The sequence below is a fragment of the Pseudomonas sp. PH1b genome (assembly GCF_000633395.1).
GTDB lineage: Bacteria > Pseudomonadota > Gammaproteobacteria > Pseudomonadales > Pseudomonadaceae > Aquipseudomonas.
The window spans coordinates 57,672-114,357 of the sequence record NZ_AYMU01000030.1 but is presented as its reverse complement, the minus strand read 5'-3'; the positions used below and the strand labels follow the sequence as shown (position 1 = coordinate 114,357).

The window sequence follows — 56,686 nt, the reverse complement described above, 5'->3', positions numbered from 1 at the left end:
GCGAGAAATACGCCGCTCTTGTCGATGAAGATATAAGCCGCCAGCAGCGAGATGGCCGGAGTGATGGACAGGATGTAGCGGGCCTTCTTCGAGTTGGGGATGGTGAAGAACACAATCAGGGCCAGGAACCAGGCACTGAGGTACAGCAGCAGGCTGGTCTCGGGCGTTCGCTTCGCCTGGAAAAAGTGCCTGTACTTGCGGGCGATCACGATCACGGCGAAGAACACCGTGACACCGTAGGTCAACAGCCCGGCGCTGAAGTAGAAGTAATAGCGGGGCGCGTGGTCGCTGGCGATGCGCTCCAGCCCCTGCATCATCAGCACTTCCTGCATGAAGGCCGCGCCGCCCTGCACATGGGCGGCCCACGCCAGCAAGGCCACGGCGACGATGAAGATCAGCCCCGAGACCAGCGAGAACACCAGCAGCCTGCGCCATTGCCGGCTCAGCAGGAAATAGGCCGCGACCACGATCGCCGGGCCGATCAGGCCGATAGGCCCGCGAAACGCGAACCCCAGGGCCAGGGCCAGGTACACCAGGCCCTGGCGCGAGGGTTTCTGCTTCAGGTCGGTGGCGTAGCACAGGTAGAAGCTCAGCAGGGCGAACAGCGCCGGATAGACATCCAGGGCCAGGGAATTGACGCTGTCCAGGAAGGCCCAGGTGAACAGTGAGAACAGCACCGCGCACAGCCCCCAGCGCTTCTCATGCAGGGCCCCGAGCTTGTAGATGAACACCAGGATCAGCGCCGCGGCAATGCAATAGGGCAGGCCCATCGACAGGATCGACACTCGCCCCGTGGGCAGGGAGGCCAGGTACATCAGCCAGGTATTGGCAATGGTGTAGTCGGGGTAGGGCTGCAAGTCGTCGGAGATCGGGAACAGGGTCATGCCGTGGTACAGCATGTACTGGGCAAAATCGACAAAGCGAGTGGTGTAGTTGAGGATCGCAGCCTTGTACTGCAAGCCCATGAAAACCGCCAGCGCGACCAGGAAGATACTGAGGCAGGGTTTGTGCAATACCTGTCGTTTCAAAACGTCCATGCTTTCAACTGTTCAAAAAAAAAACGGATCATATAACGGCCGTTTCAGATCGCACCATACAGCCTCAATGACTGTTCAGGCGTGCGACAGGTACGGCCTCCGGCGGCGTTTCGCGGCGATGCCGGGCGGGTCAGGTGGATGTTGCAGGGGGCGCCGCGAGGGCAGTGGTCTCCCGGGAAAACCCGGGATTGGCTATAGGGCATTTTCGGCCGCACCTTTAGCCTGTGCGCTCCCGTTGACCGCCAGAGGTTTGACCCATGCCACCGCGCCTGGATTACTACAGCGCCTCGCCGGAGGCCCTCAAGGGCTTGCTGATGCTGGAGGCCGTGAGCCTTGGGCTGTCCATCGACAAACCCCTGCTGGAACTGGTGAAGATTCGCGTCTCCCAGCTCAATCAGTGCGCCTTCTGCAGTGACATGCACGCAGTCGAGGCACGGCGCCAGGGGGAAAGCGAGCGGCGCCTGTATGCCTTGAGCGTGTGGCGCGACTCGGGGTTCTTCACGCCTCGGGAGCGCGCCGCCCTGGCCTGGTGCGAGTCGGTGACCCTGCTGCCGGCCGCGGGCGTCCCGGATGAGCTCTATGCCCGGGCCCGGGAACAGTTCAGCGAGCGCGAACTGGTGGACCTGACCCTGGCCATCGCCACCATCAACTGCTGGAACCGCCTGGCCGTGAGCTTCGGCCAGCAACCCAGCGAATGACTCCGTTTTATCAACTCCGCAATACAGGTATCCCGCATGAAGCTGTTGCACGTCGACGCCAGCGCCAAGGGCGAGCGTTCCAATTCCCGCGCCCTGGGGCGCTTTTTCATTGAGCAGTTGCAGGACCAGGGCCTGAACCTGGAGATCGATTACCTGGACCTGGCCCAGGAGGCGCCGGAGGCGGTGACCGAGGCGTTCGCCATCGCCACCTACACCGCCCCCGAGGCGCGCACCGCGGCCATGCGCCAGACCCTGGCGGCGTCCGATGCCTTGTGCCGGCGAGTGATGGAGGCCGACGCCTGCCTGTTCGCCATGCCCATGTACAACTGGTCGATGCCGTCGACCTTCAAGGCGTTCATCGACAGCATTACCCGCACCGAGCTGACTTATCTCAACACCCCTGAAGGCATCGTTGGCCAGTTGACTCGGCAGAAGGTGCTGTTTCTCACCAGCCGCGGCGCCGACCTGCGTCCGGGCAACCCCATGGCCTGGATGGATGCCTTGACCCCGGCGCTGCGGGCGGCCTTCGCCTTTATCGGCGTGCAACATCCGCAGTTCGTCGATGCCCAGCCCCTGCAGTTCGCCAACCCCGAGGCCCGTACCGAGGCCCTGGAGCGGGCGCGTATCGAGTTGCAGCAGGTCGCCCGGCAGTGGGCTGCCTGATTCACCAGGCGCTGCGCAAGTGGCGCTCCCTCAGGGCCGTTGCGGCTTGACCGAGGTGCCGAAGGTATTGCCCATGCGCACACTGGTGGCCGCCGGCGTGGCCAGACCGACCTGATTGGGCGGACGCTTGTTCACCGGGTCCTGCAGGGCCTGCTGATTGGCCTGGGCCGCCTTGGCCGCCTCCGGGTTGTTGCCCATCTGTTTGCTCAGGCAGTTGTAGTCGGGGGCCTTGTAGCCTCCGACGCTGACCTCCACGCACCCCTCACTGGCTTCTTCGGCCTGCAGCGTCCAGGGCAGGGCACTGAGCAGCAGGCACGCTGCGGTGTATCGGCTTAATCGTTTCATCCTGGCCTCCTGGCAGGCCCGGGAAAGCGGGCCTCGATGCCGGCCGAGTGTAGTGCAAACCGGGCGCTGAAAAAGTGATGGTTTTTTTGCCGTGGCCGTAACACCAGATTCATAAACTGGCCTCAGGATGACGCTTTTCAGGGATTGGACCACCGTGCAGCGAAGCAGAGCGCAGGTCGGGCGATGGACTTCATTGCGCGGGGGCTTGGCGACCTGTGTGGTGGGCTTCGCGTTGCTCGCGCTGGTGCGGCAGGAGTGGGCGCAGGCCGCTGTCGAGGGGCCGCCGCGGGTGGATTCCCAGGCCTTGCAGGCACTGGATATCCCGGCGCAGGACCTGGCGCAGGCTCTGGAGCGGTTCAGCCGTGCCACCGGGATGGCGGTGCTGGTGGACCGGGAGCTGACCCGGGGCCGGCGTTCGGTGGGGATCAAGGGCCGCTACAGCGCTCGCGAGGGCTTGAGTGGTTTGCTCGCGGGCAGTGGCCTGATGGCCCGTTATGCGCGCAGCGATGCCTTCACCTTGCAGGTGCCGCCGGCCACGCCGGTGCCGCCGCTGCAGGGGGCTGGAGCGCGCCGGGCGGCCAGGCTCAACAGCAGTTATGCCAGTGCCTTGCAGCAGGCGGTGGAGCGTAGCCTGTGTCGTTCGTCCTTGACCCGGCCCGGGCGTTTTCGCGCCTTGCTGCAGCTGTGGATCGGCGCCGATGGTGCGGTGCAGCACAGTCGCCTGGTGAGCTCCACCGGTGACCTGCAGCGTGACGAGGCCCTGGTGCTGGGTCTGGCGGCCACCCGGGTCGAGCGCCCGGCGCCGAGCTCGCTGCGCCAGCCTCTGACCTTACTCTTGATACCGGACACAACAGGGAAACGCATGGACTGCAAGGAATGGGAAGGAGCTTCCGGGGTATGAAAAATACCGGACAGAGTACGATGGTCAGGCTGTTCCTGACGTCCTACGAGGACTTTCGGGTGCGCTTGCGCAGGCGCCTGGGCTCCGAGGACCTGGCCAACGACGTCCTGCACGAAACCTACCTGCGGGTCGACCGCATGGAAGAGCCGCCGAACCTGTTGCAACCCAATGCCTACCTGTACCGCATGGCGCTGAACATCGCCGCCGACCGCCGCCAGTCCGACGCGCGCCTGCTCACCGGCGAGGAAGTCGAAGCATTGCTGCAGATCGCCGATGACGCCCAGGACCCGGCGCGGGTGGTGGGTGGCCAGAAGGAAATCCAGACCCTGCTCAAGGCCCTCTACGAGCTGCCGGCGCGGCGTCGCAAGATCTTTATTGCCGCGCGCCTGGAAGAGGCGCCGCACCTGGAAATCTCCCAGCGTTTCGGCATTTCCACACGGATGGTGGAGAAGGAACTCAAGGCGGCCCTGGGCCATTGCGCCCTGCGTCTTGAAAGAAAAGTCATTCAGCGGTTCGGTCCCGGGGCCGGAAAACCGTCCTAGACAAAGAGTCCCTGATCAATCCGTGAGTACCTGCGCGCTTGAACATCTTTAGCATTTCCACTCCCCAGGCCTCGGCGGACCAGCAACTGCTGAGCGAAGCCCGGGACTGGCTGGTCCTCCTGACCTCGGGCCAGGCCACCGCCGCCGATGCCCGGGCGCTGCGCCAGTGGTGCGCACAAAGCCCCCGGCATGCGGCGGCGTTCGAGCAGACCAAGGCCCTGTGGCATTGCCTGCAGCCGGCCGCCGAGCAGTTGCAGCGCCAGTCGCGGCCACGGCATCTGGGCCGCCGGGCCTTTATCGGTGGCGCGCTGGCGGCCTCGGCCGCGCTGTTCATGGTCCGGCTCACGGTGCCGGGCGGCTTTGCCGGGCTGACCGCGGATTTCGCCACCGAAGTCGGCGAGCAACGCCGGGTCGACCTGGCCGAGGGCGTGAGCCTGGAGCTCAATACCCAGACCCGCATCAGCCGGCGCGAAGTCGGCGCGGGCCAGCAGGGCATCGAACTGTTGGAGGGCGAGGTCGAGGTTTTCAGCCAGAGCCCGCAACCGTTCAAGGTCCAGGCCGGTGATGGCTGGCTGAGTGCCCGTCAGGCGCGTTTCAACCTGCGCAATACCGAGCGCCAGGTGTGTGTGACCTGCATCGAGGGCAGCCTGCAGGTGGAGGTGGCGGGACGCAGCATCCGCCTGGACAGCGGCCGCCAGCTGACCTACGACGCCAGGTCCGTGGGCGAGCCGGTGGTGGTGGACACTCACAGCGTGATCGCCTGGCGCGAACAAGTGCTGGTGTTCGACAACGCCAGCCTCGACACCGTGATCAGCGAGATCAATCGCTATCGCCCGGGGATGTTGCTGCTGCTCAATGCCGAGTTGGGCAAGCGCAAGGTCCAGGCCCGTTTCAACCTCAACCAGCTGGCCGGCGTGGCCCTGCTGATTCGCGATGCCTACGGCGCCAGGTGCACCGAATTGCCGGGTGGCGTGGTGCTGCTCAGCTGAGTCTCACCATGGCTTCGTGTCGCCGTGGCTTCCCCCGACCGCGGTTCCCCTGCACGGCGCCGCTCCAGCGCGATCAGGTCTGCCCCTGTTGTGCTTTCGCCAACGCCAAGGGGGCCGGGCCCCTCGGCATGCTGCCGGCTGCGGACGTGGTTCGAGCGGGCGCAGATCGATGCCATCGGCATCAAGTTCCGGGTTGATTGTCTAGGGCTGCCGGTCCTTGCCCATGGCCTCAATCCAGGGGGCCCAGCACCTGGCGGTAACGTTCTTCACCCTGGGGCGTCTGGCGCACCAGGCGGATCTCCAGTCCAGAAGGGTTGTCCTGGCGATTGCCACTGAGCTGGCGCCAGCCCTTGTCCGGGTTCCAGGTGCGCACCTGCAGGTCGCTGACCCGGTTCAAGACGGCCACGCCGCCCTTGGGCGCCGGCAACGGATAGCGGTCCCGGGCCTCGGCGACGGCGCGGTACAGGGTGTCGCCCTTGAGCCACCAGCGCACCCGCTGCAGGCCTTCTCCCGGGTTCGCGGCGCTGCGGATCACTTCCAGGCGAAAGCCCTTGCTGTCGGAGCTGCGTACGCTCAGCGGCGCCGGGCTGTCGGGCTCGCTGCCCTCGCTCTCGCTGTCGACCAGGTTCGGCTCGCGCAGCTGGGTGCTGGCACGCAGGGCCACGTCGCGCTCCAGCTGGTTGAGGGTGCGCAGCAGTTCTTCGGTCTGCTCGGTGCTTGCCTGCAAGTGGCCGTCAGCCCGGGTGACGCTGTCCAGGCCGCGCCAGGCAATCAGGCTGACCACCGCCATGAGCATGATCGCCACCATCACTTCGATCAGGGTGAAGCCGCTTTGCCGAGGCTTCATGGCTGTTTCACCACTCGCACCTGGCCTGCGGCCGTGCGCTCGACGCTGAGGCGGTGCTGGCCGTCGGACAACTGCACCCGCAGGGGCGGGCTGATCCATTCGGCATTCAAGACCAGGCGCTGCTTGGGTTCGATGCTCACCTGCACCGATGGGGTTTCCCAGGTGCGCGGGCGCAGTTGGCTGTCGTTGCGAAACTCATCGACGCCGGGACCGCCATCCTCTGGACGACTGAAGACAAAGCCCTTGGTATTGGCGCGCCAGGTGATCGGCCGGCCGTCGGCCCGGGCTTCGGCCTGGGCCACCTGCAGCAGCTGCGCCAGGCGCTCGGCGTCCTTGCGCAGGGACTGCAGCGGGTCGGGCCTGATGCTCAGGCTCACCGCCGCGCTGGCGATGCCGATGATCACCAGTACCACCATCAATTCGATCAGGGTGAAGCCTGCTTGCCGCTCGGTGCCCATCACATTGCTCTCCTTGGTGACCGTTGCATCCTGACTGGCGCAGATGATCGTCCAGTGAAATAAAACCGTGAGAATTGCCCTGTAGGCTGCGGGGACGGACAAACAGGAGGTCCCGCCGATGCTACGTGTCATGCAACTTGCCCCGCGTCTAACCGCTCCCCAGCTGCTGCAGTACGCGGCGCTGCTGGCGGCCCTGGCCGGTGTCGCTACCTGGTCGTCCCTGCTGCTGACCCCGGCCGAGTCGCAAACCCCGGCAGTGGCGCCCCAGGTCCTGGCCGCGCGCTCCGACAACCCGGCCTTGCAGTGGTTTGCCAACCAGCCGACGGCGCTTGCTGTCGAGGTTTCCGGGGTCATGGCCGGCGTTCGTGGCGCGGTGGCGATCCTGCGCTTGAACGATGGACCGCCGCGCAGTTTTCTTGCTGGCGAGCAACTGTCCCAGGGCGTGCGCCTGGCGGCCATCGAGGTCGACGGCGTGCTGATCGAGCGCGGCGGTGAACAGTCCCGGGTCAAGGTCAGCAAGCTGCCGGACTCGCCGGCCATGCCGCGCCTGAGCCGCTAAGGCTCATTGCCGCGCCACCGGCGCGCGGCTGACCAGGGTCTCAAGCCGGGCCAGGGGCGGCGCTTCGCGGCTGCGGTCGCGCACCTGCACACTGACCCGCAACAAGCCCGGGGCGCTGTCTGCGGCAATCGCCTGCTCACAACGCAGCTTGAGCCGCCCCTGGTCGCAGTCGAAACTCTTCAATCCGCTGTTCCAGCGGCCCTCCAGGCGCAGTTCGGCCAAGCGGCTCTGGGCCGCCAGCAGGGCCAGGGACTTGTCCCGCAGCAGGCCGTTGCTCTGGGTCATCAGGCCGGCCACGCGCACCGCCGCCGACATCGCCACGGCAATGATGGCCAAGGCCACCAGCACCTCGATCAGGGTAAATCCAGCTTGTTTGCGCAAGGCGTGCATGGGCCGCTCGAGACCGGGAAACAGCCTCGCAGACTAGCCTGCGGGCTTGACCGAATGGCGACTGAAACTCCCGAGGTTTTTCAATATCACTGACATATGTTCTTGCAACACTGCGCGACGAATCGAACTCAAGCCAAGGAATGTCGAGATGGATATCGCGCCTGTAACATCCCTGTCCCGGGGGCCTCGGAGGCAGCGGGGCTTCACCCTGATCGAGATCATGGTGGTGGTGGTCATCCTCGGGATCCTCGCCGCCATGGTGGTGCCCAAGGTCCTCGACCGCCCGGACCAGGCCCGCGCCACTGCGGCCAAGCAGGACATTGCCGGGCTGATGCAGGCCTTGAAGCTGTACCGCCTCGACCACGGCAGCTACCCGAACCAGAACCAGGGCCTGAAGGTGCTGGTGGAGCGCCCGGCCAATGCCAAGGACAGCAACTGGCGCTCCTATCTGGAGCGCTTGCCCAATGACCCTTGGGGCCGCCCGTATCACTACCTGAACCCGGGTGCCAACGGCGAAGTGGACGTGTTTTCCCTCGGCGCCGACGGCCAGCCCGATGGCGAAGGCGTGAACGCCGACATCGGCTCCTGGCAGCTTTAAGGCCAGCCATGAAAGCCCATTCGCCCAGTGCGGCGAAGCAGCGTGGCATGGCCATCATCAGCGCCTTGCTGATCGCCGCGGTGGTGGCGGTGATCGCCGGCGGCATGCTCACCCGGCAAACCTCCTTTACCCGGGCCGTGGAGGCCGAGCAAGGCCGGATCGTCGGCAGCGGGGTGCTCCAGGGCGGCCTGGAATACAGCCGGCAACTGCTCTGGACGGCGCGCCAGCGGGATGTCCTGACGCGCCTCGACCAGGCTTGGGCACGGCCCATTGGTGACCCGGCCCTGGGTGGTTTCAACAGTGCATTCCAGGGCCGCCTGCAAGACCAGCAAGGCAAGTTCAACCTGCGCAACCTGGTGTTCAATCACCAGGTGGACGCCGCGCAACTGCAGAGCTTCGAACAGCTGTGCCAATTGATCGGCATCGACGCGGCCTTGAGCCGGCGCATCAGCCAGCGGGTGATTGCGTCCTATCCCCAGCAGTTGGGCAACCCGTCGGCCGACAGCAGCCCCCGCGGCGGATTCAACAGCGGTCGTTTGACTTCGCCGGGCGCGGCGGCCCAGACCTTGCCGCCCAAGCAGCCGATGCTGCGCAGCCTCGACGATCTGCGCGGGCTCCAGGGCCTGGGCGACGCCCAGCTGGCGCGGCTCGAGCAGTACGTCGGTATCCTGCCGGGCAATACCTGGGTCAACGGCAATACCGCCAGCGCCGAAGTGCTGGCGGCCGTGGTTCCCGGGCTGGAGCTGGCACGGGCCAGGGCCCTGGTGGCCGAGCGGGATGCCGGGCGCTGGTTCATCAACCGTGGTGATTTCATCAACCGCCTGCACAACCCGCAGATCCGGGTGGACCAGCTCAAGGTCGGCATCACCAGCGAATGGTTCCTGTTGCAGGGCCAGGCCCGTCGCGACCAGCGCCGGGTCAGCCTGGAAGCCTTGCTCTACCGCCCCGAGGACCGCATGCCCCAGGTGATCTGGTCGCGGGTGGGGGCATGAGCCGGCTGCGCATTGCCTTGCCGCCGCTGGAATCATTGCTCGAGGCCCCACGGCCTCTGGAATGCCTCCTGGATTTTGCCCGGCTGGATCGTGCCGGGCGGGTCGACGAGGTCGGCCGTTGCCCGTTGGGGCAATGGCGCAGCGGCGGCAAACCGATCGCGGTGGAGTGCTTCCTGCACCCCCTGGACAGCCTGCTGACCCACATCGACATGCCGCAACTGCCGGCCGCGCGGATCAAGGCGGCCGTGGCCTGTGCTGCGCAGACCCTGATCCTCGGTCCCAGCGAGCAGATGCATGTGGCCCACGGCCCCCGGGATGCCAAGGGGCAGGTGGCGCTGAGCTGGTTGCCACGCCAGCGCCTGCAGGCCCTGGGCGGCTTGCTGGAGCAGGCCGGGTTGAAACTCCAGGGGCTGTACCCGGCGCCTTACGCCTTGCCGGTGCCGCCCCCGGGGCAACTGAGCCTGTGCCTGCTGGACCAGCAGTTGCTCATTCGCCAGAGCGTCGAGCAGGGCAGCGTGCAGCCCCTGGTGGAGGAAACCCTGGAGCAGTTGCGGGCCTCTGGCAGCGCGCTGTGCTGGATCGGTGACGAGCCGCCGCTGACGGTGCTTGAGCAACGGCCGGACAAGCAGCGCTGGAGTGGCGTGCCACCGCCCTGGGGCCTGCACAGCGGGGCGGCGCTGGAGCGCGCGGGCCCCCGAGGCTGGGGGCGGGCCCTGGGCTGTTGTGCCCTGGCCGTGGCGGTCTGGGTGCTGGGGCTGAACCTGTATGCGGCCCGTGAAGCCGAGCAGGGCCAGCGGCTCAAGGCGCAGATGAGCGAGCGGGTCAAACAGGTGTTTCCCGAGTTGCCGGTGGTGCTCAACCCCCTGCAACAGGCGCGTCAGCAACTGGCCGCGCGTCAGAGCGGCGCGGCCACGGACCCGACCCAGGGCTTCGTCAACCTGCTGCTGCAGGCCGGCAACGCCATGCCCTTCATGGTAGGCAGCCTGCAGAGCCTGAGCTTCGCCCAGGATCGGCTGCAGCTGGAACCGCTGGCGGACGCCCCCAAGGTGGCCGACAGCGGCTGGCAGGGCGTCTTGAACCAGGCCGGCTACAGCGTCCAGCGCGAGTCCTCGGGCTGGGTTCTGAGCCCGGCGGCACCCGGGGCGGACAATGCCACCGAGAACCCCCAGGGAGCTGACGATGAATAAGGCCATGCTGGCGCAGTACCAGGCCCGTTGGGCCGGCCTTCGAAGCCGGGCCCAGGGGCACTGGCAGGGCCTGGCCCTGCGGGAGAAGCGCCTGCTGACGGCCATGGCCGTGGGCGTGCTGGGGCTGTTGCTGTGGTTGCTGCTGATCCAGCCGCCGCTGAAGAAGATCGATTACTGGCAAGCCGAAACCCCGAAGCTGCGCTCCCAGGCCGAAGCCCTGGAGGTGCTGCTGCACGAAGTGGCGGGCCCTCGCGCCGGCCAGGGCCAAAGCCTGGAACAATCCTTGCGCCAGACCCTGGATGGAGCCGGGCTCAAGGACCACTACCAGTTGCAACCCGCTGATGAAGCCGGCCCCCAGAGCTGGCAGCTGACCTTTGAGCAGGCCCCGGCGGATGCCGCGGTCGGCTGGCTGCTGGGGGCTCCCCGGCAATTTTCACTGCAGGTGGTGGAGGCCCGACTGCAACGCGCAGGCACGGCCGCCGCCGATGACTCGGCAGGCACACTGTCCGGGACCGTTCGCATGGATCAGGCGCAGGGCGCTAAGGAAGCTTCATGAAGTGGTCAGGTTCCATCTACGTGCGCCAGTGTCGCAAGGCCGCACCTTTCCTGCTGCTGGCGTTGGGGGCCTGCAGCAACACCCAGTCCACCACGCCACCGCCGTTACTGGTGGACAGCGAGCTGGGCCAGCCCCTGGGCAGTACCCACAGCAGCGGTGATGCCCTGGTGGATCGCCAGCGCTTGCAGGCACAGCAGGCCCAACGGCCGAAAGTGCTGCACCCGGTCACCCGCAACCGAGCCCTCGGCACACCGCGCAGCACCAGCGTGCCGCGCAATCCGTTGGGGGATCAGCCGGTGCAGCTGAACTTTGTCGACGCCGACATCCAGGCGGTGGTCCGCGCCTTGTCCCGCTCCACCGGGCAGCAGTTCCTGGTGGACCCACGGGTCAAAGGCAACCTGACCCTGGTCAGCGAAGGCCAGGTGCCGGCCCACCAGGCCTACGACATGCTTCTGGCGGCCCTGCGCATGCAGGGCTTCAGCGTGGTGGATGTCGGCGGCGTGGCCCAGGTGGTGCCCGAGGCCGACGCCAAGCTGCTCGGCGGGCCGATCTACAGCGCCGACAAACCGGCCGGCAACGGCATGCTGACTCGCACCTTCCGCCTGCAATACGAGAACGCGGTGAACCTGATCCCGGTGTTGCGGCCGATTGTCTCGCCGAACAACCCGATCAACGCCTACCCGGGCAACAACACCATCGTGGTCACCGACTACGCCGAGAACCTGCAGCGGGTGGCACAGATCATCGACGGCATCGACAGCCCCAGCGCCATCGACACCGATGTGGTGGCGGTGCAGAACGGGATTGCCGTGGACATCGCGACCATGGTCTCCGAACTGCTGGAAACCCAGGGCGCCGACCCGACCCAGAAGATCAGCGTGATCGGCGACCCGCGTTCCAACTCCATCATCATCCGTGCCGGCAGCCCGGAGCGCACCGAGCTGGCGCGCAACCTGATCTACAAACTGGACAACGCCCAGAGCAACCCGAGCAACCTGCACGTGGTCTACCTGCGCAATGCCCAGGCCGGCAAACTGGCCCAGGCCCTGCGCGGCCTGCTCACCGGGGAAAGCGACAGCGGCGGCAGCGACGGCGCCCGGGCCATGCTCAGCGGCATGGGCGGCACCACGCCCAATGGCCAGGGCAGCAGCCAGAACAGCAGCGCCACTCCCACTGGCAGCGGCAACCTCAACAACAGCAATGGCGGCGCGGCCTATGGCCAGGGCGGCAGTGCCAGCAGCCAGGGTGCCAATGGTCAGCAGGGCGACCAGAACACCGCCTTCAGCGCCGGCGGGGTGACCATCCAGGCCGACGCGACCACCAATACCTTGCTGATTTCCGCGCCGGACCCGCTGTACCGCAATCTGCGGGAGGTCATCGACCAGCTCGACCAGCGTCGTGCCCAGGTGGTGATCGAAAGCCTGATCGTCGAAGTGAGCGAAGACGATGCCAGTGAATTCGGCGTGCAATGGCAGGCCGGCAACCTGGGTGGCAAGGGCGGTTTCGGCGGGGTCAACCTGGGAGGCAGCGGCCTGGTGGCCAGCCCTGCCAGCAAGACCAGCATCGACGTGCTGGGCAAGGGCCTGAACATCGGCGTGGTGGACGGCACCGTGGACATCCCCGGCATCGGCAAGGTGCTGGACCTCAAGGTCCTGGCCCGCGCGCTCAAGAGCAAGGGCGGGACCAACGTACTGTCCACGCCGAACTTGCTGACCCTGGACAACGAAGCCGCGAGCATCTTCGTCGGCCAGACCATTCCCTTTGTCACCGGCAGCTATGTCACCGGAGGCGGTGGCACCAGCAACAACCCGTTCCAGACCGTGCAGCGCGAGGAAGTGGGGCTCAAGCTCAATGTCCGGCCGCAGATTTCCGAGGGCGGCACGGTCAAGCTGGACATCTACCAGGAAGTCAGCAGCGTCGATTCCCGGGCTTCGGTGGACGCCGGCACCGTGACCAACAAGCGTGCGATCGACACCAGCATCCTGCTCGATGACGGGCAGATCATGGTCCTGGGCGGGTTGCTCCAGGACGGTTACACCCAGAGCAACGATGCGGTGCCGTGGCTGTCGGAGATTCCCGGCCTGGGGGCGTTGTTTCGCAGTGAGAAGCGCAGCGTTACCAAGACCAACCTGATGGTGTTCCTGCGGCCCTACATCATTCGCGACAGCGGGGCGGGGCGCAGCATTACCCTGAATCGCTACGACTTCATGCGTCGCGCCCAGGGGCAGTTGCAGCCAGAGCGCAGTTGGGCGATGCCGGACATGCAGGCGCCGCAGTTGCCGTCGGCGGCGAAGGCGATCCCGGGGCCGCGGCCGCAGCCGGTGTCGTTGCAGGGGGTGCCGCAGGAAGGGGCCCCGCGCGCGACGATTCGCGCGGTGCCGGTGCAATGAAGCAGGGTGCTTTTTTGCGGGGGCAGATCCGTTGCTGCGGTAACGCCCCTCTAAGCGGGCATGATCGCAGCACGGGATATGCACGCCACCGCTGCCAGCCCATCCCCTCAAGCGGCCATGCCCAGCGCCCCGGCCACATCCCAATCCAGGAGTCCCGCCAATGACCCAGCTTCCCTACGCCTGGGCCAAATCCCAACGCATCCTGCTGCGCCACAGCGAAGAGGGCGCCGTGCTGCTGGTCTGCCCCACGACCCCTGGCTGGTCCATCAGTGAAGCCCGTCGCCAGTTCGGTCCTGCGCGCCTGGAGCGCATCCGCGACGACGAACTCGACGGCCTGCTGGCCACGGCCTACGCCGACACCGGCAGCGCCGCCGCGGTGGTCGGCGCCGCCGAGAACGAGGTGGACCTGGACCGCCTGATGCAGGACATGCCGGAAATCACCGACCTGCTGGACACCCAGGACGGCGCCCCGGTGATCCGCATGATCAACGCCTTGCTCACCCAGGCCGCGCGGGACGAGGCCAGCGACATCCATATCGAGCCCTACGAGACGCATTCCGTGGTGCGCTACCGGGTCGACGGCACCCTGCGTGACGTGGTCTCGCCGCGCAAGGCGCTGCACGGTGCCCTGGTGTCGCGGATCAAGATCATGGCCCAGTTGGACATCGCCGAAAAACGCCTGCCCCAGGACGGCCGCATCGCCCTGCGGGTGGCCGGACGACCGATCGACATACGGGTGTCGACCGTGCCCACCGGCCACGGCGAACGGGTGGTAATGCGTTTGCTGGACAAGCAGGCCGGGCGCCTGCAGCTGGAAACCCTGGGCATGGACCCGGACCTGCTGGCGCGGCTCGACGGTCTGATCCGCCAGCCCCACGGCATTGTCCTGGTCACCGGGCCCACCGGCAGCGGCAAGACTACCAGCCTCTACGCCGCCCTGGCCCGGCTGGACGCCAGTACCAGCAATATCCTCACCGTCGAGGACCCGGTGGAATACGACCTGCCGGGCATCAGCCAGATCCAGGTCAACGCCAAGATCGACATGACCTTCGCCCTGGCCCTGCGGGCCATCCTGCGCCAGGACCCGGACATCATCATGATCGGCGAGATCCGCGACCTGGAAACCGCACAGATCGCGGTCCAGGCCTCGCTCACCGGGCACCTGGTGCTGGCGACCCTGCACACCAACGACGCGGTGTCGGCAGTCAACCGTTTGATCGACATGGGCGTCGAGCCGTTCCTGCTGGCTTCGTCGATGCTCGGGGTGCTGGCCCAGCGCCTGGTGCGGCGCCTGTGCAACCAGTGCAAGGAGCAAGACCCGGCCAGCCCCGGCACGTGGCGCCCGGTGGGCTGTCCGGCCTGCAACCACATCGGCTACAGCGGGCGAACCGGGATCCACGAACTGTTCTGCATCGATGACGAGGTGCGCAGCCTGATCCACCAGGGCTCCGATGAACAGGCGCTGCGGGCCGCCGCGCGCCGGGCCGGGATGTTCAGCATGCGCGAGGACGGTGAGCGCTGGGTGCGCAGCGGCGCCACCGCAGCGGAAGAAATCCTACGCGTGACACGGGACGCCTGATGAATCGCTATCGCTACGAAGCCGCCGACAGCGCCGGCAAGATCGAGGCCGGGCACCTGGAGGCCGACAGCCAGGGGGCGGCGTTCGCCACCCTGCGCAGTCGCGGCCTGACCGCGCTGCAGGTGCAGCTTGACAGCAACTCGGGCAGCACCGGGGCAGGGGGGCTGTTCAGTGCCCGGCTGTCGGACAACGACCTGGCCTGGGCCACCCGCCAGCTGGCCAGCCTGCTGGGGGCCAGCCTGCCCCTGGAAGCGGCACTCAGTGCCACGGTGGAGCAGGCCGAACGCAAGCACATTGCCCAGACCCTGAGCGCGGTACGCAGCGACGTGCGCAGCGGCATGCGCCTGGCCGAGGCCCTGGCGGCCCGGCCCCGGGACTTTCCGGAAATCTACCGGGCATTGATCGCCGCGGGCGAGGAGTCCGGTGACCTGGCCCAGGTCATGGAGCGCCTGGCGGACTACATCGAAGAGCGCAACGGCCTGCGGGGCAAGATTCTCACCGCGTTCATCTACCCCGGGGTGGTGGGGCTGGTGTCCATCGGCATCGTGATCTTTCTCCTCAGTTACGTGGTGCCCCAGGTGGTCAGCGCCTTTTCCCAGGCGCGCCAGGACCTGCCGGGGCTGACCCTGGCGATGCTCAACGCCAGTGATTTCATCCGTGCCTGGGGCGGGCTGTGCTTTGCCGGGATGGTGGCCGGGTTCTGGAGCTGGCGGCTGTACCTGCGCAATCCCCTGGCGCGCTTGAATTGGCACAGCCGGATCCTGCGCCTGCCGCTGATCGGGCGTTTTGTCCTGGGGCTCAACACCGCACGCTTCGCCTCGACCCTGGCGATTCTCGGCGGCGCCGGGGTGCCGTTGCTGCGGGCCCTGGAGGCGGCGCGCCAGACCCTGTCCAACGACCGCCTGAGCCAGAGCGTCAGCGAGGCCACGGCCAAGGTCCGTGAAGGGGCCAACCTGGCGGCGGCGCTGCGGGTGGAAAAGGTCTTCCCTCCGGTGCTGATCCACCTGATTGCCAGCGGCGAGAAGACCGGCAACTTGCCGCCGATGCTGGAGCGGGCGGCGCAGACCCTGTCTCGGGACATCGAACGACGGGCCATGGGCATGACCGCCTTGCTCGAACCCTTGATGATCGTGGTCATGGGGGGCGTGGTGCTGGTGATCGTCATGGCGGTGCTGCTGCCGATCATCGAGATCAACCAGCTGGTGACCTGACCCGCCCGACCCAACCCGACCTGACCTCCGTCCGGCCCGGTCCGTAGGAGCTGGCTTGCCAGCGAAGGCGTCGGCACCGGCGATGCAGGGCTGGAGGGCCCCTTCGCCGGCAAGCCGGCTCCTACGAGAGTGAAGCTGGGGTCCGAAGAGCAGAGCAGGGCAGCCATAAAATTTCGCGCCGCGTGCCTCACTCCCGACCGGGCAACGGGCCAACCTCGGGTTCCTCGTTCTGTCATGTTGCAACGCTGCCTGCAGCACCCTCGGCGCTTGCAGGGCAATGCCGCTTCCAGCCCCGGCAACCGGGCGCTCATTTTCCCGGGAAAGGCGCGAAAACCGGCGACAAACACCCGAGAATCTTTTGCAGAAACAGCCGGTTTCTCCCGAGGTTTTTTCCTTTATCTGTCACCGGAAGCTGCGAACTTCTCTTCCCATGGCCTCACCCCACAAGCCGTCTGGTTCAAGGCTTCTGGCCCGAGCGCCATGGCGTCATGCAAGAGCTATTCACCCAACGTACGAACACGACGAAAGGAGATTCTTCATGTTTAAGCGCAACGTTCTCGCGGCATCCCTGACCCTGGCTGCCCTGTGCTCGGCACAGGCTGCAATGGCTGACATCAACGGCGGCGGCGCCACCCTGCCACAACCGCTGTACCAGACCGCGGGCGTTCTGACCGCCGGCTTCGCTCCCTACATCGGCGTAGGCAGCGGCAACGGCAAGGCTGCCTTCCTGAACAACGACTACACCAAGTTCGTGGCCGGCACCACTGGCAAGAACGTGCACTGGGCTGGTAGCGATTCCAAGCTCAGCGCAGCAGAGCTCAAAGGTTACCAAGACAACCACCAAGCGGCCTGGGGCAAGCTGATCCAGGTGCCATCGGTGGCCACTTCGGTTGCCATTCCGTTCAACAAGGCCGGTACTGCAGCCGTTGACCTGAGCGTCAACGACCTGTGCGGCGTGTTCTCGGGTCGCGTGTCGACCTGGAACCAGATCGCCGGTTCGGGCCGCACCGGTGCCATCACCGTGGTTTACCGTAACGAAAGCAGCGGTACTACCGAGCTGTTCACCCGCTTCCTGAACGCCAAGTGCGCTGAAACCGGCACCTTCGCCGTCACCACCAACTTCGCTTCCAGCTACTCGGGCGGTCTGCCTGCCGGTGCTGTGGCCGCTGTTACCAGCCAAGGCGTCATGGACGCGCTGAACGCTGGCGACGGTCGCATCACCTACATGAGCCCGGACTACGCCGCACCTACCCTGGCCGGTCTGGACGACGCCACCAAAGTGGCCAAGGTTGCCGGTGTATCCCCAGCACCTGGCAACGTTTCCTCGGCTATCGCCGCGGTTGCCGTGCCTGATGCTGCTGCCCGTGCCGACCAGAACCTGTGGGTTCCAGTCTTCACTTCCCAGGCCAACATCGACGCCAACCCGACCGACAAGAGCCTGCGCCTGTACCCAACCAGCGGCTACCCGATCCTCGGTTTCACCAACCTGATCTTCAGCCAGTGCTACGCCGACGCTACCCAGACCTCGCAAGTACGGGCTTTCTTCAGCCGTCACTACGGTGCCCTGGTGAACAACGACTCCGCCATCAACAACAACCGCTTCGTGCCTCTGCCAGCTGCCTGGAAAACCGCAGTGCGTGACTCGTTCGTCACCGCTTCCAACGGCCTGAGCATCGGCAACTCCAGCGTTTGCAACACCATCGGTCGTCCGCTGTAACTTTCGCGCCCGATACCTGCACCACCCGGATCAGCAACGGTTTCGACCGTTGCTGATTTTTTCATGCTCGGCACAACGGTCCAGCCCGGGCGCTCGCTCGTCCTGATACGACAGGAGTCATGTCATGTTCAAAACGCATTGGTTAGCCACGTCACTGCTGGGCAGCGCCTTATGTGCCCAGTTGGCTATGGCGGATATCAACGGTGGCGGGTCGACGCTGCCGCAGTCGTACTACCTGACGCCCGGGGTGCTGGCGGCGGGTTTTGCGCCCTACATCAGCTCTGATCTGGGCGACAAGGAAGCCTTTCTGAACAACGACTACAACCGCCTGATTCCGGGCGCCCCTACCCGGAACGTGCACTGGGTGGCCACTGAGTCGAAGTTGAGAGGCGACGAACTCAACAGCTACTCCCTGGCCCATGGGGCGAGTTGGGGGCCGTTGATCCAGGTGCCTGTCGCCGCGACTGCGGTGGCGATCCGCTTCAACAAAGCTGGCGTTGGCAACCTGAACCTGAGCGTCAATGACGTGTGCGGGATCTTCTCGGGCCGGCTCGACCGTTGGGAGTACCTGTCGGGTGCCGCCGGTGCTTCCGGACCACTGACGCTGGTCTACCCGCAAGGGCCCAGTGGCACCACCGAACTGTTTAGCCGTTTTCTCAACGCCAAGTGCTCTGAACCGGCTGGGCCTTTCGTGGTGACCCGGCTCTTCGTCAATACTTATCCAGCCTCGGTGCCACAGACCGCCAAGAGCGCTCAGGGCAGCCCACAGATCATGGAAGTGCTCAATGCAACCCCGGGGAGTGTGACCTTCATCGGTTCGAGCCACGCATCCAGCACCCTTGCCGGGCTGGAAGATGGCAGCAAGGTCGCGCGGGTAGAGGGGATAGCCCCGACACCGGCGAACATCGCCAACGCCATCAGCCTGGTCAGCCCGCCGTCGGCGAACCTGTCGTCCGGCCCGTTCAGCGATCCCATCCGGTGGGTACCGGTGTTCGCCGCTGCGCTCAATAGCAATGACCCCTCGGTGGTGCTCTTTCCCAGCACCGGTTATCCGATCCTGGGTTTCACCACCGCGATTTTCAGCCAGTGCTATGCCGATGCGACGCAAACCGCCCAGGTACGGGCGTTCTTTGCCCGCCAGTACGGTGCGCTGGTCACTAACGATGCGGCACTCCTGAACAACAACCTGCAGCCGTTGCCGGCGATCTGGAAGACCGCGGTACGCAACGCCTTCGTCACGCCCGCCAGCCCGCGCAGTATCGGCAACCCCAATGTCTGCAACGCTATTGGCCGACCTTTCTAGCCGGCCAGCGCCGCTTGCCCCTGTCTGCCGCCGTGGCACGCAGGGGCAGGGGCACCACCCTGCACCCCAAAGATGAATTTTCCGTGACATCCGTTCGGTCGCGCCCCGCGCCAACGGCCTATCCCCTAAAGCAGTGACGCGCGCCCTGGGCCCAACATGCGTCGCGCTCCCGTGGGCGTCATAACGAAAGGATGAGTAGTAATGGTTCGCTGCAAACCACCGGTCAATCGCAATGCCCAGTCCCTCGCCAGCGAGGCTTCGATCCTGCGGTTGAAACCCCTGGCCCAGGCGATTGCCCTGTTGATGGTGGCCGGTGCAGGCAGTGCCCAGGGTGCCACGGCGTTCAGTTCCGGTTGGTTTGCCGACAAGGGCGCGTCCCAGGCCGCCACGGCCGCACGCACCAACGGCCAGGTGCCGGGAATCCCGACGCTGTCCCAGCAGACCCGGGCCAACCAGCAGTTGCAGCGCTCCCTGGGCAACCTCAATGCCAGCGTTGCCGCCATCGCCGCCCAGCAAGCGGCCCAGGCCGCAGCGCGCCAGGCAGCGCTGGCTACGGCCAGCAGCATTCCCGACGGCCTTGGCCAGGGCGGGCTCAAGGTCGACACCAGCCTGACCCAGGGCTGGATCAACGCCAAGGGGCCGGTGCAGAGCCAGTCTGGCGGCAAGACCACGGTGACCATCGAGCAGACCGCCGACAAGGCGATCCTCAACTGGGAGACCTTCAACGTCGGGCGCAATACCACGGTGGATTTCCAGCAGCAGTCCACCTGGGCGCTGCTGAACAAGGTCAACGACCCCAACGGTCGGCCCAGCGAGATCCAGGGCCAGATCAAGGGCGCCGGTACGGTGATGATCATGAACCGCAACGGGGTGATCTTTACCGGCTCCAGCCAGGTCAATGTGCGCAACCTGGTGGCGGCCGCGGCCACCATCAGCGACCAGCAGTTCACCCAGCGCGGGCTCTATGTCGACGCCAACGGCACTCAACCGACCTTCAGCGATGCCCTGGGCAAGGTCGAGGTGCAGCGCGGTGCGCTGATCCAGACCCACGCCCCGGCCAGTTCCAGCGAATCCGGCGGCTATGCCTTGCTGCTGGGGGCGGAAGTGGAGAACGCCGGCACCATCGTCACCGCCAAGGGCCAGACCACCCTGGCGGCAGGTGACAGTTTCTACATTCGCCGCGGGCTCGGTACGGATGGCAACCAGCGTTCCACCACCCGTGGCAATGAGGTCGCCACTTCGCTCAAGGCGGGTAGCAGCGCTGGCAAGGTCAGCAACAATGGCCTGATCATGGCCGCCACCGGCGACATCACCCTGACCGGGCACCAGGTGCAACAGAACGGTGTGGCCCTGGCCAGTACCTCGGTGGACACCCGCGGCACCCTTCATTTGCTCAACTCCGCCAGCGACAGCACCGGCAGCGTGACCCTGGGGCAGGGCAGCACCACCGCGATCCTCCTCGACAGCAGTGGCAGCAGCGCCCTGGACAGCCAGCGCAACAACGGCCTGATCAACCTCGACGGCACCCCGACCAACCTGATCAGCGGCCAGTTCAACAACCTCAGCAGCGTGGCCGACCGCACCGACCAGTCCCGGGTGGAGATCGTCAGCGGCGGCACCGTGGATTTCCAGAACGGCTCCATCACCCTGGCCACCGGCGGCCAGGTGGCGGTCAGTGCCGGGCAGCGCAGCCTGGTGCGCGAGGGTGCGGTGATCGATGTCGCCGGCGCCGTCGGGGTCAAGGTGGCGATGGAGTCCAACAACATCAAGATCAACGTCCAGGGCAACGAGCAGCGCGACTCGGCGGGCAACCGCGACAGCGGCCAGTTGATCAACAACGACGTCTGGGTCGACCTGCGCGAGCTGGTGTTCGTTCCAGCGGGCACCAACGGCTACGCCACCGATCGCTGGTACACCGCCGGCGGCCTGCTGGAAGTCGGCGGCTACCTGGGCACCCAGGGCCACAACATCGGCGAGTGGATGGCCCAGGGCGGCACCCTGACCTTCACCGGCAAGGACGTGGTGACCCAGTCCGGCGCCCAGTTGAACCTCTCCGGCGGCACCGTCGATGTGCAGGGCGGCTACATCCAGCAGACCTGGCTCAAGGGGGGCGACGGGCGCCTGTACGAGCTGTCCCGAGCCCCGGGCGACCTGCTCTACACCGGGATCTACAAGGGCTATGTCGACAACAGCCCGCGCTGGGGTCGCACCGATTACTACTACAACCCGCTGATTGCCCAGCAGCAGCGCTACGAGGCCGGCTACACCGTCGGCCGCGACGCCGGCAAGCTGGTGATCGGCACCGGCAACGCGGTGCTCGAAGGCCAGTTGGTGAGCGAGGTGTTCAAGGGTGATCGCCAGACCCAGGCGCCCAACCTCAACCTCGACGGCTACCAGCAATCCCACAAGGCCGCGGCCCAGCGCGCGCAACTGATCATTGGCAACTACACGCCGATCTACAACAAGACCAGCGGCACCCTGCGCTATGCCCTGAGCCCGACCGTGGACAACGTGCTGATCGAGGCCAACCAGCAGAAGATCGCCGACGGCCTGGACCTGGCTACTGCCTTGCCGGGCAATCGCCAGGGCCAGCTGGTGCTCGACAGCGACACACTCAACGGCTTCCAGCTGGGGGCGATCAAGGTTGGCGCCAAGCAGCAGATTCAGCTCAACGGCGCGCTCAAGGTCGCGGACGGCGGCGACATCACCCTGTTCGGGCCAGAGGTCAAGATCAACGCCAACCTCACCGCCCACGGCGGCAGCATCAATGCCGGCAACGTGCTGAACCAGGTGGATGTGAACCGCAACTTCGTGGTCGGTGACGTGATCCTCGCGCCCACCGGCGGCACCCAGGCCCGGGTCGATGTGGCCAGCGGGGTCAAGCTGGATGTCAGCGGACGCTGGAACAACCTGGCCCTGGACCCCTCGGACAGCAGCGGCCTGGCCTTTATCAACGGTGGCAAGGTGTCGCTGCGCAGCAGCGGCGACCTCAACCTGGCCAACGGCACCCGGGTGGACGCCAGCTCCGGTGCCAGCATCGCCTATGACGGCAAGACCAGCGGTGGCAAGGGCGGCGACGTGACCCTGGCCGCCGACGGCAAGCTCGACCTCAATGGCGAGCTGCGCGGGTATGGGGTCAACGGCGGCGGTACCCTGGCCCTGCAGGCGCACAAGGTGCTGATTGGCGCCCATGATTCGGCCGCCGAGGCCGGCACCCTGCAACTGGCCGGGGATTTCTTCAACAAGGGCTTTGCCGCCTACGACATTACCGGCAACGAAGGCTTGACGGTGGCCGACGGCGCCCAGGTGGACGTCAATATGCCGGTCTACCGCTTCGGTTCCCAGGCCGGTGGCACTGCCACTGGCAGCGACCCGGCCAGCGCTCTGGAACGCTGGCTGCCGGGTCTCTACCAGGAAGACGCGGCCAAGGGCGTGCTGACCCAGCGCCGCGGCGCCGGCCTGACCCTGAGCGCCGGCAACCAGTACTCCACGGCTGCCCAGTTGGCCACCACGGCGCTGAGCGTGGGGCCGGGGGCGGTGATCAGTGTCGACCCGGGGCAGGCCATCAACTTGCGCAGCGTCGGCCAGTTGACCCTCAACGGCACGCTCAATGCCTGGGGCGGCAGCGTCAGTCTGGGCGGCTTGACCGTGGCCAGTTCCGAGGCCGCCAATGCCGCCGGTCACGGACGTTCGATCTGGGTCGGCGAGCAGGCACTGATCGATGTCGCGGCCCGGGCCGTGAGCGCCGTGGACAACCGCGGCGACCGCTACGGCCAGGTGCGCAATGGCGGCAAGATCGCCATTGGCGGCGAGATCGACCTGGCCACCGGCATCGCCAAGGCCAGCGACCTGTTTGTGGTGGTGCGCGACGGTGCGCGTCTCGATGCTTCCGGCGCCCAGGCAGCCCTGGACATTCCCGGCCAGGGCCGGGTGCAGGTGGCCAGCAACGGTGGCAGCATCAGCTTCGCGTCCAACAATGGCCTGTACCTGGACGGCAGCTTCGTCGCCCGGGCCGGAGGCGCCGGTGCTGCCGGGGGCAGCTTGTCGCTGGCCCTGGAAAGCCCGTACTACATCAAGAACGCGGTCAACGACCGGGTGCTCAAGGCCCGGGAACTGGTGCTCAGCCAGAGCCACCAGGGCAGTGCGCTGCCCGCTAGCGCCGACGCCGCGGCCGCCAGCCTGGAGTACGGCCATGGCCGCCTCGGGGTGGATCAAGTCAGCGCCGGCGGTTTCGACAACCTGGCACTGCTGAGCAACGGCCTGTTGAGCTTCGATGGCGATGTGGCGCTGAACATGGGCCAGAGCCTGCGCCTGTACAGCGGCGCGCTGAACCTTAGCGAAAGCGCCGCGGCCAATAGCCGGGTCAACCTGTCGGCACCCTACCTGTTGCTGGCGGGCATCCTCGCGCCGCTGGAAGCCAAGGACCAGTACGTGCGTCCGGTCTCCACCGGCACGCCGTCGCAACAGGCCACCCAGGCGCAGTTCAATGCCAGCGGCAACCTGATCGACGTACGTGGCAACGTGGTGTTCGGCAGCAAGGGCACGTTGCGCCAGGCCGACAACAGCCTGCTCGGGGTCGAGCGCCGTGGGTTCGATGATGTGCAACTGACCAGCCAGGGCGACCTGCGTTTCCTCGCTGGCGCCGGCGCCGATGTGATTGCCAAGGGCATCAGCACCCAGTTGCTCACCCAGGGCGACATGACCCTGCGGGCTGCGCAGTTGTACCCGGGCACCGAGGTCGGGGCGCGGGTGATTGCCGGCTACCTCAACGACATCTCCGGCACCAGCATCAACTTCGACCCCACGCGCACCCTGACCATCGGCCGCACCGGCCAAGGCGAGGCGCCGGTGCCGTACTCGGCCTTCGGCCGCCTGCAGCTGGGCGCGGCCAACATCAGGCAGGGCGGGGTGGTGCGTGCGCCCCTGGGCCTGATCGAGATCGGCAACCTGGGCGCGAGCAAGGTCGAACTGTTGTCCGGCAGCCTGACGTCGGTCAGCGGCAAGGGCCTGGTGCTGCCTTACGGCGGCACCGTCGATGGCCAGGTCTACAAGTACAACGGCAAGACCGTGACCTTCCTCGGCCAGGGCGCCCTGGTGAATGAGAACAGCGACCTGAGCGTCGGGGTGATCCTGGGGGGCAAGTCGGTGCAGGTGCAGCCCGATGCCACCGTGGACCTGTCCGGCGGCGGCGAACTGCTGGGCGCCGGGTTCATTTCCGGGCGCGGCGGCTCCACCGATGCGCGCTACAGCCCGCTGGTGCAGATCGGCGCCAACGGCGGCTTTACCCTTCCTGGCCTGGGCAGCAACCCGATCTACGCCATTGTGCCCGGGGTGCAGCCGGGTTATGCGCCGGTGGCGCCGGAGGGCGGTGCGGTGGATCCGCTGATTGGCCAGCAGATCAGCATCGGTGCCGGGGTTCCGGGGCTGGCGGCGGGCACCTACACCCTGATGCCGTCCACTTACGCGCTGATGCCGGGGGCCTTTCGGGTAGAGATCAACGGCCTGGCCGGGTTCGGCACCGAAGGCTCGACCCAGCAACTGCGCAATGGCTCCTGGTCCACCGCCGGGCGCTTGTCGATCGCCCATACCGGGATCAGCAACAGCCTCGCCAGCCAGGTGATCCTGACCTCCGCCGACACCCTGCGCCGTTATTCGCAATACAACGAAACCGGTTATGCCCAGTTCGCCCTGGCCGATGCCGCCAAGCTCGGGGTGCCACGGCCGATGCTGCCGGTGGACGCCAAGACCCTGAAGCTGGCCCTGCAACCGGGGGGCAGTGCGGACGCCTTCTCGTTCAAGGGCATTGGCCGCTTCGATGCCGCCGAGGGGGGCTATGGCGGCACCGTCGCGGTGCTGAACATGGGCAGTGGCAACATCGAAGTGGTGGCGGCCGGCAAGGCGGCCACCAGCGGCTTCAACGGCGTCACCCTGGACGATGCCAGCCTCAACGCCATGGGCGCCGCGCGCCTGATGCTGGGCGGCCTGACGCTGGTCAAATACGGCCAGGGCGGCAACTACATCACCGTGGCCGAAGGCGTGAACACGCCCAAGGGCTCGATCACCTTGCGTGAGGGCGCCACCCTGGCCGCGCCGGAAGTGTTCCTGGTGAGCAACACCGGCGAGATCGTCCTGGAGCAGGGCGCCTCGATCAATACCCTGGGCCGCGGCAAGGCCAGCTATGACGCCCGTGATGGCTTCACCTACCAGGTGGCCAATATGCTGGCGGTGTCCAACGGCCTGCTCAACGTGATCAGCAAGGCCCAGGCCGGCGGACAGACCAGTGGCGGGATCAAGCTCGGGATTTGCCCCGGCGCAACCTGCAGCGGGCAGACCGCACTGTATTCCGACGGCAGCATCGTCGCCTTGACCGACAACGCCTTCGAACTGGGTGACCAGGTGCGCTACGGCACCCGCCACCTCAACCTGGGCCTGAACAACATCAACGTCGGCAGCCCTGAAGCGCTGGCGGCGGCTGCGGCGGGCAACCGCCTGCCCAGCGGCATGACCCTGACCCAGCAGGTACTCGACCGCCTGCTGCGCGGCGATAGCCAATTCGGTGCCCCGGCCCTGGAGACCTTGCAGCTCTCGGCGCGGGACGGCTTCAACTTCTACGGCAGCACCTCCCTGGACACCTACGACCCGGCGACCGGCAAGTCGCTGCTGAGCAACCTGATGCTCTCCACCCCGGCGATCTACGGCGCCGGGGGCGCCAATGATGTGGCCAGCATCCACACCGCCAACCTGATCTGGCAGGGTTCCGAAACCCCGGCCGGAGCGGTGGTGAGCGGTGGCGCCGGAACCGGCAGCGGGCGCCTGCAAATCGATGCCGAGCGCATCGAGTTCGGCTACGGCGCCTTTGCCCAGCCCAGTACCACCAAGAGCCTGGACCGCCTGGCCCTGGGTTTTGCCAACGTCAACCTGAATGCCAGCCAGCGCATCACCGCCAACCACAAGGGCAGCCTCTCGGTGTACCAGAGTCAGGGTGCCTTTGACCCGGTCACAGGGTTTGCCTACAGCGGCGGCAACCTGAATATCCTCACCCCGCTGATGACCGGCGAGGCCGGCTCGGTGAACCGCATCAGCGCTGGCGGCGCGATTGATATCGGCGCCTCGGCCGGCCCTCGTGGCGAGGCCAATGGCCAGGGCGCGGAACTCTCTCTGCAGGGCGACAGCCTGCGCCTGGCCAGCGCCGTGGTGCTGCCCAGCGGCAAGGTGACCCTGGGGGCCCGGGGGGATGTCAGCCTGACCGATGCGGCGCTGATCGATGTGGCGGGCCGCACCCTTGCCTTCAATGACTTGAACAAATACGGCGCCGGCGGCGAAGTGCTGCTGCAGAGCCGCAGCGGCAATGTGCTGCAGGCCACGGGCTCGACCATCGACCTTTCGGCCACCCATAACCAGGCTGGCAAGCTGCGGGCGGTGGCACTGGACAGTGCGGCCGGGCGGGTCGACCTGGTGGGCAAGATCCTCGGCGGCAGCAGCGGCTACTACGATGCCGGCGGCACCCTGGTGCCGTTCCTCGGCGCCACGGTGGAAATCCAGGCCCAGCACCTGGGCAGCAGCGGCACCCTGGACGAGCAGTTCGCCGCCCTCAACCAGCGCCTGAACCAGGGCCAGGTCTTTGGCGCACGCAGCTTCCAGCTCAAGCAGGGCGACCTGACCATCGGCGACGGGGTCAGGGCCAGCACCGTCAACGTCTCGGTGGACAACGGCAGCCTGCGGGTCAGTGGGCGAGTGGACGCCAGCGGCGAACGGGTCGGCAGTATCAACCTGGCAGCCGGCAAGGGCCTGACCCTGGACGGCAGCGCGCTGCTCGATGCCCACGGCAGCAAACTGCGGGTGGACAGCTACGGCAAGATCATCGACTCACCGAACCGCGCCAGCGTGGTGCTCAGCTCGGGCCTGGGCCGCCTGACCCTGGCCGACGGTGCGCGCATCGACCTGCGCCACGGCACCGATGTGGCGGTGGGCGGCGCTGCCGGGCAGAACGATGGCCGCAGCCGCGGCACCCTGGAGCTGAACGCGCCGCGTATCGTCCAGGCGGACCAGAGCAGCAACGACATCGACATCGATGCCCGTGGCTCGTTGGATATCCAGGGCGCACGCTCGATCGCGGTCAACGGCATGATCCGCTATAACGATGCGCCGGATAAAACCGACGCCACCGCCAGCGGCCGGCCTTACCAGGAGATCACCCAGGCCTACCTGGACGCCAAGCATGCCCTGAGCACGGCCTTTATCAACGCGGCCTTGAACAACAGCGACCTGCTGCAGAACAAGCTGGCCGGCCTGAACAACGCCGGTTATGCCGACGCCTTCCATCTGCGGCCCGGGGTCGAGATCGTCAGCAAGAGCGCGGACGGCGACCTGGTGGTGCAGGGCGACCTGGACCTGTCGGGCTATCGCTATGCCAGCCTCAACCCCCACAGCCAGAAGACCTCGGTCTACGGCTCTGGCGAGGTCGGCAGCCTGACCCTGCGCGCCGGTGGCGACCTGAATGTCTATGGCAGCATCAACGACGGTTTCGCACCGCCGCCGCCGACGGTGGATGACAAGGGCTGGGTGCTGCTGCCGGGGGTGGACTTCACCGGCGGCACGATCATCGTGCCGGGCAACGGCGTGACCCTGGCCGACGGCACCGCCTTCCCGGCGGGCAGCACCCTCAACTACGACCTGCCGATCAAGGGGCTGACCGTGGCCGCGGGCACGCGCCTGCCGGTCACCGCGACCCTGGACCAGACCCTGGTACTGCCGGCGGGTACGGTACTGGCGGCGGCGATTCGCGATGCCTCGGGCAACCTGCTGTTCGCCGCCGGCACCTTGCTCGGCGAGGCCCAGACCCTGGTCGCCGGTACGCGCCTGGAGGCCGGAACGCTGTTGACCCAGGGCACCCAGCTGCGGCCCATGACCTGGCCCAAGGGCGTGCCGTTGCCCCAGGTGGACCGGGCCAACGTGAACAACAACCTGGTCATGCTCGCCGGCGACAAGGCGCTGCCCAAGGGCGCTTTGATCCCTGCGGGCACCAACGTCAAGCTGCCGGCGGGCGTCGACTCAGTGCAGCTGCGGCCGGAAGAGGTCGGGCGCCAGGGCAAACTCTGGGCCATTGCGCCGATGCTCGCCGAGGGCGCGCAATCCTGGTCCCTGCGCCTGGTGGCCGGGGCCGATACCAGCGCCGCCGACAGCCGTATCCTGCAGGCGGCGCCACGCAGCGGCGACCTGCACCTGGCGGACAGCCATTACGGGATGTTCGCCAAGGAACTGCCCAGCCAGGTGGTGCGGATCTGGACCCAGGTGGCGGTGGATGACCTGGCGGGCGCAGGGATCGTGGTCAAGGCCGGCGATCCGATCGATGAACAACTGCTGGTGGAACTGGGGCAGACGTCGATCGAACAATTCTGTGCCGACAGCCCGGCCTATTGCGCGATCAAGGCCAGCTACGCCTGGACCCAGCTGGCGGTGGACGAGCTGGCGGGCGCCGGGGTGGTGGTCAAGGCCGGCGATCCGATCGATGAACAACTGCTGCTGGATCTGGGGCAGACGTCCGTTGCGGCCTTCTGTGAAGAGTCGCCCGCCTTCTGCATGGCCCTGGACAGCAAGACCTATGGCGCAACCCCGTCCAGCAGCCGCTTCAGCGTGATCCGCACCGGCACCGGCGACCTTGAGCTGCTCAGCGCCGGCAACCTGAGCATGGACTCGCTGTACGGGGTCTACACCGCCGGTACGTCCTCCACCGCGACGGCGGCCGGCGATCCCTACAACCAGCCACGGGCCCTGGGAGCGGGGGGCACGGTGCTCAATGAGCCGGGCAGTTACTTCGAGCAGTTCGTCAATGGCAGCGGCACCAGCCTGTACCGCGCCTGGTACCCGGAGGCGGGGGGCAACCTGCGGGTCAGTGCCGGGGGCAACCTGACCGGCAACATCAGCAGTACCGCCAACGACAGCCGTGCCTGGCCCAACCCCAAGGACAACGGCCAGGACTCGGCCGAAGTGGGCAACTGGCTGTGGCGCCAGGGCAGCGGCGATGTCGCCACCGGCGGTTCGGCGCAACCCAGCGCCTGGTGGATCAACTTCGGCACCTACAGCGGCAACGGCAGCGCCGACCGGATGCTGGGCTTTACCGGGTTCGGCACCCTGGGCGGCGGCAATCTGGAGCTGAATGTCGGCGGTGATGCGGGCCTCCTCCAGCGCCTGACGGACAGCGCCAGCGTCTCCACGGTGGCGCCCCGCAGCCAGGGGCTGGTGCTGGCGGTGGGCAGTACCGGCCGGGTCGCCAGCGATGGCAGCCTGCAACTGACCGGCGGTGGCGACCTGCAGGTGAACATTGCAGGCGCCTTGAACCCAGCCAGCAACCTGGTCATCGAGCATCGCAATGGCGTCGTGGTCAACCTGCGTGGCAGCAGCCGTTTGCAGAGCGCTTCCCTGGGCAGCATCGACCTGCACTACGGCGGCACTGCCGCCGACCACAACCCCAGCGAAGCCCGGGCCTTCGACCCGTTGCGCGCCACCCGTGGCCTGGCCCAGGGCGGCCTGACCCTGGTGCCTGGCGACGCCACCTTCAACCTGCAGAGCCGCGGCGACCTGGTAGTGCAGAACGTCGAGGACCCGGGCCGGGTCCGCCAGTTCAACACCGCGCTCTTCAGCCGTGGTAGCCAGCAAGGCAGCGGCCAGAGCTGGTTCACCCTGTGGACCGAGCGCACCGCCATCGACCTGCTGTCCCTGGGCGGCAACCTGACCCCGCTCACCAGCCCAGACAGCACCGATCTGGCGGTGGTCTACCCGTCGATCCTCCGGGCCGTGGCAGCCAGCGGCAGCCTTTACTATGGCAAGGCCGCCAGCGCGCAGGTCGGCGACCTCAACTTCCGGGTGCCGCTGTTCCTGGCGCCGGGCGCTGCAGGGCAGTTGCAGTTCCTGGCCCAGGACTCGATCTACGCCGGCGGTTTCACCGTCAGCCAGTCGGGCGCCGCGGCCGCTTCGGTGGCCACGCCCTGGCGTCCGGCGTTTGTCGGCAGCATCGACGGCGAGGTGGTGGCCAGCAACCTGTCGGTCAACGGCAACCCGGTCACCGGCTCGACCTTGCCGTTGTTCGCCTTCGGTTCCGGCAGCGTTGCCGGGCTGGTGGCCGGCCCCGCGGATCCGGCGCGCTTCTATGCGGTGAACGGTGACCTGGTGGGGGTCAACAGCGGCCGGATCCTCACCTTCGGCCAGGCGGCCTCGCAGTTGCACTCGGGGCAGACCTGGTACGAGGGCAGCCGCCCGGTGTGGATGATGGCCGGGCGCGATATCGTCAGCAGCGGCCGGACCTTTGGCGTGGGGGATCCGGTCTATGGCTCGACCTCCCAGGGCAACCTGTTCGTGCACAACAACCCCAGCGACATCTCCATCGTCAGTGCCGGGCGCGACATCCTCTACAGCAACTTCAACGTTGCCGGCCCCGGCACCCTGGAGTTGATGGCGGGGCGCAACATCCTCATGGAGGACAAGGTCAGCGTCACCAGCATCGGTGCCGTGGCGCCGGGGGATAACCGGCCTGGGGCGAGCATCGTGATGCAGGCCGGGGTCGGCGCCAACGGCCCGGACTACCGGCGCTTCGTCAGCGCCTACCTGGATCCGGCCAACCTCGCCCAGCCGGGCGAGAGCCTGTCGGGCACCAAGGTGGCCAAGACCTACGAGGGCGAACTGCTGGACTGGCTGGCCGAGCGCTTCGGTTTTGCCGGCGACAGCGACCAGGCCCGGGCCTATTACGCGGCCCTGCCTGCGGAACAACAGCGGGTGTTTGCGCGGAACGTGTATTTTGCCGAACTCAAGGCCGCCGGCCGCGAGTACAACGAAGCGGGCGGGGTCCGCCAGGGCAGTTACGCCCGCGGCCGTGCGGCGATCGCCGGGCTGTTCCCGAGCACCGACGTGGCCGGCAACCCGATCACCTACCAGGGCGATATCACCCTGTTCGGCGGGGCCGGGGTGCACACCGACTTTGGCGGCAACATCCAGATGCTGACCCCCGGCGGCAACCAGACTTTCGGCATCGAAGGCACGGCGCCACCGGCCTCGGCGGGGATCATCACCCAGGGGGCGGGGGACATCCAGCTGTACTCCCTGGGCAGCATCCTGCTGGGCCAGAGCCGGATCATGACCACCTTCGGCGGCTCGATCATGGGCTGGTCGGCGGCGGGCGACATCAACGCCGGTCGCGGCTCCAAGACCACCGTGGTCTACACCCCGCCCAAGCGGGTCTACGACAACTGGGGTAACGTCAGCCTGTCGCCGTCGGTGCCCAGCACCGGGGCGGGGATCGCCACCCTCAACCCGATCCCTGAAGTGGCTGCCGGCGACATCGACCTGATCGCTCCGCTGGGCACCATCGATGCCGGCGAGGCGGGCATTCGGGTCTCGGGCAACATCAACATCGCCGCCTTGCGGGTGGTCAATGCCGCGAACATCCAGACCCAGGGCAAGTCTTCCGGGGTGCCGATCAGTGCGACGATCAACACCGGCGCCATGACTTCGGCCAGCGCCGCAGGTTCGGCGGCCTCCCAGGCCGCGGAGGATGCGGCGCGCAACCAGCAGGCGGCGGCCAGGCAGGGCCGGGCGTCGATCGTCACCGTGGAGGTGCTGGGCTTTGGCAGCGAGCCGGTGCAGCGCACCCGTGAGGAGGCCAGCCGTGCCCCGGGCTATAACCCCGACAGCCCGGTGCAGGTGCTGGGCGCCGGGCCCTTGAGCGAGCAGGCGCGGGCGCGCCTGACCGATGAGGAGCGCAAGCAACTGACCCTATAGGTTCTCTCGTGGTAGCAAGGCTTGGGGGGCGATCGTCGATCGCCCCTTTTTTTTACCAGGGCCGCTGCTATTTCAGGCGGGAATGCCTTTGGACATCGAGGGCCCCGCCGTGGTGGGGCCGTTTTGCCGCGGTGGTCAGCTGGTGGCGATCATGCACCCCAGGGCGCCGGATTCCTGGTAGATGACCCGGGCCTTGTGGGCGTTGGCGAAGTCGCGCAAGCCACGCTTGGCAACGTCGCTGTAGCCCAGGGCCACGGCCCAGCGTGCTGCTACGGGGCTGGTGTATTTGGTGAGCTTTTCGATGTCCTTCTGGGTTTCGGCCAGCAGCTTGTTGCCGGCATTGGTGGCGCTTTCGACTTTCAGCTCGATGGCATAGAGCTCGTTGGTGTGCTTGGCCAGCACGTCCAGGCGCAAGGTCGAATTCGGTTCGGGATAGTGCACTTCGCGGGCGGCGGACATCTGGGCCGAACGCAGCAGGATCAGAAACTCCACTTGAAACCACACTTCCCAGGCGGCGCCGGTGCTGATGGCGGCTTCGATGCGGGCGTGGTCGCTGAGGATCAGTTGGCTGAGGTCGGTGTTCTTCATGGCGCATTCCTTTTGGTTGGGGTGCAAAGAGGAACGCGCGGCAGCAGGCGGCTGTGAATCTGCCGGCCGGGCCCTGGGTGGGGTATTCTTCGCGGCCGGCAATGGGCCGGGCCGGTCATTGCCCCATGACGCCAGATGAAGGTTCCAACGGCGGATGCCGGCAGTCATCAACCAAGCACGCGGGTTGGATATGGGTATCGAACGTCTCCTGAAAAAACGCCAGCTCAATGTTCAGGAACAAAACACTCTCGAAGCCTACGAACTCGAATGCACCGCCAGGAGCTGGCGGGACGAAGGTATGCCCCAGGCCTTGCTGGATTACGCTCGGTCACAGGGTATCGACTGGTCGGCGACCATCGTGCTCAAGTTGGCTATCGACTTTCCCGGAATGCCCAGTCTGTTTGGTTTGCTGTTGACCCAGGACGAGCGCTTCATCGACTTTGAAATCGAAACCGACCCCACTCACCGGCAGGTGGCAGCGGTGGAGTGCTGGAAAGACATCACTGCCACGCTGGATCATTCGACGCGTAACCGAGGTACAGGCCAGGGCTTTGCGGCCATCGCTCTGCAAGTCCGGCGCCAGTTGCTCGACCAGGTCGATCACGGCGGATGGGCGAGTGGCGGTTTTTCTGCCCCATGAGGAGTGGCTTTGATGCCTGAGCGAATACCCCGCCTGCGAGCGGATTTCATTGAAGTCCTGGATGAAGTGGGCCCCTTGCTGGCCCGTGCCTATGAGCAACTCGGCCCGGTACCCGAGGATCACGCCTTGGCCCAGGCGGGCTTGGAACATGGGCGGGAAATCGTGCTCGATTACCTGGCGCACAACGAGGCCGGGGTCGCCTTCGAGCATCTGCTGTACATGATCAATGAGCCAGCTTTGCTGATTTCAGCGCATTGTCGGGCAGCCCTGGCGCGGCTAGCCGAACGCCTGGGGTACCCCTGAAGGCATGAGCGGGATTAAGCCTCAATGCGCCTTCCTGGCGCCTGGCTGGCTCAGGTTGGCCGCGCCCAGCCAGTAGAACAGCCCGCCGGCGAGGATGAACGCCGCCAGCATGTAGAAGATCCAGTGCGCCGGGTGGCTGGCCAGGAGCATGCCGCAGAGGATCGGGCCCAGGGCGCCGCCGAGGTTGGAGAGGTTCTGCGCGCCGTAATACAGGCCTCGCAGGTGCTCGGGGGCGATCAGGTCGATGAACATGTACTCGGCGGGAAACACGATGATCTCGCCCAGGGTGAACACCACCATCGACAGCACCCAGAACGTCAGGCTGGTGGCCAGGCCGAAGCCGCTGACCCCCAGCAGGAACAGGCCCAGCCCCAGCGCCAGCCAGCGGCTCAGGTGGCGCTGGCTAATCCTGCGGCCGATGGCGTATTGCAGGGCGATCACCAGCAGCGCATTGGTCGCCACCAGGGTGCTGATGATGCGGTAGGTGGCCTCGGCCGAGGTGGTGACCACCAGGTACTGCGACAGGTACGCCGAGAACTGGCCAAAGACCACGGCGCTGAGCAGGCCGCCGAGGGTGAAGCACACCAGGCGGTAGTCCCGTAGCAGCTGTTTGCCCAGGGCCGTGAAGGCTAGCGGCGCTGGCGTCGGGCCGGCGGCATCGAGCTGTCGGTCGCCCCAGCGCAGATGGATTGCCAGGAACCCGGCGCCCAGGGCGGCGGAGATCAGGAACGGCAGGCTGATGTCCAGGCGCGCCAGCCCGGCGCCGAGGAACGGGCCCACGGCGTAGCCGATATTGGTCAGGGTGTATTTGATCGAGAAGGCTTCGCTGCGCTGTGCCACCGTCAGGCGCTGGGCAAAGCCGGCCTTGATCGCGATGTCGATCACCGCATAGGCCAGGTTGACCAGCACCAGGCACAGGTAGAACAGCCACAGCTGGCGGGCGCTGAAGGCGCCGATGAAACCCAGGGTGAACAGCGCGCAGCAGGCCAGGATCAGCCGGTAGCTGGGCGTGCGGTCCACCAGGAAACCACCGTAGAGGCTCAGCAGCGAGCCGAGGATCATGCTGCTGCCGATCACCAGGCCGATGTCGCTCACTGGCAGGCCGAAAGCGCTGCTCAGGTAGATCACCAGGTAGGGCAGGGTAATGGCTCGGGCCAGGGTCAGCACCAGGGTGCCGGCCAGCAGCAGGTTGATTGCTTTCGGGTAGCTTTTCAGGGTGCGCAGCATCCGTGCCTCATCGGTCTGTAACGGCGTTCTTGAGAATGCCAGCCAGCTTACTGGGGAATCTGATTCTGTTTTATGATGTTTTTTACCCAGTGAAAGGAATCAGATTCATGAATAAGAGGCGCCGATGTTTTCTTCCGAACGCTTGAAGGGGATCGATGTATTTGTCTGCGTGGCCGACTGCGGCAGCTTCAAGGCCGCCGCCGAACGGCTCAACCTTACGGCTTCCGCCGTCAGCAAGGCCATCGCCCGGCTGGAAGGGCGGCTGCAGGCGCGGCTGTTCCAGCGCACCACCCGCAGCCTGGCGCTGACCGACGCGGGCACGGCCTTCTACCGCACCTGCAGCGGGGTGCTGGCTGACCTGGAAGAGGCCGAGCTGGCGCTGAACGCGGAAAACTCCGAGCTGCGGGGGCGGGTGCGCATCGACCTGCCCGGGACCTTCGGCCGCTCCCAGGTGCTGGCCGCCGTCTTGCGCTTTGCCCGGGAGCATCCGGGCTTGCAGCCGCACATCACCTTTTCCGATCCTGGGGTCGAGCCGCTGGAAGCCGGCGCGGACATCGCCGTGCGCCTGGGCGGCGCGGGGCAGTGGCCGGCGGCGCTGGGGCACCGTTGCCTGGGCCGCGAGTGGCACCTGTTCTGCGCCTCGCCCGATTACCTGCGCAGCCATGGCGTGCCACTGACCGACCAGGACCTTGAGCAGCATCAGTGCATTGCCTATGGCTGGGTGGATGGCCGGGTCAGCCCCTGGAACTTCGCCAGCGGCCGCCCGGGCGAGACTGAGCGCCGGGTGATGTCCGCCAGTTGCGTGGTGGGTGATGGCGAGGGGCTGTTGATGGCCGTGCAGCAAGGCTACGGCATTGCGCAACTGCCTTCCTGGCTGGTCAAGCGCCAGTTGGAGCAAGGAAGCCTGGTGGAGGTGCTGCCGCAATGGGCCAGCGAAGGGCAGGCGATCCATCTGCTGTGGCTGAAAAGCCGCCAGGGGTTGCCCAAGGTCAGTGCATTGCTGGAGATGCTGGAACGGAATCTGCGGGGATAACAATGAGAAAAAATGGCAGGGGCGGCTGGATTCGAACCAACGCATGGCAGGATCAAAACCTGCTGCCTTACCGCTTGGCGACGCCCCTGTAGCTGTTGCGAGATTCCTGGCAGTGATTGCAGCCTTGGGAGGGCCGCTGCAGGAACGGGCGGCAATTTATCAATTTTTTTGCCGCCTGGGAAGCTCTGAAGTGCAAAAAACAGGTTTGAAAACAGCTGGTTAGTCTTGCAGCAGGTTTTTTCGCCCGGATCGCCTCAAGCGATCAGGTAGGGTTCCTGGGTATCGCGCAGCGGTTGGGCGACTTTCAGCGCTTGGCCAATGGCCTGCAGTTCGTCCCCGAGCAGGGTCCGCCGGCCCAGCTCGTACCAGTTGCCAGCCGGTCCCAGGTGCGCCAAGAGCAGCCCGACCAGGTGCTGGCCATCGACCTCGAGGATTATCTCCATGCAGGTTTGTGCCTCGCTGGCCGTCAGGTAAATCAGGCCCTCGACTTCGGCGCGGCGCGGGTTGCGGGCGTGGGCCCAGGCCTGGAATGAACCCTGCTCGCTGCCGATGGTGGGCAGTGCCCAGGCCTGGGGATCGAGGGGTTGTGCCTGAAGGGCGGCGAGCAAGGGCTGGCTGTCGAGGATCTGCAACTGGTAGCGCTGCAGGCCCCGATGGATCTCATGGGGGGGCTTGGCCTGCGGTGCAAACCCCGTGATCCGGGCTTGCAGGAGGTGGCTGTGGGCAATTTCCGAGGGCTGTTCCCCCCAGCTGTTGAGGTCGGCAATCGGCGGGCACCAGATCAGTTGCAGGGTTTCACCGACGCTCACCGGGTCCTGGTGATCGAAGTAGGCGGTGCTGGTCTGGCCGGCCTTGGGCAGAAGATCGCCGAGGCTGAGCTGGGGGGCGGCGTAGTCGATGCCCTGGTCCGTGGACCAGAACAGTGGGGCGCAGGTTTTCATCGGTGCAGGCATGGGGTGATCGACTTGGTGGTTCGAGGGGGAATTGTTCGACACTGGCGCCGGCTTGTCACGCTTGTTAAACGCGGTGCTGGGCGTGGGGCATCAGGCTTCAGCCCCCGTGGCCGGGGCTTCGACCACCGCCAGGCGTTCGGGCAGGTGCTTGAGCAGCGCATCCACTGCCACCCGGGTCTTCAACGGCAGGTGCGGGGTCTGTGGGCGCAAGGCACTGATTGCAAAGGTGACGCCCGAGCAGTCCGCCAGCACTTCCTGCAACTCACCCCGCAGCAAGTGCTCCCGGGCCAGCCAGTATGGCAGCCAGGCAATGCCCTGATGGGCCAGGATGGCGTCGGTCACGGCCCGCAGGTCGTCCATCAGCAGGCGGGCATTGGGCATGAACGCCAGCGCTTGGCCATCGACCTGCAACTGCCAGGGCCGTACCTGGCCAAAGCGTACATAGGCCACGGTCTGGTGCTGGTGCAGCGCCTCGACGTTGCGCGGTAGGCCGCAGCGTTGCAGGTAGGCGGGAGAGGCGCACAGGGCCATGCGGTGTTCGCCCAGGTGACGGGCCACCAGTTGGCTGCTGTCGGCCAGGTGGCCGATGCGGATGACCAGGTCGAAGCCTTCCTCCACCAGCTCCACGCTGCGGTCGCTGAAGCACAGCTCCAGCACCAGTTCAGGGTGCTGGCGAGCCATCTCGATCAGGATCGGGGCGATGCACAGGTGGCCGAAGAGCACCGGCATCGAGACCCGCAGGCGGCCGCTGACCTGGGCCTTGCCGCTTTCCAGCTGGGCCTCGCCGGCACGGATTTCCTCCAGCGCCCGCAGGCAGTGCTGGTGGAACAGTGAACCTTCCAGGGTCAGGCTCTGGCTGCGGGTCGTACGCAGGAACAACTGCACCCCCAGCCGCTGCTCCAGCCGGGCGATGGCCTTGCCCACTGCCGAGCGGGTGATGTGCAGCCGGTCCGCGGCCTGGGCAAAGCTGCCGGCCTCGACCACGGCCACCAAAACTTCGATGCCGCTCAGGTTGTCGCGCATGAGTGTGTAGCTCTTGAGTCTCCAATGGGCGGAAATAATATCGCCACTGGGGATAAAAAGGCGATGTTAGGATTTTTCCCATTCATTTATCGATGCTTTTGGAGAACCTTGCATGTCGCGTTTTCTTGTCCTCAAGTCCAGCCTCATGGGCAGCCTTTCCACCACCAGCGCATTGATCGACCGCTACCTTGTGCAGCGTCAGGCCAAGGGCTGCGACGACGCCGTGGTGGTCCGCGACCTGGCGGCCCTGGAGCTGCCGGTGCTCGACCACGAGCTGTTCCATGCACTGCGCGGTGCCCAGGACCCGAGTGAGCGGGCCCAGGCGGTGGTGGCCCTGTCCGATGAGCTGATCGGCGAACTCAAGGCCTGCGATGTGCTGCTGATCGGCGCGCCGATGTACAACCACAATGTGCCAACGCCGTTGAAGAACTGGTTCGACCTGGTGGCTCGGGCCCGGGTGACCTTCAACTACACCGACCACTACCCGATGGGCCTGGTGCAGGGGGTGAGGGCGGTGGTCTTCAGTTCCCGCGGTGGTGTGCATCTGGGGCAGGAGACCGATGCGGTAACGCCTTACCTGCGTTCGGTGCTGGGCCTGATGGGCATCGACCAGGTGCAGTTCGTCTATGCCGAAGGCCTGGATGCCCGGCCGCAGGGGCTGGCGCAGGGGTTGCAGCAGGCGCACGAGCAGATGGCGATGCTTTGAAGGCCGGTCGAATAGCGCTGCCGGTTGGGCCGCCGAGGTGCTGCGGGGGCGTGTGGCGCCGGCCGCCAGCCGAGCCAGGGGCCGGCCGGTGTTGACTCAATTGGCTACACCCGCTGGCTCAATGTGACCGTGACAGCGGCCAGCGGCTGACTAGTATAGGGAGCCTGAAACAAGACCTATAACAACGGCACAAGGACACACGCATGCGACGCTGGAACGGCTGGGGGGATGCAACCACGGTGGTCGAATTGCCGGCCGAGGGCGCGGGGTTTCTCGCCGAGCGCCTGGGGCCGGGCCGGCGGTTGCCGGAGGCGACCCTGGAGCAGGCGCTGGCCCGGGTGCCGGCTTCGCGCCTGGAGGCTCATCCGCTGTACAGCATCACTGCCCAGGAGCGCCTGCTGCATGCCCGGGGCCAGAGCCTGCCGGACTGGCTGGCCCTGCGCGAGGGCGAGCTGGGGGCCTACCCCGACGCGGTAGCCTTTCCGGAAACCGCCGAGCAGGTCCGGCAGTTGCTGGCCCTGGCCGAGGACCTGGACCTGTGCCTGATTCCCTATGGCGGCGGTACCTCGGTGGCCGGGCACATCAACCCGCCCGGGTCCCGACGGCCGGTGCTGACGGTGTCGCTGGCACGGATGAACCGCCTGCTGGAGCTGGACGAAGACAGCCTGCTGGCAACCTTCGGCCCGGGCGCCAGTGGTCCGCAAGTGGAGAGCCAGTTGCGCGCCCGGGGCTACACCCTGGGGCACTTCCCGCAGTCCTGGGAGCTGTCGACCCTGGGGGGCTGGGTGGCCAGTCGTTCCAGTGGCCAGCAGTCGCTGCGTTATGGGCGCATCGAGCAGTTGTTCGCCGGTGGCACCCTGGAAACCTTTGCCGGGCCGATGCCCATCGCCACGTTCCCGGCCTCGGCCGCCGGGCCGGACCTGCGGGAAATGGTGCTGGGGTGCGAAGGGCGCTTCGGGATCATTTCCGAGGCCAAGGTGCGGGTCAGCCGCCTGCCGGACGACGAGCGTTTCTACGGGGTGTTCCTGCCGGACTGGACCCAGGCGCTGCAAGCCGTGCGGGCCCTGGCCCAGGCCCGGGTCCCGCTGTCGATGCTGCGCCTGTCCAACGCCGTGGAAACCCTGACTCAACTGGCCCTGGCCGGTCATCCGACGCAGATCGCCTGGCTGGAAAAATACCTGGCCCTGCGCGGCGCCGGGCCGGACAAGTGCCTGCTGACCTTCGGCGTGACCGGCAATCGCCAGCAGAACGCCTTGTCCCTGCGTCAGGCGCGCCGGCACCTCAAGGCTTTCGGCGGGGTCTTTACCGGCACCTTGCTGGGCAAGAAATGGGCGCAGAACCGTTTTCGCTTTCCCTACCTGCGGGAAAGCCTGTGGAACGCCGGCTACCTGGTGGACACCCTGGAAACCGCCACCGACTGGAGCAACGTCGACAGCCTGCTGCAGCGCATCGAAAACAGCCTGCGTGACGGCCTCGCCGCCGAGGGCGAGCAGGTGCACGTGTTCACCCACCTGTCCCATGTCTACGGTGAAGGCTCGAGCATCTACACCACCTATGTGTTCCGTCCGGCGGCCACTTACGCCGCGACCCTGGCGCGCTGGCAGGCGCTCAAGCATGCCGCCAGCCAGACCATCGTCGAGCACCACGGCACCATCAGCCACCAGCACGGCGTGGGCAAGGACCATGCACCCTATCTGCTGCGGGAAAAAGGCCCCCTGGCCCTGGAGACCCTGCGGGCCCTGAGCCGGCATTTCGACCCGGCCGCCAGGCTCAATCCCGGCACCCTGCTGGAGGAGTGAGGGCTATGGACGAGGCGTGGAACGAGCAATGGCGGCGCCAGGCGCTGCCGCAGCTGGCAGAGCAGACCTGGGACCTGATCGTGATCGGCGGCGGCATCAGCGGTGCCGGCATCCTGCGCGAGGCCGCCCGGCGCGGTTGGCGCTGCCTGCTGCTGGAGCAGCGGGATTTTGCCTGGGGCACGTCCAGCCGCTCCTCGAAGATGGTCCATGGCGGGTTGCGCTACATCGCCAAGGGCCAGTGGCGGCTGACCCGTGACTCGGTGCGCGAACGCCAGCGCCTGCTGCACGAGGCCCCGGGGCTGGTGGAACCGATGAGTTTTTTGATGCCCCATTACCGTGGCGGCTTTCCCGGGCCCCGAGTGTTCGGTGGCCTGCTGACGGTCTACGACGCCCTGGCCGGACGGCGCAGCCATCGCTTTCACGATGCCCGGCAGACCTGCTACCTGGCCCCCGGGGTCAAGGACGCGGGACTGCTGGGTGGCACCTGTTTCGTCGATGCCCTGACCGATGACGCACGCCTGGTGATGCGCGTGCTGGCCGAGGCCCGGGCTGACGGTGCGTGGGTGGTCAACGGCATGCGCGTGGAGCAGTTGCTGCGCGAGGGCGAGCGGGTCTGTGGGGTGCAGGTCGAGGATGTGGAGAGTGGCACCCTCCAGCAACTGCGCTGCCAGGTGCTGGCGGTGGCCACCGGCGCCTGGGCCGAACGCCTGCGCCCAGTGGCGACCCCACGGCAATTGCGTCCCCTGCGGGGCAGCCACCTGTTGCTGCCCGGCTGGCGCCTGCCGGTGGCCCAGGCCTTGAGCTTCATGCACGCCGACGATGGCCGGCCGGTGTTCGTGTTCCCCTGGGAAGGGGCGACGGTGGTGGGCACCACCGACCTCGATCACCGGGAGGCGCTGGACCTGGGCGCCAGCATCAGCCCTGAAGAGCTGGAGTACCTGTTGGCGGCCATTGCCCAGCAGTTTCCCCAGGCGCACATCACGGGTGCCGATGTGCTGTCGACCTGGGCCGGGGTGCGCCCGGTGGTGGGCAGTGCCGGGGGCCAGGCCCATGGCAAGCCGTCCAGTGAATCCCGCGAGCATGTGCTGTGGCAGGAGCCTGGTTGCGTGACCCTGGCCGGCGGCAAGCTGACCACGTTCCGGCCCCAGGCCATCGAGGTGCTGCAGGCCTGCGCGGCGATGATCGGGCGCAGCGTCAGTGATGACGGCGCGCCGGTGTTCAGCCCGGTGGCGGCGCTGGCTATCCCCGGGCTCAGCGCCGCCCAGGAGCGGCGGCTGGCCGGGCGCCATGGCCGCGATCTGCTCCGGCTGGCGCAACGGGTTGGCGAACTGGGCAGCGACTGCATCGGCGCCAGTGACACCCTGTGGGCCGAACTGGCGGTGGCCGCCGAGGCGGAGATGGTCCTGCACCTGGACGATCTGCTGCTGCGGCGTACCCGCATCGGCCTGTTGCTGGCCGAAGGGGCGGCCGCCTACCTGCTGGCCATTCGCCGCGTGTGCCAGCCGCGGCTGGGCTGGAGCGATGAACGCTGGCACACCGAGGAACAGCGCTACCGCACCTTGTGGCAACGCCATCACAGCCTGCCCGCGAGCGCCCATTGATGCCCAACCCAGAGAGCCCCATGGACAACCCCGAGAACAAGAATAAGCAGGCCTACCTGCTGGCGATCGACAACGGCACCCAGAGCGTGCGGGCACTGCTGTTCGACCTTCAGGGCAACTTGCTGGGCAAGGGCAAGGTGGAACTTGAAGCCTATTTTTCCACCCAGCCCGGCTGGGCCGAGCAGCACCCGGACTACTACTGGGCCAAGCTCGGCGAAGCCTGCCAACTGCTCTGGCAGCAGACCGGCATCGACCGCTCGCAGATCCGCGGCGTGTCCCTGACCACCCAGCGCGGCACCTTGATCAACGTCGACGCCCAGGGCCGGGCCCTGCGCCCGGCGATCCTCTGGCTCGACCAGCGCCAGGGCGCGGTCGAGGGCCGGATCAAGGGGCCCTGGGGCTGGCTGTTCAAGCTGATCGGCGCCGAGGCCACCGTGGACTATTTTCGTGCCCAGGCCGAGGCCAACTGGGTGGCCCAGCACCAGCCGGACATCTGGGCCGCCACCGACAAGTTCCTGCTGCTCTCGGGGTTTCTTACCCATCGCCTGACTGGCAATTTCGTCGATTCGGTGGGCTGCTGCGTGGCCTACCTGCCGTTCGACTACAAGCGCCTGCGCTGGGCCGCCCCCAGCGACTGGAAATGGCAGGCCCTGGCGGTGCGCCAGGAACAATTGCCGACCCTGCTCAAGCCCGGCGAGACCCTGGGCCGGATCAGCGCCGAGGCCAGCCGCCATACCGGTATCCCCGAGGGCCTGCCGCTGATTGCCGCCGGCGCCGACAAGGCCTGCGAGGTGCTGGGCTCGGGCGTCCAGGACTCGACCACTGCCTGCCTGTCCTACGGCACCACGGCCACCATCACCACCACCCGCGCGCGCTACCTGGAGGTGGTGCCGCTGATCCCGCCGTATCCGGCGGCGGTGCCGGACCACTACAACTGCGAGGTGATGATCTTTCGCGGCTACTGGATGGTCAGCTGGTTCAAGCAGCAGTTCGGCCTGCGGGAGGTGCAGCAGGCGGCGCAGCAGGGGCTGGAGCCGGAGCAACTGTTCGACGCCCTGGTCCAGGCCGTGCCGCCGGGGTCCATGGGCCTGACCCTGCAACCCTACTGGTCGCCGGGCATCCGCGAGCCGGGCATGGAAGCCAAGGGCGCGATGATCGGCTTTGGCGACGTGCACACCCGGGCGCATATCTACCGCGCGATCCTCGAAGGCCTGGCCTATGCCTTGCGCCAGGGCATGGAGCGCATGGAGAAGCGCTCGAAGCTGAAGATCACCCGCCTGCGGGTCGCCGGTGGTGGCTCCCAGAGCGATGCGGCCATGCAACTGACCGCGGACATCTTCGGCCTGCCGGTGGAGCGGCCCCATGTGTACGAGGCCTCAGGCCTGGGGGCGGTGATCGCCTGTGCGGTGGGGCTGGGGCTGTACCCGGACTTTGCGAGTGCCATCGGCGCCATGACTCGGGTGGGGGCGGTATTCGAGCCGCAGCCCGCGGCGCAGCAGATGTACCAGCGGCTGTACAGCGAGGTCTACCTGCGCATGTACCGCCAGCTCAAGCCGCTGTACCAGAGCATTCGCGAGATTACCGGGTACCCGGCGTGAGGGGCGATTGGGGGCGGCAAGCCGGCCTGGCCAATCGCGCATCCATGAGCGCTCTGGATGCGGCCCTTCGTCAGGGCGCACGGGCCTTGCAGCTGCGGCTCCTGCAGCAGATTTCTGCTGCAGGAAAGAGGCTCTTGTAGTGAAATGGCGCGACCGCAATGCACCGGTGCAACCCTGAGCCAACCCGGCAGTAGGACGATGGCTGACAAACAAGTCTACGAGTTGACGCTGCAAGACCTCCGCGAGCACGGCGTCTGGTATTTCCCGATGGATGAAACCGTGGAGGATGAACTGACGGTTCGTCCGGCAGGCCCAGGGCAGGGGTTCGAACAGGATTATCAGGTCATCGTCAGGACCACCTTCGAGAGCCGCGAGGGCAGCCGTTACCTGGGCTACCTGTACTGGCACGCCAGTGCGCACGTCTGTGATTCGCAACCGGTGGTTTTTGTTGGCAACAGCGACTGCATTGCCTTCTGGAGCGGTATCGTCACCCCCTCCTGGGCGGATTATCCCGCGCCAGTACAGTGCCTCCGCCAGGCGCTGCCGCTGGTCTATGCATCGCAAAGGCTGCTTGGGCTGGAACCTCTCTGCGGGGTTCTGGAAGGGCTGTATGGCCTCGAGGGCGAGCGCATCTGCCTGGTGAAGTGAAAGGTCGCTCTTGTCTGTGGTGCCTGGCGCCTAGAGTGTGAGCCTGGAGCGTGACTCTCAAGCCCGCTGCCGCATCCGTCAGCAGTCGTAGGCTGCGCTCAAATGGCAAACGTCTTGATCTTCAATGCGACACCCGGCCGCCAGTATTGGGCACCGTGCCGGGGGCGCGGCGTTCTGCTGCCATCTTGCAGGCCGGGGCGGATGGCGATGAAGGTTAAGAGTAGGGGGTGGGTTGTTGTATGTGAAAACACCTACAAATAAAGTTTTGTTTTTCGTGGTTGGTGTATTAGTATGTGAAAACACTAACAGCTAAGGCGCTCCCATGATCACTCTCGACCATGCCTTCAAGGCCCTTGAAGTTCTCACCCAGGATGAATTCAACCGCCGTTTCCCGGGGAAAAACACCCTGGGAGAGGTGGTGTTGGGAATGGGCCCCCTGGTGGAAGCCCTGAACCAGGAGCGAGGCCTGTCCTGGCGCAAGATCGCCGAGATCGCCGACCTCTCGGTGGCGGGGCTCGATCGCTGGCGCAATAACGGCTACGGCCGCAAGAAGCATTGTCAAAAGCTCATCGACTACTGCGCCCAGCACGTGGCTGGGTCCAGCCCGCAGCAACCGCCGGCCATCCCCGTCGGTGCCAGCGTCGCCGACAGCCTGCGCTCCTGCAGCCCGGCGCAGTTGGAGAGCGTGATCCAGCAAGCCCTGCAGGCGCAATTGGGGTTCCCCCATTCACTGGTCTGCACCCTGATGAAGATGGAAGCCGGTGCCGAAGGGCACCGCCTGGAAATCCTCGTGCGCTGATCGGCCCGGCCCGGCCATCCTCGGCCGCTGGCCCTTACTGTTGAACATCAAGGAGATTGAACAATGAACGATTTGCAGACTTCGGCCTGGGACCTGGTATCCGCAGCCCTGAAGCACAATGTGACGCTGTTGCCTGCCGGGCAGGAAAGAACCATTCGCCAGATCATCGGAGAAGACCTGTGGCAGCCGTTGCAGCGAAAAAATCGCCATCGCTTTGGCAAGTCGGTGCGCGCCAATCTTGACCATTACGGGCTGGTGTTCGTGCGCAAGGCCGGGACCATTGCCGTGTACAAGAAGTCCGCGGTCTAGCGAGCAGCGGGTCGTGGGCAAGGCTGTGAAAACCTGGCCCCGCGGGGACCGCCCGAGCGTTCACAGCCTGCTCCGAGCCTCATCGAAACCCTTGGCCATGCCGGTGCTGAGCGGGCTTTCAGCCCGGCATGTTCATTGATCAGGAGGATCAATCCCTGTGTACAGGCTTGGAGCCGGACGTCATGCTCGCGCTGGCCCGTTGTCTCGCCGAGCACGTTGATCGTGCTCCAGGTCCTGCATACCGGTCGGGGAGGCGGGCAGCAGGGCCGCTATCAGAGTCCGGCGCTGAGCCTCCAGGGCGTCACCGGCTTCATTCACGAGTTCAACACCTACCTGTCCAGCGCCGGTCGTTTCGACCGCTGGCAGCATTCGCCCGGGCAACAGGCCACGGTGCTCTGGGACCGCCACAACCTGCTCAACGCCCATGGCCCGCCTGAAGACTATGCACCCACGCTGAGGGCCCTTGGGTTCAGCCACGGCGAGCCGCAACTGCCAGTGCCCCACACCCATCACTAGCATCAGCAGCAGGATGAAAGCTCCAGGCCGACTCTCCAGGGTTGCGACTGGTCCTACTCGCCCTGGCGCGCTGAAGACGAGCAGCGAAGATCGGCTGTCAGCCGAACGGCTGGCTAGCTTGGCGCGGCGACCCGCCGTGAGCCATGGAAGGCGTTCACCGGTGCGCGGCTGCGGCACGCTTGGCAACTGCCCATGGGGCCCATCGGGCCATTCCTTGGGGAACCAGAGAAAACCCCGGCAACACCCGCTTGCCGGTTAAAAAAGCCAAATTGCCATGTGTTTCCTTCGTTCCTTGATACGTCGCAGCTTTCACTGCCCGTTTATCTGAGTTGGAGTTTTCCTGATGCCCTTGCCCAAATCCCTGCCCACGGCCCTGTTGGGCCTGGCATTTGCTTGCCCGGCGCTGGCCGAGAACCAGGGCGTGGAGTTGGCCCCGGCGCTGATCCAGGGGCAGGATCCGGCCGGGGAAGGGCAGAGGGTGGAAGAGGCCCGGGCCCGGCTGGCCCAGGTGCCCGGCGGCACCAATCTGGTGGACATGCGCCGCCCGCTGCAGGGCCGGGTGGCCAGCAACCAGGATGTGCTGGCCTACCAGCCCGGGGTCTATGCCCAGTCGGCGGGTAACGAAGGGGTGAAGCTCTCGATCCGCGGCTCGGGCATCAACCGTGCTCCGGGCGCCCATGCCTCGGGGCTGTATACGATGCTCGACGGCCTGCCCCTGACCGGCCCCGGTGGCACGCCCTATGAATTGCTGGAACCTTTGTGGGTCGACCACGTGGAAGTGCTGCGCGGCGCCAACGGGTTCGACCGTGGTGCCCTGGCCCTGGGCGGGGCCATCGACTACGTCAGCCACACCGGCTATGACGCGCCGTTGTTGCAGGTGCGCTACGCCACCGGTAGCCATGGCTACCAGCAGCGTCAGGTCAGTTCCGGGCAAGTGCTGGGGGACTTCGACTACTACGTCTCGCTGACCGACTCCAATGCCGACGGCTACCAGGATCACACCCGCAGCCAGAGCAGGGGGGTGATCGGCAACTTCGGCTATCGCTTCAACCCGAACCTGGAAACCCGCTTCTACCTGCGCTACCGCGAGACCGACAACGATCTGGCCGGGCGCGTCACCAAGCGCTCCATTGAACACAACCCCCGGGCGGCCAACCCGGCCTACGTCAGCCGCGACGACCGGCGCAAGCAGCCAGGCAGCACCTTCATCGGCAACAAGACCACCTACTACATCGATGACCAATCCAGTCTCCAGGCCGGGCTGGTGTACCACGACTACCCCATGGACCTGCGCGAAGGCCCCAACCGCCTGAAGGTGGCCTACAGCGACGTCAGCGGCACCCTGGACTACAAGCGCCGCGACAGCCTCTGGGGCATGGAAAGCCGCAGCACCCTGGGCCTGCGGGTGACCAAACACCTGCCCAATGACGGTGCCAGCGAGTTCGTGCGCATTCCCACCGGCAATACCGCGAACTACGCGCCGGGCACGCGGATCCGCAACTTCACCTACCAGGGCTCGGATACCGTCCTGCACTTTGGCAATGACCTGGAGATCGCCGACGACCTGTGGCTGACCACCGGCCTGGCGGCGATCTACACCCGCCGCGAAAGCGCGGTGACCTACCCCGAGGGCGGCGGCAAGACCAGCCTCGGTGACTGGGACTACGCGCCGCGCCTGGGCCTGCGCTACCAGCTGAACCCGGATCTGCAACTGTTCGCCAACCTCAGCCGCTCGGTGGAAGCGCCCCATCCCTGGTCGCTGATCTACAGTGCCAACCAGCGTTTTCCGGACACCAGCGGCGTCGCCTACGGTGCCCAGCGCAATCCGATCAAGCTGCGCAATCAGACCGCTACCACCCTGGAACTGGGCGGGCGCGGCGATAGCAGCCTGGGCCAGTGGAGCCTGGCCTGGTATTACGCCCAGGTGCGCCACGAACTGCTTTCGGTGCTGCCGGACGCCAACGCCACCATGCCTTACGAACTCAACGCCAGCCCCACGGTGCACCAGGGCGTGGAGGCCAGCCTGCAGAGTGAACTGTGGTCGCAGCCGGGCGTCGGCCGCCTGAGCCTGCGCCAGGCCTACACCTTCAGCGACTTCCACTATCGTGACGATTCGCGCTTTGGCGACAACCGCCTGCCGGGCCTGCCGATGCACTACTACCAGGGTGAGCTGCGCTACGACTGGCCCCTGGGCTTCTTCGCTGCGGTCAATACCCAGCTGGTGTCCAAGGTGGCGGTGGATTACGCCAACAGCTACTACGCCGATCCCTATGCGCTGTTCGGCGCCACCCTGGGCTACAACGCGCCGAAGAACGACTGGCAGACCTGGGTCGATGTGCGCAACCTGACCGACAAGCGCTACGCCGCCACCGTGACTCCGGGCTACGACGACAAGGGGCTGGACGTGGCGCGTTCGACGCCGGGGGAGGGGCTGGGGGTGTACCTGGGCGTGTCCTGGAACCTGCGCTGAGAGCAGGGCTGCGAGCGAGCCGACACCCGCAAATGAAAGTGCCCGCAACAGCGGGCACTTTGTTGATGCCGGGCGGTGTCAGCCCAGGTGGCAGTGATTTACCACTGGCCCGAGAACACGCAGGTCAGCGCTTCGAGGGCGCTGAACTTCCACAGCGAGTCGCCGCAGTCGTTGGCGAAGGCGTGGGCGTTGGAGGCGGTGAGGGCCAGGGCGATGGCCGAGGCATAGACGATTTTCTTCAGCGACATGGGAAAACTCCTTGTTATGAATCCGCACGTTCTTGTAGGCGCCATCCTGAAGGGGGGGGCTGCTGCGGACTATAGGCCCAGGCTGCCCCCGGCACTATTAGCCCGAATGTGCTAATGGCCCATGTGCAGCACTGTGCCGCCCGGCCCAGGCTCAGTTGCAAAAATACAGCTCGTCCAGCTGCCGCCGGCGTATCACCAGGTACTCCTCCCAGACCTTGGGAAAGTCCTCGTCCCGGGTCAGGGGGAAGGTCAGGTAGTAAGTCCGACCGATGACTCTGATGTACTCCCGCACCCGTTTGTACGCCGGCTGCTCCAGCAGCGAGATGTATTCGTCATAGGCGTGGTGGTAGTGGGAAATCGTCACCCGGTGGGGCGCGATCATGCCGCGGGAGAAGTCGATCACCCAGCCATGGCTCATGTCGCTGCCCAGGTAACCGTAGACCCCATCCTCGGAGAGGCTGATGGCTTTTCGTGCCTGCACGCCATCCTCGTCGTTGACCAGCACGATCTGGCTTTCGAAATAGCGGATGGCCTGTTGCTCGGGGCCGTGCAACTGCAGGTTCCAGCCGACGGCGCCCATGCGGAACTCGCCTTGCTCGGTGAATTTTGCAGTCCAGCCGTTGGCAAGGGTAATGCTGTGTGTGGTCATGGTCGTCCTGGTGTTGGCTGTCCCTGAAGGCTGGGAATTGTACGTCAGCCGCTGTGGGAAACGGCAGGATCCGTGGCGCCCGGTCAGTCTTGCCGGCATGTGAGTTTTCCTGTGCCTGTGGCAGTGCCCTATGGTTAGCCACGCCAGTGCCCGGGTTTCGACCTGGCCCTGGTCACTCTCCGGCCTGATACCGCAGCAACTGGCGCAAGGGTGAAGGGCCACTGGGGCAGCGGCTGATCCAGCCCCGGCAGGCTGTCGCGCACCAGGTTCAGGGGCGCCGCGCAACGCAGGGTCTGGGTGAAACTCCAGCAGGGCACCCGTGGCTGGGATTGCTGTGGGGGCAGTGGTGGGCCGTCGCGAATCAGGGTATGAAGCGCGCAGGGGATGTCCTTGGCGGGCTGTGCTGCAGCGCGCTGTTGGGTCAATCAGGCAGTGAGCGGCCCTGCCGGGTACGGCATAATGCGCGGCCTTTTTGGCTAAACCTAGGAATTGATCAGGAGGATCAGGCTGGCTATGTACAGACTTGGGCACATGATAGACAACCAGTGGGTGGAGCACAGTTATCCGCCGGTATTCGTGGTTGCTCCCGTCGGCGACGGGCAGCGCGTGGTGGCGGGCGCCCCAGGCTCGGACCCGCAGGTCCTGCTCAGCCTGCTGGGCTGCCTGACCGAGCCGCTGGTGCTGCTGTTCGTGCTGCACACGCCCCGGGACGAATCGCAAGCCGGCCGCTACTGGAGCCCGGAGCTATCGCGTGAAGACGTTCAGGATTTCATCTACGACTTCAAGCCACTGCTCTGTGGCGACAGCCGTTTCGACCTGTGGGTCCACTCGCCCGAGCAGCAGGCCACCGTGGTCTGGGATCGGCACAACCTGATCTACGGCTACGGGCCAGTGGAAGACTACGTCACGGCCCTGCGCGCCCTGGGCTTCGGCCATGGCGAGCCGCAGTTGCCCGTGCCCCATACCCACCACTATCACCCGCAGCTGGACGACCTGTGCCGGCAGTTGCTCACCCACTTCGATTGGCAGCACTCGCCATTGCGGCCAGAGGATGAGCAGTGAGGGAGTGAGGTCAAGCCTGAGGTTTGCAGAGCCGGGGCCGGAGCCTGCATGAGGCGCCTTTGACACGCTCGGATCAGGCGTGAATCGGCTGGCCGATGCAGCGCTGGAAGACCTGTTCCATAGGCTCCAGGTGGCCGTTGTAGGCAGCGATATTGGCCAGGATCCACTCATCGCTTTCGATGCCCCACCAGCTGATTTCAAACCCGGCATTCATGATCAGGTGTTCGAACAGGATGCGTTGTGCTCGGCCATTACCGTCGCGAAATGGATGCACTACATTGAGTTCGGAATAGGCATGGGCAACAGCGGCTATCAGTTCTGTACGCTGCATGCCGTCGAACCAGTTGGCCGCGGCCATGATCTTGAAGATCTTGCCGGCTTCTTTCTCCATGTAGGCCGGTTGGCAGAAGCGTGTGCCCTGCTTGGATATGCCCACTGTTCGAAGTTCTCCGGCCCAGTCATACAGGTCCGCGAACAGAGTCAGGTGGATGCTCTTGAGATAGTTCAGATCATAGGGTGGAGGGCTGAACTCGAGGCTTTCTGCAGCCAGGGAGGAGAACACTTGTTCAGCGGTGCTCAGGCTCAGATCGTTGCGAATGCCGAGTTTGTTACGCAGCACAGCAGAGTTGGGGTAACAGTAGGGATCCTGGCCAACTCCATATTTGTCGGACATCAGGCTTTGGACTTGGCGAAGGCCTTCAACAGTTCCTCTCGTGAAGGCAGGGCACGCTCAGCGTCTGCGGGAGAGACCTTGAAGCCTTCCAGGCGCAGGCTGGCTGCATAGTTGGATTTGCGGGTCTTGGCGGCGTAAGCCTTCTTGGCTTCTAGGCTGATGGTTCCCATGGGGAGGTCTCAATGGCGTGAGTGGGCGAATTATAGTCGATCTCACTAGAGGACCGCAGCGCTAGCCCTTTGCAATCAGTTGTCTGAGCCTGGTGCAGGCAAGTCAATTGCCAAGTGGATTACCCGCGGCGTGAATCGGGGCCGTTGCGGCCCCGGTCCCGGTTTGTCACTGACCGCGGTGCAATGCCGGCGTGCGCGGTGGAATCAGGCGCTGGCTGCCGGTGGCCTCGAACGCCGAAGCCAGGCGCAGCAGGCTCGAATCGTCATAGGCGCGGCCGGCGAAGGTCAGCCCCACCGGCATGCCGATGTCCGCCATCACCCCCATGGGCACGGTCACGGTCGGCACCCCCAGGTGGCGGATGGCGAGGTTGCCGTTGGCCACCCATACGCCGTTGCTCCAGGCAATGTCCGCCGACGCGGGGTTGATGTCGGCATCGGCCGGGCCGACGTCGGCCACGGTGGGAAACAGCACGGCGTCCAGCCCGAGGCGGTCCATCCACTCTTCGAGGTCGATGCGCCGGGTCTGCTCCAGGCCGCGCAGGCCGTCCGCCAGGCTGGCGATCTGGTCCCAGGTCTTGAGCCCGCGCTGGGCCATGTTCACGTATTCATCCATGCCGGCGGCCAGGTCGTCTTCACGGTTGGGCAGGGTGCCGGGGTCGTGGGGGAAGATTTTCGGCCCGTCGACATCGGCCAGGCGATTGAGCTTGGGGTCGTCGTTGGCCCGCAGGAAATCATCGAAGGCCCACCCCGACAGCTCCCACAGCTCGTCATGCAGGAACTGCTTGCTGACCAGCCCGCGGTTGTACACGGTGGGTGCACCGGGGCGATCGCCCTCGCAGTTGGACACCAGGGGGAAATCCACCTCCAGCACCTGCGCGCCGGCTGCTTCCAGGGCCTTGCGCGCCTGCTCCCAGAGGGCGATCACCGAAGGCCGGGTGTGGATGCGCTGGCCAGTGGGGCCGCCGATGCCGGGTTTTTCGCTGGTGCCGGCCTCGGGGTCGGCATTGATGTACATGCGCGGCACGCCGAAGCGCTTGCCAGCGAGGGCGCCAGGGGCCGCCGCCAGTTGCGGGTAGGACGCCGGGCGCACCGAGGCCACGCTGGGGATCGGCACCCAGGGCTGCAAGCGCCACAGGTCGCCACGGGTGTCCGGGTCTTCGGCCACCACCACCTCCAGCACTTCCAGCAGGTCGGCCATGGTTCGGGCGAAGGGCACTACCACGTCCATGGTCGGGGTCAGCGGCCAGTTGCCGCGCACCGAGATCACCCCGCGGGACGGGGTGTAGGCGCACAGGCCATTGTTCGAGGCCGGGCCGCGACCGCTGGACCAGGTCTCCTCGGCCAGGCCGAAGGCGGCAAAGCTGGCGGCGGTGGCAGTACCGGCACCGTTGGATGAGCCCGAGGCGAAAGGCGCGGTGAGGTAGCCCGCGTTGTAGGGGCTTTCGGCGCGGCCATAGACCCCGCGCTGCATGCCGCCGTTGGCCATGGGGGGCATGTTGGTCTTGCCCAGGCAGATGGCCCCGGCAGCCCGCAGGCGCTCGATGGTGAAGGCGTCGCGGTAGGCCACCAGGTCGGCAAAGGCCGGGCTGCCGGAGGCGGCGGTCAGGCCCTTGACCAGGTAGCTGTCCTTGGCGGTGTAGGGAATGCCGTCCAGCGGTCCGAGGGTCTGGCCCTGGGCGCGACGGGCATCGGATGCACGAGCCTCGCTGAGGGCATCGGGGTTGTGCACCACCACCGCATTGAGGGCGGTAGAGGTGTTCGGACCGTCATAGGCGTCGATCCGTGCCAGGTACGCCTGGACCAGTTCCACGGCGGTGGCCTGGCCGGATTCAAGGGCGGCGCGCAATTGCGCGATGGAGACTTCGGTGACTTCGATCATGCTGCTCTCGCCGCTGGCTGATGGGGGGCAGGGTGAAGAGGGCGCACGGTTGCGCCGCTGTTGTACTGGGTGTTCATTTCGATTCTCGTGGTACGGCTGGGCACGACAAGGGTGACAGGGGAAATCCGTGGGTCTTTTTAGCATCTAGCGCGGGGCAGAGGAATCGTTGCGAGGTTTTGTGCACCCTGGCCACCGATAAAAGAGCGCCGCATCTGCGTTGCGCCACCGCTCAACCCCTGGGGCGTATCACGGCACGTTCAAATGGAGACTGGAATTCACCTTCCAGCTTTTCTGACCCTCGGGCAGGATCGGCTCACCGGAAAAGCGGTAGCTGCTCATGGCCTGCAGCACGGCCTGATCAATGGCGTCGTCGCCCGACCCTTCCAGCAGCGAGATCGTCGGCACATTGGAGCCCGGGATATATTCAAGCTGGAACTTGACCGGCCTTTTCGCAGCGCCCGGCTCGAGATTCTTCGACAAGCCCCGTTGTACGCTGCGCAGTTTGCTACGTAGCCTGGCCGTGGTGCTGGCGACCCAGGCCTGGTTGTAGCGTTTTTCCTGTTCGGCCGTCAGCACCAGGCCCCTGGCGCGCAGCCGCCCGATCCCCTCCCAGGCGTCACCCCAACTGACGGTGAGCGCGCTGAAATACAGCCGCAACGCGCCCTCAGGATCCTCTGGTCCGCCCTTGCCGTCCTCCATCAGCCTGGCCAGGTGGTTCTTGCTCGCCGAGTTGTCGGGCAGGGCCGCGGCACGCTGGTAAAATTCCCTGGCTTTGACGTAGTCAGGGGGCGCGCCGATGCCTTCATCCTCCAGGCGACCAAGTTGGTAGTAGGCCGAGGGATTCACCTCGGCTACCGCTTGATAGAGGAGCTTGGCCTTGCTCACGTCTTGCGGCACGCCGTGGCCTCGTTCGTAGAGGTCGCCGAGCATGGTCTTGCACAGCAGGTCGCCGTTGTCGCTGCGTTCACGGATATAGCTGATCTGTTCCCGGGTGATGGGTTGCTGATCACGAAAATGCCAGCAGCGCAGGCTGGCGAGCTTGTTTTCCGTTTCTCGCTCGGCAGTGCTTTGACAGCCTGTGAGTAAGGTACTGGCCAGCAGCAGGACGATAGCTTTGTTCATGCAGGGCATCCGTTGAACTCACCCAGGTAGTCGAGGGTGGCAGTGCTGGACGGCTGACGTTGAGGCGCTCCCGACGTCGTCGATTGCCGGTCGCCGTAGATCGACTGCTGGGCAACGATGATGAAATGGCTGTGGCCCGGCTCTACCCGGGAGCGCAGCCGCTGCTTCTGCGCGTCATCGCGGATCAGCGATTCCAGGTACTGCGGACAGTCCTGGCTGGACACCAGCTCGATGAAGTCAGAGTCCATGTAGAAGCCCAGCTCCTGCTCCAGGCGCCAACTGGGGTTGCGCTCTTCCCAGGCCTGGTACTCGGCGTTGCTGGCGCTGGCGTCCGGCTCGGGTTCCCACTGCTCGAAGGCGAACCCTTGGGCTTGCTGATCGTCGGCAAACCTGCCGGCGAACAGGTGGAAGGCATAATAGGCATCGTGTTCTTGCATCGGGTGACGAACTCTTCCGGTGGGCGGGGCGCTCGGGGCCAGGGTCAGACGACGCTGGCGCGTTCCAGGCGGACGACATGGCCAAGGCCGGCGGCGTTCAGGCGGCTCACCAGGTCTTCCCGGGCGGCACGGCCACCCTGGCGCACGAACTCCAGTTCGGCGGCGGTAATCAGCACCAGCGGCACCAGGCTGACCGGGGACAGCGGCATGTCTTCCAGACGGGTCGGGAAGTCGGGGGCAGGGCCGCCGAGCAGCACGCCGACGCAGTCGTCCTCGGTGGCGAAGTGCGCCGGCAGTTGCTCACTCATGGCATGGGACTGGCTGAAACCGGGCAGCTCCAGGGACAGCACGCCGTGTTGTGCCAGTTGATGGGTAATGCCGCCGGCCTCGGCCACGGTGTTGGCGACATGGCGCAGCAATTCGAAGGTCCAGCTGTTGACGAAGGGCGCGACATCGCCCACCGGGCCTTGGGCGTGGGCGGGGATGTCCGGGGTTTCAATGAACAGCTCCATTTCAAAGCCATTGCCCAGGTCATCGCCCTCGACGCCGTCGAACGGGTCGCTGAGGCCTTCGGTCGCAAGCAGCAGGGAGTGGGGGCGACGGACGATACGAAAGGCCTGGCGGGTCGAGGGCCAGTCCGGGCCGCCCATCAGGCTGGGGCTGATCATGTAGCCCAGGACATCGGTTTCGCAGGTGCCGACGGTCTGCCAGTGACGGTCGAGGCTGGCAGCAGAGGCATCGCGAAGCGCCTGGTTGGCCTGCTCGGCTGGGCTCAGGTCGAAGGGTGCAGCGGTGTCATTGGTGTCAGTAGTGGTCGGGGCCGGGGCCGCCGTGGCAAGGCCGGGTTCGAGCGGTTGTGGGCGGTGCTTGTTGAAGGCATTGAAGAGTTTTTTCAGAAAATCCATGGGCGGTCCTTGCAGTGGGGCTGGGCTGTACCCGGTACAGCGGATCAAATGCCGAGCATTGTGACGGGTTGCGCGGGCGCCGCAAACCGCAAGGTGGTTTTTGCTCGAAAGCGAGCGATCCAGTCAACTTGGGCCTTGCCTTGGAAACGATCTGCAGCCGAGAATCCGCCCCGACGCGAGACCATGGAGAGGGGCTGAAGATGCACTACCCGAAGAAGCTGAGCCCGGAGTTTTCCGGGGCGCTGAGAACATTCAGTTTTTGGGTCGCCAACGGCACTCTTGGCTATCCGTTGCTGGAAGGCGTGGACTATCGCGCCTGCTTGGTCGAGGAACCGAGCATGCTGGAGATCGCCTATGCGATCTTTGCCAATGTACTGGAGTTGGATGAGCAGGGCGTTCCGGTGAATGCCAAGTATGCAGAGTTCAGGGCTGCGCAATATATCCGCCAGTATTGCGATCCGGGGTACAGCGCCATGCCGAAGTTCGAGGCGTGGGAGCAGGAATTGTTTGAGCCGCCTGATCGCCAGGACTGCAAACCCTGGCCGCCGGGAGTGGCTTAGGTATCGACTCACGCGGGCCTTCACTCGGACGGAAGCCGTGCAGGCTCACCGCCGGCGGCCTGTTCCAGACGGTAGGCAACCGCCAGTCGCAATTGCCGGCCGCCTGGGGAAGGACGATGAGGTCTTTGACCTCGCAATGACCAGTCCTGGGAGGCTGAGAATGAAGCCATTCGCGCGGTTCAGAGGCGGTTCCAGGACCTTGGCGCCACCGTTGACATCAACAGTCAGGCGCGCGTTGACCTTGGGGACGAGCAGCGATTCGGCAGGTCTTTCGCTCAACTGCCGTCGGCTAAAGCGGGGGTTGATCGCTGCCTGATCGCAGCGACCTGTATTGGCCTGGATGTGCAGTCGGGGAAGGCCTGAGCGCATGACCTGGCCGATGTAGCGCAAGGCACTCTGCGTATCAATCCCGGCAACCCCCAGGCAGATCTGGTCGAGCAAACAGGCAAAAAGTTAACCGGCTCGCGGGCCCTGGCTCAGGCTCCTGCAAGCCCACACTTCATCATCAAGGATTGTGCATGTCACTGATTTCACAACGAGTAGAACTGGCGCGTAATGGCGCCAACGATAAAGTCATTTGCCGGATGGCCTCCGGTTGGGCGGTCATGGGCGATGTGCAGTTCCTGGAGGGCTACTGCCTGTTGCTGCCTGACCCCGTGGTTCCCAGCCTCAATGATCTGGATGCCGAAGCCCGAGCCACCTACCTGCTGGACATGGCGCGCATCGGCGATGCGGTTTTGCAGGCCACGGGGGCCTCGCGCATGAACTATGAAATTCTCGGCAACTCGGAGCCGGAGCTGCACTGTCATATTTTCCCGCGCTATGCCACCGAGCCGGAGCAGAAACGCAAGATGCCCGTCTGGTTCTACGATTGGAAAACCGCGATTGCCTATGCCGAGCCAACCCATGGGGCGTTGCGCAAGCGCATTGCCCAGTTACTGGAGGCATCGAATCCACCCGCATGAGGCCATGGGCATAACGGCCTGCACCAATAACGCGGCATGGGCAGCGAAGCCAACATTCAAGCTGATATCA

49 protein-coding genes and 1 tRNA gene (1 of these 50 running past the window's edge) are annotated in these 56,686 nt (G+C 66.0%); 32 read left to right on the top strand and 18 right to left on the bottom strand.

Annotation, left to right across the window (positions count from 1 at the left end; all coding sequences use genetic code 11):
* Positions 1 to 1,037, bottom strand: partial view of a glycosyltransferase family 39 protein gene (locus U873_RS0130935; protein ID WP_025131938.1) — the 5' portion only. 325 nt of this gene lie to the left of the window's left edge; only the first 1,037 of its 1,362 coding nucleotides appear in the window; the start codon lies at positions 1,035 to 1,037; the stop codon falls past the left edge of the window.
* Between the two features lie 257 nt (positions 1,038 to 1,294).
* On the opposite strand from U873_RS0130935, the gene U873_RS0130930 reads away from it, so the two are divergent.
* Complete coding sequence (locus U873_RS0130930) at positions 1,295 to 1,735, top strand: carboxymuconolactone decarboxylase family protein (RefSeq protein ID WP_025131937.1); 441 nt, start codon at positions 1,295 to 1,297, stop codon at positions 1,733 to 1,735.
* Between the two features lie 36 nt (positions 1,736 to 1,771).
* Positions 1,772 to 2,398, top strand: coding sequence for an FMN-dependent NADH-azoreductase (locus tag U873_RS0130925; protein ID WP_025131936.1), 627 nt, complete (start codon positions 1,772 to 1,774; stop codon positions 2,396 to 2,398).
* Between the two features lie 30 nt (positions 2,399 to 2,428).
* Here U873_RS0130925 and U873_RS0130920 read toward each other — a convergent pair whose 3' ends face one another.
* Entirely contained in the window at positions 2,429 to 2,743 is a 315-nt protein-coding gene (locus U873_RS0130920) for a hypothetical protein (protein WP_025131935.1), read from the bottom strand.
* A 154-nt stretch (positions 2,744 to 2,897) separates the two neighbouring features.
* On the opposite strand from U873_RS0130920, the gene U873_RS0130915 reads away from it, so the two are divergent.
* From U873_RS0130915 to U873_RS0130905, 3 genes are read left to right on the top strand one after another with little or no spacing between them, the layout of a single operon-like run.
* A complete protein-coding gene (locus tag U873_RS0130915; RefSeq protein WP_371261377.1) occupies positions 2,898 to 3,644 on the top strand; it encodes an STN domain-containing protein in 747 nt (248 codons plus the stop codon).
* Positions 3,641 to 4,186: an RNA polymerase sigma factor gene (locus tag U873_RS0130910; RefSeq protein WP_025131933.1), complete on the top strand. Its 546-nt coding sequence runs from the start codon at positions 3,641 to 3,643 to the stop codon at positions 4,184 to 4,186. Before U873_RS0130915 ends, U873_RS0130910 begins: the two co-directional genes overlap by 4 nt.
* A 38-nt stretch (positions 4,187 to 4,224) precedes the next feature.
* The gene (locus U873_RS0130905) at positions 4,225 to 5,175 is read left to right on the top strand and encodes a FecR domain-containing protein (RefSeq protein WP_025131932.1); all 951 of its coding nucleotides are present in this window, start codon (positions 4,225 to 4,227) and stop codon (positions 5,173 to 5,175) included.
* A 229-nt stretch (positions 5,176 to 5,404) separates the two neighbouring features.
* Here U873_RS0130905 and U873_RS0130900 read toward each other — a convergent pair whose 3' ends face one another.
* Positions 5,405 to 6,022, bottom strand: coding sequence for a type II secretion system protein GspJ (locus U873_RS0130900; RefSeq protein WP_025131931.1), 618 nt, complete (start codon positions 6,020 to 6,022; stop codon positions 5,405 to 5,407).
* Complete coding sequence (gene gspH / locus U873_RS0130895; RefSeq protein ID WP_025131930.1) at positions 6,019 to 6,480, bottom strand: type II secretion system minor pseudopilin GspH; 462 nt, start codon at positions 6,478 to 6,480, stop codon at positions 6,019 to 6,021. Before gspH ends, U873_RS0130900 begins: the two co-directional genes overlap by 4 nt.
* A 118-nt stretch (positions 6,481 to 6,598) precedes the next feature.
* On the opposite strand from gspH, the gene U873_RS0130890 reads away from it, so the two are divergent.
* Positions 6,599 to 7,039 (top strand): type II secretion system protein N, encoded by a 441-nt coding sequence (locus U873_RS0130890; protein WP_081818737.1) that lies wholly within the window; start codon positions 6,599 to 6,601, stop codon positions 7,037 to 7,039.
* Positions 7,040 to 7,042: 3 nt separating this feature from the next.
* Here the strand turns inward: U873_RS0130890 and gspI are convergent, their stop codons facing one another.
* Positions 7,043 to 7,429 carry a type II secretion system minor pseudopilin GspI gene (gene gspI / locus U873_RS0130885; RefSeq protein WP_025131928.1) on the bottom strand — a complete coding sequence of 129 codons (387 nt, stop codon included), beginning with the start codon at positions 7,427 to 7,429 and terminating at the stop codon, positions 7,043 to 7,045.
* A gap of 148 nt (positions 7,430 to 7,577) precedes the next feature.
* Between gspI and gspG the strand changes: the two genes are divergently transcribed.
* The 10 genes from gspG (at position 7,578) to U873_RS0130835 (ending at position 31,733) form a co-directional block, all read left to right on the top strand.
* Positions 7,578 to 8,027, top strand: coding sequence for a type II secretion system major pseudopilin GspG (gspG, locus tag U873_RS0130880; RefSeq protein WP_025131927.1), 450 nt, complete (start codon positions 7,578 to 7,580; stop codon positions 8,025 to 8,027).
* Between the two features lie 8 nt (positions 8,028 to 8,035).
* Positions 8,036 to 9,019 (top strand): type II secretion system minor pseudopilin GspK, encoded by a 984-nt coding sequence (gene gspK, locus U873_RS0130875; protein WP_025131926.1) that lies wholly within the window; start codon positions 8,036 to 8,038, stop codon positions 9,017 to 9,019.
* Positions 9,016 to 10,206, top strand: a complete 1,191-nt coding sequence (gene gspL, locus U873_RS0130870; RefSeq protein ID WP_025131925.1) for a type II secretion system protein GspL — start codon at positions 9,016 to 9,018, stop codon at positions 10,204 to 10,206. Before gspK ends, gspL begins: the two co-directional genes overlap by 4 nt.
* Positions 10,199 to 10,762 carry a type II secretion system protein GspM gene (gspM, locus tag U873_RS0130865; RefSeq protein WP_025131924.1) on the top strand — a complete coding sequence of 188 codons (564 nt, stop codon included), beginning with the start codon at positions 10,199 to 10,201 and terminating at the stop codon, positions 10,760 to 10,762. Before gspL ends, gspM begins: the two co-directional genes overlap by 8 nt.
* Entirely contained in the window at positions 10,759 to 13,152 is a 2,394-nt protein-coding gene (gene gspD / locus U873_RS0130860; protein WP_025131923.1) for a type II secretion system secretin GspD, read from the top strand. Before gspM ends, gspD begins: the two co-directional genes overlap by 4 nt.
* A gap of 160 nt (positions 13,153 to 13,312) precedes the next feature.
* The gene (gene gspE / locus U873_RS0130855) at positions 13,313 to 14,731 is read left to right on the top strand and encodes a type II secretion system ATPase GspE (RefSeq protein ID WP_025131922.1); all 1,419 of its coding nucleotides are present in this window, start codon (positions 13,313 to 13,315) and stop codon (positions 14,729 to 14,731) included.
* Complete coding sequence (gene gspF, locus U873_RS0130850) at positions 14,731 to 15,942, top strand: type II secretion system inner membrane protein GspF (protein WP_025131921.1); 1,212 nt, start codon at positions 14,731 to 14,733, stop codon at positions 15,940 to 15,942. The genes gspE and gspF overlap by 1 nt, the downstream gene beginning before the upstream one ends.
* A 538-nt stretch (positions 15,943 to 16,480) precedes the next feature.
* Positions 16,481 to 17,659 carry a substrate-binding domain-containing protein gene (locus tag U873_RS0130845; RefSeq protein ID WP_025131920.1) on the top strand — a complete coding sequence of 393 codons (1,179 nt, stop codon included), beginning with the start codon at positions 16,481 to 16,483 and terminating at the stop codon, positions 17,657 to 17,659.
* Positions 17,660 to 17,783: 124 nt separating this feature from the next.
* A complete protein-coding gene (locus tag U873_RS0130840; protein WP_025131919.1) occupies positions 17,784 to 18,962 on the top strand; it encodes a substrate-binding domain-containing protein in 1,179 nt (392 codons plus the stop codon).
* A 201-nt stretch (positions 18,963 to 19,163) separates the two neighbouring features.
* Positions 19,164 to 31,733, top strand: a complete 12,570-nt coding sequence (locus U873_RS0130835; RefSeq protein ID WP_025131918.1) for a filamentous haemagglutinin family protein — start codon at positions 19,164 to 19,166, stop codon at positions 31,731 to 31,733.
* 135 nt (positions 31,734 to 31,868) lie between these two features.
* On the opposite strand, the gene U873_RS0130830 is transcribed toward U873_RS0130835, so the two are convergent.
* Positions 31,869 to 32,321 (bottom strand): hypothetical protein, encoded by a 453-nt coding sequence (locus U873_RS0130830; protein WP_025131917.1) that lies wholly within the window; start codon positions 32,319 to 32,321, stop codon positions 31,869 to 31,871.
* 154 nt (positions 32,322 to 32,475) lie between these two features.
* On the opposite strand from U873_RS0130830, the gene U873_RS0130825 reads away from it, so the two are divergent.
* Entirely contained in the window at positions 32,476 to 32,961 is a 486-nt protein-coding gene (locus tag U873_RS0130825) for a hypothetical protein (RefSeq protein WP_256245221.1), read from the top strand.
* Positions 32,962 to 32,973: 12 nt separating this feature from the next.
* Positions 32,974 to 33,264: a hypothetical protein gene (locus U873_RS0130820; RefSeq protein ID WP_025131915.1), complete on the top strand. Its 291-nt coding sequence runs from the start codon at positions 32,974 to 32,976 to the stop codon at positions 33,262 to 33,264.
* Positions 33,265 to 33,285: 21 nt separating this feature from the next.
* Here U873_RS0130820 and U873_RS0130815 read toward each other — a convergent pair whose 3' ends face one another.
* Positions 33,286 to 34,491 (bottom strand): MFS transporter, encoded by a 1,206-nt coding sequence (locus U873_RS0130815; RefSeq protein ID WP_025131914.1) that lies wholly within the window; start codon positions 34,489 to 34,491, stop codon positions 33,286 to 33,288.
* A 124-nt stretch (positions 34,492 to 34,615) separates the two neighbouring features.
* On the opposite strand from U873_RS0130815, the gene U873_RS0130810 reads away from it, so the two are divergent.
* Entirely contained in the window at positions 34,616 to 35,524 is a 909-nt protein-coding gene (locus U873_RS0130810; protein ID WP_025131913.1) for a LysR family transcriptional regulator, read from the top strand.
* Between the two features lie 13 nt (positions 35,525 to 35,537).
* Here U873_RS0130810 and U873_RS0130805 read toward each other — a convergent pair.
* The 3 genes from U873_RS0130805 to U873_RS0130795 form a co-directional block, all read right to left on the bottom strand.
* A tRNA-Gln gene (locus U873_RS0130805) sits at positions 35,538 to 35,612 on the bottom strand.
* 166 nt (positions 35,613 to 35,778) lie between these two features.
* Positions 35,779 to 36,477: a hypothetical protein gene (locus U873_RS0130800; protein ID WP_029978784.1), complete on the bottom strand. Its 699-nt coding sequence runs from the start codon at positions 36,475 to 36,477 to the stop codon at positions 35,779 to 35,781.
* A gap of 90 nt (positions 36,478 to 36,567) precedes the next feature.
* Complete coding sequence (locus U873_RS0130795) at positions 36,568 to 37,500, bottom strand: LysR family transcriptional regulator (protein WP_025131911.1); 933 nt, start codon at positions 37,498 to 37,500, stop codon at positions 36,568 to 36,570.
* Between the two features lie 112 nt (positions 37,501 to 37,612).
* Here U873_RS0130795 and U873_RS0130790 point away from each other — a divergent pair, with 112 nt between their 5' ends.
* The 9 genes from U873_RS0130790 (at position 37,613) to U873_RS0130745 (ending at position 47,946) form a co-directional block, all read left to right on the top strand.
* Positions 37,613 to 38,206, top strand: a complete 594-nt coding sequence (locus tag U873_RS0130790; protein ID WP_025131910.1) for an FMN-dependent NADH-azoreductase — start codon at positions 37,613 to 37,615, stop codon at positions 38,204 to 38,206.
* 203 nt (positions 38,207 to 38,409) lie between these two features.
* Complete coding sequence (locus U873_RS0130785; RefSeq protein WP_025131909.1) at positions 38,410 to 40,005, top strand: FAD-binding oxidoreductase; 1,596 nt, start codon at positions 38,410 to 38,412, stop codon at positions 40,003 to 40,005.
* 5 nt (positions 40,006 to 40,010) lie between these two features.
* Positions 40,011 to 41,606 carry a glycerol-3-phosphate dehydrogenase/oxidase gene (locus U873_RS0130780; RefSeq protein ID WP_025131908.1) on the top strand — a complete coding sequence of 532 codons (1,596 nt, stop codon included), beginning with the start codon at positions 40,011 to 40,013 and terminating at the stop codon, positions 41,604 to 41,606.
* Positions 41,607 to 41,626: 20 nt separating this feature from the next.
* Positions 41,627 to 43,204, top strand: a complete 1,578-nt coding sequence (locus U873_RS0130775) for an FGGY-family carbohydrate kinase (RefSeq protein ID WP_029978783.1) — start codon at positions 41,627 to 41,629, stop codon at positions 43,202 to 43,204.
* Between the two features lie 198 nt (positions 43,205 to 43,402).
* The gene (locus U873_RS0130770) at positions 43,403 to 43,852 is read left to right on the top strand and encodes a hypothetical protein (protein WP_025131906.1); all 450 of its coding nucleotides are present in this window, start codon (positions 43,403 to 43,405) and stop codon (positions 43,850 to 43,852) included.
* Between the two features lie 322 nt (positions 43,853 to 44,174).
* Positions 44,175 to 44,651 carry a hypothetical protein gene (locus U873_RS0130765; protein WP_025131905.1) on the top strand — a complete coding sequence of 159 codons (477 nt, stop codon included), beginning with the start codon at positions 44,175 to 44,177 and terminating at the stop codon, positions 44,649 to 44,651.
* A 63-nt stretch (positions 44,652 to 44,714) separates the two neighbouring features.
* Positions 44,715 to 44,960, top strand: coding sequence for a hypothetical protein (locus tag U873_RS0130760; protein ID WP_025131904.1), 246 nt, complete (start codon positions 44,715 to 44,717; stop codon positions 44,958 to 44,960).
* A 222-nt stretch (positions 44,961 to 45,182) separates the two neighbouring features.
* Positions 45,183 to 45,476, top strand: a complete 294-nt coding sequence (locus tag U873_RS36445) for a hypothetical protein (RefSeq protein ID WP_157838132.1) — start codon at positions 45,183 to 45,185, stop codon at positions 45,474 to 45,476.
* A 343-nt stretch (positions 45,477 to 45,819) separates the two neighbouring features.
* On the top strand, positions 45,820 to 47,946 hold the full coding sequence (locus U873_RS0130745) for a TonB-dependent receptor domain-containing protein (RefSeq protein WP_025131901.1): 2,127 nt from the start codon (positions 45,820 to 45,822) through the stop codon (positions 47,944 to 47,946).
* Between the two features lie 98 nt (positions 47,947 to 48,044).
* Here the strand turns inward: U873_RS0130745 and U873_RS37030 are convergent, their stop codons facing one another.
* A complete protein-coding gene (locus tag U873_RS37030) occupies positions 48,045 to 48,194 on the bottom strand; it encodes a hypothetical protein (protein ID WP_177330335.1) in 150 nt (49 codons plus the stop codon).
* Positions 48,195 to 48,345: 151 nt separating this feature from the next.
* Complete coding sequence (locus tag U873_RS0130735; protein WP_025131900.1) at positions 48,346 to 48,843, bottom strand: hypothetical protein; 498 nt, start codon at positions 48,841 to 48,843, stop codon at positions 48,346 to 48,348.
* Positions 48,844 to 49,374: 531 nt separating this feature from the next.
* Here U873_RS0130735 and U873_RS0130730 point away from each other — a divergent pair.
* The gene (locus tag U873_RS0130730; RefSeq protein ID WP_025131899.1) at positions 49,375 to 49,905 is read left to right on the top strand and encodes a hypothetical protein; all 531 of its coding nucleotides are present in this window, start codon (positions 49,375 to 49,377) and stop codon (positions 49,903 to 49,905) included.
* 73 nt (positions 49,906 to 49,978) lie between these two features.
* Here U873_RS0130730 and U873_RS0130725 read toward each other — a convergent pair whose 3' ends face one another.
* The 6 genes from U873_RS0130725 to U873_RS0130700 form a co-directional block, all read right to left on the bottom strand.
* Positions 49,979 to 50,578, bottom strand: coding sequence for a putative adenosine monophosphate-protein transferase Fic (locus U873_RS0130725; RefSeq protein ID WP_025131898.1), 600 nt, complete (start codon positions 50,576 to 50,578; stop codon positions 49,979 to 49,981).
* The gene (locus U873_RS36440) at positions 50,578 to 50,748 is read right to left on the bottom strand and encodes a YhfG family protein (protein ID WP_115658651.1); all 171 of its coding nucleotides are present in this window, start codon (positions 50,746 to 50,748) and stop codon (positions 50,578 to 50,580) included. Before U873_RS36440 ends, U873_RS0130725 begins: the two co-directional genes overlap by 1 nt.
* A 166-nt stretch (positions 50,749 to 50,914) precedes the next feature.
* A complete protein-coding gene (locus tag U873_RS0130715; protein WP_025131897.1) occupies positions 50,915 to 52,627 on the bottom strand; it encodes an amidase in 1,713 nt (570 codons plus the stop codon).
* Between the two features lie 246 nt (positions 52,628 to 52,873).
* Positions 52,874 to 53,749, bottom strand: a complete 876-nt coding sequence (locus U873_RS0130710) for an SEL1-like repeat protein (RefSeq protein ID WP_025131896.1) — start codon at positions 53,747 to 53,749, stop codon at positions 52,874 to 52,876.
* Positions 53,746 to 54,186: a hypothetical protein gene (locus tag U873_RS0130705; protein WP_025131895.1), complete on the bottom strand. Its 441-nt coding sequence runs from the start codon at positions 54,184 to 54,186 to the stop codon at positions 53,746 to 53,748. The genes U873_RS0130710 and U873_RS0130705 overlap by 4 nt, the downstream gene beginning before the upstream one ends.
* Before the next feature lie 44 nt (positions 54,187 to 54,230).
* Positions 54,231 to 55,091 carry a suppressor of fused domain protein gene (locus tag U873_RS0130700; RefSeq protein WP_025131894.1) on the bottom strand — a complete coding sequence of 287 codons (861 nt, stop codon included), beginning with the start codon at positions 55,089 to 55,091 and terminating at the stop codon, positions 54,231 to 54,233.
* Positions 55,092 to 55,291: 200 nt separating this feature from the next.
* On the opposite strand from U873_RS0130700, the gene U873_RS0130695 reads away from it, so the two are divergent.
* The 3 genes from U873_RS0130695 to U873_RS0130690 all read left to right on the top strand — a co-directional run bounded on the left by U873_RS0130695 (position 55,292) and on the right by U873_RS0130690 (position 56,616).
* On the top strand, positions 55,292 to 55,651 hold the full coding sequence (locus U873_RS0130695; protein WP_025131893.1) for a hypothetical protein: 360 nt from the start codon (positions 55,292 to 55,294) through the stop codon (positions 55,649 to 55,651).
* A gap of 168 nt (positions 55,652 to 55,819) precedes the next feature.
* Complete coding sequence (locus U873_RS37775) at positions 55,820 to 56,014, top strand: hypothetical protein (RefSeq protein ID WP_371261378.1); 195 nt, start codon at positions 55,820 to 55,822, stop codon at positions 56,012 to 56,014.
* A 155-nt stretch (positions 56,015 to 56,169) separates the two neighbouring features.
* Positions 56,170 to 56,616: an HIT family protein gene (locus U873_RS0130690; RefSeq protein WP_025131892.1), complete on the top strand. Its 447-nt coding sequence runs from the start codon at positions 56,170 to 56,172 to the stop codon at positions 56,614 to 56,616.
* Positions 56,617 to 56,686: the final 70 nt, after the last annotated feature.

What these genes read in the sequence shown, in the direction of transcription:
- U873_RS0130930 (WP_025131937.1), top strand. Translation starts at nt 1,295, where the DNA reads ATGCCACCGCGCCTGGATTACTACAGCGCCTCGCCGGAGGCCCTCAAG.
- U873_RS0130925 (WP_025131936.1), top strand. Translation starts at nt 1,772, where the DNA reads ATGAAGCTGTTGCACGTCGACGCCAGCGCCAAGGGCGAGCGTTCCAAT.
- U873_RS0130920 (WP_025131935.1), bottom strand. Translation starts at nt 2,743, where the DNA reads ATGAAACGATTAAGCCGATACACCGCAGCGTGCCTGCTGCTCAGTGCC.
- U873_RS0130910 (WP_025131933.1), top strand. Translation starts at nt 3,641, where the DNA reads ATGAAAAATACCGGACAGAGTACGATGGTCAGGCTGTTCCTGACGTCC.
- U873_RS0130900 (WP_025131931.1), bottom strand. Translation starts at nt 6,022, where the DNA reads ATGAAGCCTCGGCAAAGCGGCTTCACCCTGATCGAAGTGATGGTGGCG.
- gspH (WP_025131930.1), bottom strand. Translation starts at nt 6,480, where the DNA reads ATGGGCACCGAGCGGCAAGCAGGCTTCACCCTGATCGAATTGATGGTG.
- U873_RS0130890 (WP_081818737.1), top strand. Translation starts at nt 6,599, where the DNA reads ATGCTACGTGTCATGCAACTTGCCCCGCGTCTAACCGCTCCCCAGCTG.
- gspI (WP_025131928.1), bottom strand. Translation starts at nt 7,429, where the DNA reads ATGCACGCCTTGCGCAAACAAGCTGGATTTACCCTGATCGAGGTGCTG.
- gspG (WP_025131927.1), top strand. Translation starts at nt 7,578, where the DNA reads ATGGATATCGCGCCTGTAACATCCCTGTCCCGGGGGCCTCGGAGGCAG.
- gspK (WP_025131926.1), top strand. Translation starts at nt 8,036, where the DNA reads ATGAAAGCCCATTCGCCCAGTGCGGCGAAGCAGCGTGGCATGGCCATC.
- gspL (WP_025131925.1), top strand. Translation starts at nt 9,016, where the DNA reads ATGAGCCGGCTGCGCATTGCCTTGCCGCCGCTGGAATCATTGCTCGAG.
- gspM (WP_025131924.1), top strand. Translation starts at nt 10,199, where the DNA reads ATGAATAAGGCCATGCTGGCGCAGTACCAGGCCCGTTGGGCCGGCCTT.
- gspD (WP_025131923.1), top strand. Translation starts at nt 10,759, where the DNA reads ATGAAGTGGTCAGGTTCCATCTACGTGCGCCAGTGTCGCAAGGCCGCA.
- gspE (WP_025131922.1), top strand. Translation starts at nt 13,313, where the DNA reads ATGACCCAGCTTCCCTACGCCTGGGCCAAATCCCAACGCATCCTGCTG.
- gspF (WP_025131921.1), top strand. Translation starts at nt 14,731, where the DNA reads ATGAATCGCTATCGCTACGAAGCCGCCGACAGCGCCGGCAAGATCGAG.
- U873_RS0130845 (WP_025131920.1), top strand. Translation starts at nt 16,481, where the DNA reads ATGTTTAAGCGCAACGTTCTCGCGGCATCCCTGACCCTGGCTGCCCTG.
- U873_RS0130840 (WP_025131919.1), top strand. Translation starts at nt 17,784, where the DNA reads ATGTTCAAAACGCATTGGTTAGCCACGTCACTGCTGGGCAGCGCCTTA.
- U873_RS0130835 (WP_025131918.1), top strand. Translation starts at nt 19,164, where the DNA reads ATGGTTCGCTGCAAACCACCGGTCAATCGCAATGCCCAGTCCCTCGCC.
- U873_RS0130830 (WP_025131917.1), bottom strand. Translation starts at nt 32,321, where the DNA reads ATGAAGAACACCGACCTCAGCCAACTGATCCTCAGCGACCACGCCCGC.
- U873_RS0130825 (WP_256245221.1), top strand. Translation starts at nt 32,476, where the DNA reads ATGCCGGCAGTCATCAACCAAGCACGCGGGTTGGATATGGGTATCGAA.
- U873_RS0130820 (WP_025131915.1), top strand. Translation starts at nt 32,974, where the DNA reads ATGCCTGAGCGAATACCCCGCCTGCGAGCGGATTTCATTGAAGTCCTG.
- U873_RS0130815 (WP_025131914.1), bottom strand. Translation starts at nt 34,491, where the DNA reads ATGCTGCGCACCCTGAAAAGCTACCCGAAAGCAATCAACCTGCTGCTG.
- U873_RS0130810 (WP_025131913.1), top strand. Translation starts at nt 34,616, where the DNA reads ATGTTTTCTTCCGAACGCTTGAAGGGGATCGATGTATTTGTCTGCGTG.
- U873_RS0130800 (WP_029978784.1), bottom strand. Translation starts at nt 36,477, where the DNA reads ATGCCTGCACCGATGAAAACCTGCGCCCCACTGTTCTGGTCCACGGAC.
- U873_RS0130795 (WP_025131911.1), bottom strand. Translation starts at nt 37,500, where the DNA reads ATGCGCGACAACCTGAGCGGCATCGAAGTTTTGGTGGCCGTGGTCGAG.
- U873_RS0130790 (WP_025131910.1), top strand. Translation starts at nt 37,613, where the DNA reads ATGTCGCGTTTTCTTGTCCTCAAGTCCAGCCTCATGGGCAGCCTTTCC.
- U873_RS0130785 (WP_025131909.1), top strand. Translation starts at nt 38,410, where the DNA reads ATGCGACGCTGGAACGGCTGGGGGGATGCAACCACGGTGGTCGAATTG.
- U873_RS0130780 (WP_025131908.1), top strand. Translation starts at nt 40,011, where the DNA reads ATGGACGAGGCGTGGAACGAGCAATGGCGGCGCCAGGCGCTGCCGCAG.
- U873_RS0130775 (WP_029978783.1), top strand. Translation starts at nt 41,627, where the DNA reads ATGGACAACCCCGAGAACAAGAATAAGCAGGCCTACCTGCTGGCGATC.
- U873_RS0130770 (WP_025131906.1), top strand. Translation starts at nt 43,403, where the DNA reads ATGGCTGACAAACAAGTCTACGAGTTGACGCTGCAAGACCTCCGCGAG.
- U873_RS0130765 (WP_025131905.1), top strand. Translation starts at nt 44,175, where the DNA reads ATGATCACTCTCGACCATGCCTTCAAGGCCCTTGAAGTTCTCACCCAG.
- U873_RS0130760 (WP_025131904.1), top strand. Translation starts at nt 44,715, where the DNA reads ATGAACGATTTGCAGACTTCGGCCTGGGACCTGGTATCCGCAGCCCTG.
- U873_RS0130745 (WP_025131901.1), top strand. Translation starts at nt 45,820, where the DNA reads ATGCCCTTGCCCAAATCCCTGCCCACGGCCCTGTTGGGCCTGGCATTT.
- U873_RS37030 (WP_177330335.1), bottom strand. Translation starts at nt 48,194, where the DNA reads ATGTCGCTGAAGAAAATCGTCTATGCCTCGGCCATCGCCCTGGCCCTC.
- U873_RS0130735 (WP_025131900.1), bottom strand. Translation starts at nt 48,843, where the DNA reads ATGACCACACACAGCATTACCCTTGCCAACGGCTGGACTGCAAAATTC.
- U873_RS0130730 (WP_025131899.1), top strand. Translation starts at nt 49,375, where the DNA reads ATGATAGACAACCAGTGGGTGGAGCACAGTTATCCGCCGGTATTCGTG.
- U873_RS0130725 (WP_025131898.1), bottom strand. Translation starts at nt 50,578, where the DNA reads ATGTCCGACAAATATGGAGTTGGCCAGGATCCCTACTGTTACCCCAAC.
- U873_RS36440 (WP_115658651.1), bottom strand. Translation starts at nt 50,748, where the DNA reads ATGGGAACCATCAGCCTAGAAGCCAAGAAGGCTTACGCCGCCAAGACC.
- U873_RS0130715 (WP_025131897.1), bottom strand. Translation starts at nt 52,627, where the DNA reads ATGATCGAAGTCACCGAAGTCTCCATCGCGCAATTGCGCGCCGCCCTT.
- U873_RS0130710 (WP_025131896.1), bottom strand. Translation starts at nt 53,749, where the DNA reads ATGAACAAAGCTATCGTCCTGCTGCTGGCCAGTACCTTACTCACAGGC.
- U873_RS0130705 (WP_025131895.1), bottom strand. Translation starts at nt 54,186, where the DNA reads ATGCAAGAACACGATGCCTATTATGCCTTCCACCTGTTCGCCGGCAGG.
- U873_RS0130700 (WP_025131894.1), bottom strand. Translation starts at nt 55,091, where the DNA reads ATGGATTTTCTGAAAAAACTCTTCAATGCCTTCAACAAGCACCGCCCA.
- U873_RS0130695 (WP_025131893.1), top strand. Translation starts at nt 55,292, where the DNA reads ATGCACTACCCGAAGAAGCTGAGCCCGGAGTTTTCCGGGGCGCTGAGA.
- U873_RS0130690 (WP_025131892.1), top strand. Translation starts at nt 56,170, where the DNA reads ATGTCACTGATTTCACAACGAGTAGAACTGGCGCGTAATGGCGCCAAC.